General features: G+C 62.4%; 57 protein-coding genes and 1 pseudogene (1 of these 58 only partly in view). 30 read left to right on the top strand and 28 right to left on the bottom strand.

The annotated features are described in order from the left end of the window. The first annotated feature begins 141 nt into the window (after positions 1–141). Positions 142–435 (top strand): hypothetical protein, encoded by a 294-nt coding sequence (locus BUE39_RS18185; RefSeq protein ID WP_143031948.1) that lies wholly within the window; start codon positions 142–144, stop codon positions 433–435. Between the two features lie 107 nt (positions 436–542). Here the strand turns inward: BUE39_RS18185 and BUE39_RS34260 are convergent, their stop codons facing one another. Continuing rightward, the gene (locus tag BUE39_RS34260; RefSeq protein ID WP_143031947.1) at positions 543–740 is read right to left on the bottom strand and encodes a hypothetical protein; all 198 of its coding nucleotides are present in this window, start codon (positions 738–740) and stop codon (positions 543–545) included. A 73-nt stretch (positions 741–813) separates the two neighbouring features. Between BUE39_RS34260 and BUE39_RS18190 the strand changes: the two genes are divergently transcribed. The 15 genes from BUE39_RS18190 to BUE39_RS18255 all read left to right on the top strand — a co-directional run bounded on the left by BUE39_RS18190 (position 814) and on the right by BUE39_RS18255 (position 8,922). Then, the gene (locus BUE39_RS18190; RefSeq protein ID WP_073430122.1) at positions 814–1,482 is read left to right on the top strand and encodes a LexA family transcriptional regulator; all 669 of its coding nucleotides are present in this window, start codon (positions 814–816) and stop codon (positions 1,480–1,482) included. Between the two features lie 130 nt (positions 1,483–1,612). Further along, positions 1,613–1,774: a hypothetical protein gene (locus tag BUE39_RS34890; RefSeq protein ID WP_159442576.1), complete on the top strand. Its 162-nt coding sequence runs from the start codon at positions 1,613–1,615 to the stop codon at positions 1,772–1,774. A gap of 164 nt (positions 1,775–1,938) precedes the next feature. Beyond that, a complete protein-coding gene (locus tag BUE39_RS18195) occupies positions 1,939–2,145 on the top strand; it encodes a hypothetical protein (protein WP_073430123.1) in 207 nt (68 codons plus the stop codon). Positions 2,146–2,147: 2 nt separating this feature from the next. Beyond that, positions 2,148–2,438, top strand: a complete 291-nt coding sequence (locus BUE39_RS18200) for a hypothetical protein (RefSeq protein WP_073430124.1) — start codon at positions 2,148–2,150, stop codon at positions 2,436–2,438. Positions 2,439–2,474: 36 nt separating this feature from the next. Continuing rightward, positions 2,475–2,681: a hypothetical protein gene (locus BUE39_RS18205; protein ID WP_235004895.1), complete on the top strand. Its 207-nt coding sequence runs from the start codon at positions 2,475–2,477 to the stop codon at positions 2,679–2,681. Beyond that, on the top strand, positions 2,660–3,259 hold the full coding sequence (locus BUE39_RS18210) for a PRTRC system protein E (protein WP_084561433.1): 600 nt from the start codon (positions 2,660–2,662) through the stop codon (positions 3,257–3,259). The genes BUE39_RS18205 and BUE39_RS18210 overlap by 22 nt, the downstream gene beginning before the upstream one ends. Before the next feature lie 11 nt (positions 3,260–3,270). Then, the gene (locus BUE39_RS18215) at positions 3,271–3,657 is read left to right on the top strand and encodes a PRTRC system protein C (RefSeq protein ID WP_073430127.1); all 387 of its coding nucleotides are present in this window, start codon (positions 3,271–3,273) and stop codon (positions 3,655–3,657) included. A 5-nt stretch (positions 3,658–3,662) separates the two neighbouring features. Continuing rightward, positions 3,663–3,845, top strand: coding sequence for a hypothetical protein (locus BUE39_RS18220; RefSeq protein ID WP_073430128.1), 183 nt, complete (start codon positions 3,663–3,665; stop codon positions 3,843–3,845). A gap of 17 nt (positions 3,846–3,862) precedes the next feature. Beyond that, positions 3,863–4,909, top strand: coding sequence for a PRTRC system protein F (locus BUE39_RS18225; protein ID WP_159442577.1), 1,047 nt, complete (start codon positions 3,863–3,865; stop codon positions 4,907–4,909). Continuing rightward, positions 4,906–5,616, top strand: coding sequence for a PRTRC system protein B (locus BUE39_RS18230; protein ID WP_073430130.1), 711 nt, complete (start codon positions 4,906–4,908; stop codon positions 5,614–5,616). Before BUE39_RS18225 ends, BUE39_RS18230 begins: the two co-directional genes overlap by 4 nt. A gap of 3 nt (positions 5,617–5,619) precedes the next feature. Continuing rightward, positions 5,620–6,411 carry a PRTRC system protein A gene (locus tag BUE39_RS18235; RefSeq protein ID WP_073430131.1) on the top strand — a complete coding sequence of 264 codons (792 nt, stop codon included), beginning with the start codon at positions 5,620–5,622 and terminating at the stop codon, positions 6,409–6,411. Then, positions 6,408–6,794, top strand: coding sequence for a hypothetical protein (locus BUE39_RS18240; protein ID WP_073430132.1), 387 nt, complete (start codon positions 6,408–6,410; stop codon positions 6,792–6,794). Before BUE39_RS18235 ends, BUE39_RS18240 begins: the two co-directional genes overlap by 4 nt. After that, positions 6,779–7,552 (top strand): PRTRC system ThiF family protein, encoded by a 774-nt coding sequence (locus BUE39_RS18245; RefSeq protein WP_084561437.1) that lies wholly within the window; start codon positions 6,779–6,781, stop codon positions 7,550–7,552. Before BUE39_RS18240 ends, BUE39_RS18245 begins: the two co-directional genes overlap by 16 nt. An 84-nt stretch (positions 7,553–7,636) precedes the next feature. Continuing rightward, entirely contained in the window at positions 7,637–7,834 is a 198-nt protein-coding gene (locus BUE39_RS18250; RefSeq protein WP_073430134.1) for an excisionase, read from the top strand. A gap of 50 nt (positions 7,835–7,884) precedes the next feature. After that, positions 7,885–8,922 (top strand): phage integrase central domain-containing protein, encoded by a 1,038-nt coding sequence (locus BUE39_RS18255; protein ID WP_235004896.1) that lies wholly within the window; start codon positions 7,885–7,887, stop codon positions 8,920–8,922. Positions 8,923–9,110: 188 nt separating this feature from the next. Here BUE39_RS18255 and BUE39_RS18260 read toward each other — a convergent pair whose 3' ends face one another. The 5 genes and pseudogenes from BUE39_RS18260 to BUE39_RS18280 form a co-directional block, all read right to left on the bottom strand. Next, positions 9,111–10,181 carry a hypothetical protein gene (locus BUE39_RS18260; RefSeq protein ID WP_073430136.1) on the bottom strand — a complete coding sequence of 357 codons (1,071 nt, stop codon included), beginning with the start codon at positions 10,179–10,181 and terminating at the stop codon, positions 9,111–9,113. Between the two features lie 288 nt (positions 10,182–10,469). Next, positions 10,470–12,440: a hypothetical protein gene (locus BUE39_RS34265; RefSeq protein WP_143031946.1), complete on the bottom strand. Its 1,971-nt coding sequence runs from the start codon at positions 12,438–12,440 to the stop codon at positions 10,470–10,472. Between the two features lie 535 nt (positions 12,441–12,975). After that, entirely contained in the window at positions 12,976–13,548 is a 573-nt protein-coding gene (locus BUE39_RS18270; protein ID WP_073430138.1) for a hypothetical protein, read from the bottom strand. Between the two features lie 6 nt (positions 13,549–13,554). Then, on the bottom strand, positions 13,555–14,043 hold the full coding sequence (locus BUE39_RS18275; protein ID WP_073430139.1) for a hypothetical protein: 489 nt from the start codon (positions 14,041–14,043) through the stop codon (positions 13,555–13,557). Between the two features lie 320 nt (positions 14,044–14,363). After that, a pseudogene (locus BUE39_RS18280) lies at positions 14,364–14,789 on the bottom strand (response regulator transcription factor); the annotation flags it as partial. Positions 14,790–15,190: 401 nt separating this feature from the next. Between BUE39_RS18280 and BUE39_RS18285 the strand changes: the two are divergent. Continuing rightward, positions 15,191–16,495 carry an MFS transporter gene (locus tag BUE39_RS18285; protein ID WP_073430140.1) on the top strand — a complete coding sequence of 435 codons (1,305 nt, stop codon included), beginning with the start codon at positions 15,191–15,193 and terminating at the stop codon, positions 16,493–16,495. 139 nt (positions 16,496–16,634) lie between these two features. On the opposite strand, the gene BUE39_RS18290 is transcribed toward BUE39_RS18285, so the two are convergent. From BUE39_RS18290 to BUE39_RS18310, 5 genes are all read right to left on the bottom strand, one after another. Next, the gene (locus tag BUE39_RS18290; RefSeq protein ID WP_073430141.1) at positions 16,635–16,907 is read right to left on the bottom strand and encodes a hypothetical protein; all 273 of its coding nucleotides are present in this window, start codon (positions 16,905–16,907) and stop codon (positions 16,635–16,637) included. A 64-nt stretch (positions 16,908–16,971) separates the two neighbouring features. Next, positions 16,972–17,403, bottom strand: coding sequence for a DoxX family protein (locus BUE39_RS18295; RefSeq protein WP_073430142.1), 432 nt, complete (start codon positions 17,401–17,403; stop codon positions 16,972–16,974). A gap of 143 nt (positions 17,404–17,546) precedes the next feature. Beyond that, the gene (locus BUE39_RS18300) at positions 17,547–18,008 is read right to left on the bottom strand and encodes an RbsD/FucU family protein (RefSeq protein WP_073430143.1); all 462 of its coding nucleotides are present in this window, start codon (positions 18,006–18,008) and stop codon (positions 17,547–17,549) included. A 76-nt stretch (positions 18,009–18,084) separates the two neighbouring features. Then, complete coding sequence (locus BUE39_RS18305; RefSeq protein WP_235004897.1) at positions 18,085–18,435, bottom strand: hypothetical protein; 351 nt, start codon at positions 18,433–18,435, stop codon at positions 18,085–18,087. A gap of 28 nt (positions 18,436–18,463) precedes the next feature. Continuing rightward, positions 18,464–18,832: a nuclear transport factor 2 family protein gene (locus BUE39_RS18310; protein WP_073430144.1), complete on the bottom strand. Its 369-nt coding sequence runs from the start codon at positions 18,830–18,832 to the stop codon at positions 18,464–18,466. A gap of 152 nt (positions 18,833–18,984) precedes the next feature. On the opposite strand from BUE39_RS18310, the gene BUE39_RS18315 reads away from it, so the two are divergent. The 4 genes from BUE39_RS18315 (at position 18,985) to flhC (ending at position 22,058) form a co-directional block, all read left to right on the top strand. Beyond that, a complete protein-coding gene (locus BUE39_RS18315; protein WP_244143178.1) occupies positions 18,985–19,842 on the top strand; it encodes a helix-turn-helix domain-containing protein in 858 nt (285 codons plus the stop codon). An 83-nt stretch (positions 19,843–19,925) separates the two neighbouring features. Next, positions 19,926–20,462, top strand: a complete 537-nt coding sequence (locus tag BUE39_RS18320) for a GNAT family N-acetyltransferase (RefSeq protein WP_073430146.1) — start codon at positions 19,926–19,928, stop codon at positions 20,460–20,462. A gap of 691 nt (positions 20,463–21,153) precedes the next feature. Beyond that, entirely contained in the window at positions 21,154–21,474 is a 321-nt protein-coding gene (flhD, locus tag BUE39_RS18325; protein ID WP_073430147.1) for a flagellar transcriptional regulator FlhD, read from the top strand. A gap of 14 nt (positions 21,475–21,488) precedes the next feature. Then, the gene (flhC, locus tag BUE39_RS18330) at positions 21,489–22,058 is read left to right on the top strand and encodes a flagellar transcriptional regulator FlhC (protein WP_073430148.1); all 570 of its coding nucleotides are present in this window, start codon (positions 21,489–21,491) and stop codon (positions 22,056–22,058) included. A 145-nt stretch (positions 22,059–22,203) separates the two neighbouring features. On the opposite strand, the gene BUE39_RS18335 is transcribed toward flhC, so the two are convergent. The 10 genes from BUE39_RS18335 to BUE39_RS18380 all read right to left on the bottom strand — a co-directional run bounded on the left by BUE39_RS18335 (position 22,204) and on the right by BUE39_RS18380 (position 36,313). Then, entirely contained in the window at positions 22,204–23,532 is a 1,329-nt protein-coding gene (locus BUE39_RS18335) for an Nramp family divalent metal transporter (RefSeq protein WP_073430149.1), read from the bottom strand. Between the two features lie 67 nt (positions 23,533–23,599). After that, the gene (locus BUE39_RS18340) at positions 23,600–24,802 is read right to left on the bottom strand and encodes an acyl-CoA dehydrogenase family protein (protein WP_073430150.1); all 1,203 of its coding nucleotides are present in this window, start codon (positions 24,800–24,802) and stop codon (positions 23,600–23,602) included. Positions 24,803–24,862: 60 nt separating this feature from the next. Beyond that, complete coding sequence (locus tag BUE39_RS18345; RefSeq protein WP_073430151.1) at positions 24,863–25,519, bottom strand: methionine ABC transporter permease; 657 nt, start codon at positions 25,517–25,519, stop codon at positions 24,863–24,865. Further along, positions 25,512–26,669, bottom strand: a complete 1,158-nt coding sequence (locus BUE39_RS18350) for a methionine ABC transporter ATP-binding protein (RefSeq protein WP_073430152.1) — start codon at positions 26,667–26,669, stop codon at positions 25,512–25,514. The genes BUE39_RS18345 and BUE39_RS18350 overlap by 8 nt, the downstream gene beginning before the upstream one ends. Positions 26,670–26,682: 13 nt before the next feature. Further along, positions 26,683–28,089: an LLM class flavin-dependent oxidoreductase gene (locus BUE39_RS18355; RefSeq protein ID WP_073430153.1), complete on the bottom strand. Its 1,407-nt coding sequence runs from the start codon at positions 28,087–28,089 to the stop codon at positions 26,683–26,685. A gap of 42 nt (positions 28,090–28,131) precedes the next feature. Next, on the bottom strand, positions 28,132–28,971 hold the full coding sequence (locus BUE39_RS18360) for a MetQ/NlpA family ABC transporter substrate-binding protein (protein ID WP_073430154.1): 840 nt from the start codon (positions 28,969–28,971) through the stop codon (positions 28,132–28,134). Between the two features lie 395 nt (positions 28,972–29,366). Further along, positions 29,367–30,947 carry an efflux transporter outer membrane subunit gene (locus BUE39_RS18365; RefSeq protein ID WP_073430155.1) on the bottom strand — a complete coding sequence of 527 codons (1,581 nt, stop codon included), beginning with the start codon at positions 30,945–30,947 and terminating at the stop codon, positions 29,367–29,369. A gap of 13 nt (positions 30,948–30,960) precedes the next feature. Beyond that, the gene (locus BUE39_RS18370) at positions 30,961–34,146 is read right to left on the bottom strand and encodes an efflux RND transporter permease subunit (protein ID WP_073430156.1); all 3,186 of its coding nucleotides are present in this window, start codon (positions 34,144–34,146) and stop codon (positions 30,961–30,963) included. Positions 34,147–34,203: 57 nt separating this feature from the next. Next, on the bottom strand, positions 34,204–35,412 hold the full coding sequence (locus BUE39_RS18375; RefSeq protein WP_073430157.1) for an efflux RND transporter periplasmic adaptor subunit: 1,209 nt from the start codon (positions 35,410–35,412) through the stop codon (positions 34,204–34,206). A gap of 46 nt (positions 35,413–35,458) precedes the next feature. Beyond that, the gene (locus tag BUE39_RS18380; protein ID WP_073430220.1) at positions 35,459–36,313 is read right to left on the bottom strand and encodes an alpha/beta hydrolase; all 855 of its coding nucleotides are present in this window, start codon (positions 36,311–36,313) and stop codon (positions 35,459–35,461) included. Between the two features lie 173 nt (positions 36,314–36,486). Between BUE39_RS18380 and BUE39_RS18385 the strand changes: the two genes are divergently transcribed. Further along, the gene (locus BUE39_RS18385) at positions 36,487–37,491 is read left to right on the top strand and encodes a LysR family transcriptional regulator (protein WP_073430158.1); all 1,005 of its coding nucleotides are present in this window, start codon (positions 36,487–36,489) and stop codon (positions 37,489–37,491) included. Positions 37,492–37,750: 259 nt separating this feature from the next. Continuing rightward, the gene (locus tag BUE39_RS18390) at positions 37,751–38,059 is read left to right on the top strand and encodes a DUF4148 domain-containing protein (protein ID WP_073430159.1); all 309 of its coding nucleotides are present in this window, start codon (positions 37,751–37,753) and stop codon (positions 38,057–38,059) included. A gap of 273 nt (positions 38,060–38,332) precedes the next feature. Here BUE39_RS18390 and BUE39_RS18395 read toward each other — a convergent pair whose 3' ends face one another. Continuing rightward, positions 38,333–39,403, bottom strand: coding sequence for a purine-nucleoside phosphorylase (locus tag BUE39_RS18395; RefSeq protein ID WP_073430160.1), 1,071 nt, complete (start codon positions 39,401–39,403; stop codon positions 38,333–38,335). Positions 39,404–39,674: 271 nt separating this feature from the next. Here BUE39_RS18395 and BUE39_RS18400 point away from each other — a divergent pair, with 271 nt between their 5' ends. Beyond that, positions 39,675–40,655 (top strand): aldo/keto reductase, encoded by a 981-nt coding sequence (locus BUE39_RS18400; RefSeq protein ID WP_073430161.1) that lies wholly within the window; start codon positions 39,675–39,677, stop codon positions 40,653–40,655. A gap of 43 nt (positions 40,656–40,698) precedes the next feature. Here the strand turns inward: BUE39_RS18400 and BUE39_RS18405 are convergent, their stop codons facing one another. The 4 genes from BUE39_RS18405 to BUE39_RS18420 all read right to left on the bottom strand — a co-directional run bounded on the left by BUE39_RS18405 (position 40,699) and on the right by BUE39_RS18420 (position 48,548). Continuing rightward, the gene (locus BUE39_RS18405) at positions 40,699–41,604 is read right to left on the bottom strand and encodes a cation diffusion facilitator family transporter (RefSeq protein ID WP_073430162.1); all 906 of its coding nucleotides are present in this window, start codon (positions 41,602–41,604) and stop codon (positions 40,699–40,701) included. A 155-nt stretch (positions 41,605–41,759) separates the two neighbouring features. Next, positions 41,760–46,601, bottom strand: coding sequence for an NAD-glutamate dehydrogenase (locus BUE39_RS18410; RefSeq protein WP_073430163.1), 4,842 nt, complete (start codon positions 46,599–46,601; stop codon positions 41,760–41,762). 139 nt (positions 46,602–46,740) lie between these two features. Then, positions 46,741–47,517, bottom strand: coding sequence for an alpha/beta fold hydrolase (locus BUE39_RS18415; RefSeq protein ID WP_073430164.1), 777 nt, complete (start codon positions 47,515–47,517; stop codon positions 46,741–46,743). Beyond that, positions 47,514–48,548, bottom strand: a complete 1,035-nt coding sequence (locus tag BUE39_RS18420; protein WP_073430221.1) for a M14 family zinc carboxypeptidase — start codon at positions 48,546–48,548, stop codon at positions 47,514–47,516. The genes BUE39_RS18415 and BUE39_RS18420 overlap by 4 nt, the downstream gene beginning before the upstream one ends. Before the next feature lie 296 nt (positions 48,549–48,844). On the opposite strand from BUE39_RS18420, the gene phnC reads away from it, so the two are divergent. The 3 genes from phnC to phnE are packed head-to-tail and all read left to right on the top strand — an operon-like array spanning position 48,845 to position 51,614. Beyond that, positions 48,845–49,756, top strand: a complete 912-nt coding sequence (gene phnC / locus BUE39_RS18425; protein ID WP_073430165.1) for a phosphonate ABC transporter ATP-binding protein — start codon at positions 48,845–48,847, stop codon at positions 49,754–49,756. Between the two features lie 41 nt (positions 49,757–49,797). Continuing rightward, positions 49,798–50,775, top strand: a complete 978-nt coding sequence (phnD, locus tag BUE39_RS18430; protein ID WP_073430166.1) for a phosphonate ABC transporter substrate-binding protein — start codon at positions 49,798–49,800, stop codon at positions 50,773–50,775. After that, a complete protein-coding gene (phnE, locus tag BUE39_RS18435) occupies positions 50,772–51,614 on the top strand; it encodes a phosphonate ABC transporter, permease protein PhnE (protein WP_073430167.1) in 843 nt (280 codons plus the stop codon). Before phnD ends, phnE begins: the two co-directional genes overlap by 4 nt. A 52-nt stretch (positions 51,615–51,666) precedes the next feature. Here phnE and pdxR read toward each other — a convergent pair whose 3' ends face one another. Continuing rightward, positions 51,667–53,190, bottom strand: coding sequence for a MocR-like pyridoxine biosynthesis transcription factor PdxR (gene pdxR, locus BUE39_RS18440; protein ID WP_073430168.1), 1,524 nt, complete (start codon positions 53,188–53,190; stop codon positions 51,667–51,669). Positions 53,191–53,311: 121 nt separating this feature from the next. Here pdxR and BUE39_RS18445 point away from each other — a divergent pair, with 121 nt between their 5' ends. Then, entirely contained in the window at positions 53,312–54,595 is a 1,284-nt protein-coding gene (locus BUE39_RS18445; protein ID WP_073430169.1) for a 4-aminobutyrate--2-oxoglutarate transaminase, read from the top strand. Positions 54,596–54,805: 210 nt separating this feature from the next. On the opposite strand, the gene BUE39_RS18450 is transcribed toward BUE39_RS18445, so the two are convergent. Then, positions 54,806–55,099, bottom strand: a complete 294-nt coding sequence (locus BUE39_RS18450) for an antibiotic biosynthesis monooxygenase family protein (protein ID WP_073430170.1) — start codon at positions 55,097–55,099, stop codon at positions 54,806–54,808. 194 nt (positions 55,100–55,293) lie between these two features. Here BUE39_RS18450 and BUE39_RS18455 point away from each other — a divergent pair, with 194 nt between their 5' ends. Then, positions 55,294–55,872, top strand: a complete 579-nt coding sequence (locus BUE39_RS18455; protein ID WP_073430171.1) for a chromate transporter — start codon at positions 55,294–55,296, stop codon at positions 55,870–55,872. A 2-nt stretch (positions 55,873–55,874) separates the two neighbouring features. Next, positions 55,875–55,932: the beginning of a chromate transporter gene (locus BUE39_RS18460; protein ID WP_073430172.1), read on the top strand. The gene runs 515 nt beyond the window's last position; only the first 58 of its 573 coding nucleotides appear in the window; its start codon is at positions 55,875–55,877; the stop codon falls past the right edge of the window.

Below are 55,932 nucleotides of genomic sequence, written 5' to 3' on the forward strand. Positions count from 1 at the left end.
GAGGTGTAGAGCACATCGGTCCATGTTGTATCGCTGTATCGGCAGGTCACGCTAACCCCTTGTGGATAACTGTTTTTCATGCTGTTTACGCACGCCTCGTTTTCATACGATTCATCCGTCAACAACGAGACGAGAAACAAAATGAGCAAAAAAACGAGCGCCCGCGATCATGCGAAAATGGCAAGCTTCCACACCGACCAACCACGCAATCGTGGCACTCGTGAACGAACAGATGCCGGAATGATTCACCCGATTGCCGCCTGTAGGGCGGCGATTGACGCGACCTTGCAAGAGGTAATCGCGCTGCCGCCTTGCTCGGCACATGCACAAGAGACCATCTCGAACGAGCCGCCCATCTTCACGACCCAATCGCGGAGGACCGCTGCCGGTTTTTTCATTGTTCGTTCCTTCGACGTCGAGGCGCGCAATGCGTAGAACTGTCGTCAATCGCGGAGCGAGCAGCCACTCTTTCCGGTGCAGAACGAAACGGGCGATTAGCCAAGGCTTGCGGCAGCGTCGTGCTGAATGCGCTTTTCGAAAGTTCATGGCAGCGGTGTTGGATCCGCGTCGCCCTCGGCCTTGCGAACTTCCGCCGGATTGAGCGCACGAAACGCGACCATCCAGGATTCAGGGATGTGATTGCTGCTTGCCCATTGCGAGATGCGGCCTTTACTTAGCCCAGTTATGTCCATCACCCGGCGTCGGCCGCCCATTGCCTCAATCACTTTGGTCGCGTTCATGGGCAACAGTATAGAACGCTAAACTAAACCGTGACAAGCTTTCTAAACCGAATATGGTTTAGATTCTTAAACTATGACGCTCAGTGAACGTATCCAAACTATCCTTGACGAAACCGGCGTAGACAGCGTCACGCTCGGCCATCATGCTGGTGTCTCAAAGGGCACCGTAAGCCAGTGGCTATCCGGTCAAATCAAGTCCATTAAGCTCGAGTACGCGGTCGGCATCCAAAACGCGCTCGGCTATAACCCGGTATGGATCGTCATGGGCAAAGGAAACAAGAAAACTCCGGGGATTGAGCACAATGAGATTGAATGGAACCCGTTACCAGTTGCCCCTAGTCGTTCCATCCCGGTACTAGGCATGGCGCAGCTCGGAGATAACGGATACTGGGCCGATATCGAATATCCCGTCGGACAAGGCGACGGTTTTGTTGACTTCCCGTCGTCGGATCCAGATGCATACGCGCTGAAGTGCACCGGAGACTCGATGCGGCCGCGCATTAAAGACGGCGAATACGTGATCATCGAGCCGAACAGGGTTGTCGAACCTGGCGATGAGGTTCTTGTGAAAGCAACCGATGGTCGGGTGATGATCAAGGAATTGGCCTACTCGCGGGCAGGTCGCGTACACCTGCTCTCGACAAACGAAGCACATGCCACGATCGCCATTCCGAAAGAGAACATTAGCAAGATGCATTATGTCGGGGCGATTGTGAAAAAATCGTCGTGGAGACCTGGATAAGGCTCCCCGCGTACCCGAAGCCCGCGCTAAGCGGGTTTTTTTTCGTGCAGCGTACTGAACAGTTTAGATTACTTGACTGACTGAAGTTTAGCGTTCTATACTTCATCACGTTTTCCATCGGAGGAACGTGATGAACAGCTACCGCTGCTACTACCTGATGAAAGGCGAAGAGCCGAGCCCGCTCTCTTCCTTTATCCAGATCCAGGCCCCTGACGCCGTCAGCGCGGCTCAACAGGCAATGCACGTCACTGGCTGCGTCGCCGTGACTGACGTCGTTCGTGTGCCAGGCTGAGCTATGACGCGCGCACGCTCGAACAATCAGCAGAAGACCTTGCCGATTTGGGCGATTTGGATCATCGCTGCGCTCGCCAGTTTCGCTCTGGCCGCCGTCAATTCGGAAGGTGACGTCGCCTCGACGGCGCGTTTCGTATCGGCGCACCGGACCTGAGGCGAGCGATGGATAAGAGTTCGCTGCCCCGTCACTTGCTGCGCGTCGAATGGCAACTGCTGCATATGGTCGGCAGCTTCGACTCCGCCATCCAGAAGCCCGAGGTACGCCGCACGCTCGAGTCCTCTGCGCGCGCCCGCGAACTGCGGGAGGAAAAACGCGCACGTGAACGCGGTGACGTGAAGCGTCGCGCAAGTGGCGACTACGACGACTGACCATGACTCGATATCACGTCCGTTGTCGCCACTGCGCGACTCGCCGCTGTCTGCGCAAACACCCCGACCAGTTCGCCCGTTTGCCGCGCTGCTCCGTTTGTGGCCGGCGCACCTACCGGCTCGACCGCTGGATGAACCGGCGCGATACGACGAAGACGCGGTGCGATTGCGAGGGTTACTGGTTTCCGCATCGCCAGAGCTCTCTTTTCTGCTGGTATCGCAGCGACGGCACCGGCCGCTTCCCCGGCGACACAGACTTCGCCGACCGCAACTACGACGGCCTCGCGGCCTGATGACCAACCATGGCAAACATATCGCAACTCGCCGGCATGCTGCCGCGCGACCCCAGGTTTCGCGAGTGGCTGTCGGCGGCATCACAGGTCGAACAGCTAACGGCCGAAGAAGCGGCGGAAATCATCCGCGCCGTTTGCAGGATCGACAGTCGCCGGGCGCTAGCGACCGACAAGGCTGCGGCGGAACGCTTCCATAACCTTCTGCGCCGCCCGTTCGTCGAATGGCGCTTAAAGCAGCACTGACTCTCAACCTTTCCGGAGATAGGCAAATGTCCCTTTTTGCATCGCTGTATCCGCTTGCCCAGAAAACGACGCTCACGCTGCTGATTACAGCCGAAGGCGACCAGTTGCGTGTGAACGTCACGCCACGCGCTAAGGATGACGCCAAAGGCGAAAAGACACTCTATCCGCTGTCGATCCTCGCAACTCCTGATGAGCTCGATCGCGATTTCGCCGAGGCTGTCGCGATCTACGAGCCGAGTACGCAATCGGTACTCGATCAGGCACGCGCAGCGAGCGCGGCCAACGGCGCCACGAAATCGACGCCCGCACTGCCGGCACCTACTGCGACCAGGGGCAAGCCGGGTCGCAAGGCGCGCAGCGAGTCGAACGGGAACGCCGACGTCAGGCAACCGCCTGCAACAAATGGCGCTAACGCCGAGGAGTTGCCACCGGTCGATCCGCGCCAGACCTCCATTCCCGGCATCGACAGTGACGCGGGCAGTGCAACGCCGCACCAGCCCGCAACCGGCGGCGCGGCCACGGCTGCGGCCGAACCCACAAGCGCCGCGGCCGGCGCTGACGCAGTCGACCTTTTCTGAGGAGCGGGCAGATGCAAACCGAAGCACTCGCACGGGAATTTCGCTACAACGGCGCCAAGTTGACCGACCCCTCACCCGCGTTCACGCTCGCGCAGGTTCGCGACTTCTACGCGAACACCTATCCGGAAATCGTCAATGCCGAGATCGAAGGCCCCGACGTCATCGGCAACAGGAACGTGTTCACGTTCCGCCGCGCTGTCGGCACGAAAGGCGCGCCGGACGAGCAGCTGGACGTGCGCTCGAAAATCGGCATCCTCCTGGATTCGAGCAGGAATATGCCGCCGCCGATCCGCACATACGTGCAGGAACTCGACCGCTTTGCGAGCGCGCACGTATGTCCGCTTCTCGACGAAGAAATCGTATTCGTCGGCGCACTGTTCGCCCGGTACGCAGGGTAACAGCCATGACGCTTGAACAGTTGCGCCTCGAATTGCAGCGCGGCACGCTCGGCGGACCGGATATTCCGGCCATTACGAGCGATGCGCTCGGCGGCCAACTTGTCCGGAACCTGCGCGAGATCGTGACCGGCCGCAGCGCCGGCCCGCGACTCCAGGTGCCGCACGAACAGATGCCGGTGCTGCCATGAGTTTCTCGGCTCTCGCCTTGCCGTCGCTCGACGGCATCCCGTCCCGGTACACGGTGCAGAGCGGTGACGCGTTCATACGCCCCTTCGCGCTCGCGCTGCTCGACAACGGCGTCATCACCGAAGCGGACCTCGCGCGCCGACCATCGTCGGAAATCGTGCTTTGCTCGAAAGCATTGACACGGAACTGGGGCGAAATCACTGGGCAACTGACCCGCTTCGACTGGAATCTTCGCATCGAACAGGACCAGCACCGCGCCCTCGACGGGTTTTATTGGCAAAGCTCGCGCGAGACCGATCCGGATGCCGTTTGGGCACTGATCGGCACGCAGCAAGGTCCGTTCAGTTGCGCGCAGGTATGTGTGGGCCCCGCGATCGAATATCTCGAAAGTCTGCGCCGGGGACTTGGTCAAACCGTGCTAGCTGCGCTGTACGACGTGCTCGATCTGCTCCCGCTCGTGTGCACAACGCGTGTGGCCATCGGCATCGCCGAGTACACCTACTGGCAGGGCTACGACAACGAAGAAGATGCGATCGACGAAGCGATGGCGGTATATGGCGCCAGCTCGAAAGACGAGCTTCTCGCAAACAACGAGTTCGTCACGGCCAGGCAGATCTATGGCCGGATGCCGCGATGGGTTCGCCAGCCCAAACGCGCGCTTTCTCGCGCGCGGGTCGAGCGGGCCGCAAAGCCCGACGCATTTGCGCAGGCCGTCGTTAAGGCACTCGACGAATTGTGGCAGGTGCTGCAGTGGTGCGGCCCGTTTGCCGATCTTTCCTCGCCCGACGCTGGTGCCGAGCTTGTCGATTTCTCGTTGATAGTCCGCTGGTCGGAAGACGATTCGGTCGGCCGGATCATCGGCGACTACGGTCACTACGCCGCCGAAGGCGACCACATCCCGGCGGCGTCCGTTACCGGCTTGCGCCTTTCTGACCGTTCGATTTCCACGTGGCTGCAGCAGATGCGGGCGACCGCGATGCTGGCGCGCGCCGCGGAACGCGTGCTCGATCTGCTCGGCTCAATGGAATTCGAACAGCAACAAACTCTTGTGCGGGTGTTCGCATGAACGATGTCGCTATTCATCATCGCGGAAACGTTGACCTCGAGCTCGACGCCGCGCTGCTCTTTTACCGCTCAGCCAGCGGAGAGGTCTATGCGACCCAGCATGCAGCACGCGTCGTGAACGATCGACCTGTGCTGCTGCCGGGCGTGCCGATGACGCTCGAAAGTCTTGCGGATTTTGCGGAACTGGCGGCCAGGCGCACCACGTACCGCGGTTTCGTTCACGAGCGCGTTGTCTATTTCGCGCCGAATCTGCTCGCGTGGTGGGTGCCCGCCGGCAAACGTCGCGTCTGGTTTGAAGCTGATGGCAAGCTCGGCAACCGGTCCGGCGAATGCAACCACCCGCCACTGCTGTTCATCGTGAACAAGCGCAGCTGGTCTGTATTCGCACTGCGCAACGACGAGCGACCCGGGGCAGCTACGAAGCTGTATCGGGCGCCCTATTTCAACGTGTGGGAAACCGGACAGATCTGCACTGGCAATGTCGACACGCCCGATGCAATCAACAGCGACAGCATCAAGCCTTACGAAGATGCGTTCTTTCGCAGCCGGTTCACCCATGCGAACACCGACAGGCTGATTCGCAGACGCGGCGGTGCCGTGCGCCTGTGGCTGGACCTCCTCGACGGCGCCGAATTTCCCCTCCACCAGCTGGTTGACACGACACGCACGCTCGCGGATGTCGTCAGCACCCTTACCGAAAAGGATTGAACCATGGAAAAGTTGCTCACCGCGTTCCAGAGCGCAACGCAGGAAGGACTGAAAAACATCGCCGGCGCCCTCGAGAAATTCTCGCAAGGCGTTGCAGAAGAACTGGCCCGCGCGCGGCCGCGCGCGATCGCCGCGGACGGGAACGATGAAAACCTGCCGCTCGACGCCGCACTGTTCGACAGTGCGCCGACTGTCGCCGTGCCAAAGCATGCGAAGTTTGCTCCGCTGACGGATGTCGGTCACCGCTTTCTCATGACCGCGCAGGGCGTATTCATTGAAGTGCGCCGCCCCTGGCTGCATGTCATACAGCAACTTGCGAAACACAACGATGCGGGCCCGCGACCGCCCTACGGCGACGTTGAACCGACGATCGAACTCGCGTTCGGCCGTCTCGGCGCCGCGTTGCCATTCCTGCAGGCGTTCGCCGAGGAGGCGCGCGCGTCCCTGCCGAATGAACATGCCGCCTGGATTGTGTGGGACCAGCAAAAGCAGCAACTCGCATACAAGGCGCTGCACGTCTCGAACGCGACGCCCGGGTCGATCACCTTCGACCGGCCGCTGCTCGCGGCGCACGAGAGCCTTGCGATCGATATCCACAGTCACGGCGACGGTGCGGCGTACTTTAGCGCACAGGATGACGCCGACGATGCCGGCGAAGTGAAGATTTCGGGCGTACTCGGCGGCCTCGGCGAAGGCGGGGTTCCAAGCGTTGCATTCCGTCTGTGCGTGCTCGGCATGTTCGTGCCGCTGAAGGTTCCGTCCGACGCCATTTTCAAGGTCCCGGAGCCGGTGTGAACGAACTGGACATCGCTCAATACGCGGCACGCGCCGCGAACTGGGAATCACGCCGCTACTTCGTGCGCGAGCTCGAGGTCGTGCATGTGCGCCCGCGCCACGTCGCCGACGCACCGTGGAGACTGTTCGCTCCGCTGCAGAGCGACTCGGACGCGGCAGAACTGGCAGCCGCGGCACGCATCGACGTCAGCCATCACGATGAGTATGTCGCCGCGATAGCGGGCGTTGGCTCGATGCGGATCTTCACGCATGACGACATCGACGTCGACAGGCTGTCCGACTGGGACTGCGCTGAGCGATGCCGCGCGATGCGCCGCGCGATTTCCGAATGCGCCGCGTTCATCGGGCGCGATCTCGGTCCCCTGTGGTGGAGAAAAGCATGACACACATTACCCCCGCCCACGTTCTTGATCGCCGCGTGAATATCGCGCTGATCGGCTGCGGCGGCAACGGTTCCCAGATGCTGACTGGCCTCGCGAGATTGAATCACGCGCTAACCGCACTCGGACATCCCGGCTTGCACGTGACCGCGTTCGACGGCGATACGGTTAGCGAGGCAAACATCGGCCGACAGATGTTCAGCCCGGCCGATGTCGGGCAGTACAAGAGCGCGGTCCTGGTTCATCGACTGAATGCGTTCTTTGGCCTCGACTGGCACGCGCGACCGAAACATGCCGGCGCCGACGAACTGGTTCATGTCGGGCCCGGCATCGCGATCGTGTGCGTCGACAGCGCAGCTTCGCGCGCCAAGCTGGCAAAGACGTTGAAGAGCACTGCGACATACGTGATGGATCTCGGCAATCGCGCGAGCGACGGTCAGGTGATCTTTGGTTCGAGCCGATCGGCCCAATGCGAAGGCAGTGCATCGCTGCGCTGGCCGTACGACGTGCTGCCGGAATTGATCGATACGACGGTACCGGAAGATGATGCGCCGAGTTGCGGACTCGCCGAAGCGCTCGAGCGGCAGGAGCTTTTCATAAATCAGGCGATCGTCACGCCGGCGCTTGGGATCCTGTGGGAGTTTTTCCGCCATGGGAGGCTCAGCTGGTGCGGCGCATTCGTCAACCTGAAAACCGGGCACGTTAGACCGCTGCCTGTTGATAACTTGCCGGGGCACGCCGAGGCGACAAATGCCGCCTGATCTAATCAGGCGGCGATTATACCGGCCGTTGACCGCAGCAGCACAACAAATTCTTGAAACCATACACAAACCCTGGGAGGTCAAATGAAAGTAAGGTTGGATGAATGGCTAAAACGCGAGTTCGATCCTCCGCCGGCGATCCGTACAGCGCGCCTTTGGATCAACGCAGGAAAAATCTTTCCCACGCCGGTGAAAGTCGGCCGCTCCTACTACGTCGAACAGAACGCGGTCTTTCAGGACGGCACAGTTCGCCCACGCCTTGCACAACGAATTCCACAATAACTATGGCAGCACGACCACGCATTCGGCGCCGCGCCAACTGGCCGGCCAACATGCACGAACCACGCCCCGGCTATTACACCTGGCGCGACCCGCGTGACGGCAAGACGTATGTCCTCGGGCGCATCGACCTCGCACTCGCGATCTTTGAAGCGCAGGAGGCGAACGCCAAGGCCATAGGTGGCAAAGTAACAAAGAGCCTTGCTGATCGGCTGGACACGCCGCGCGAGACTATCGGCGATCTATTGGACAAGATGCCCATTGGCAAGGCAAAGCCCGAGACGGTGCGCCACAGGAAGTACGTGGATTCCGCGATTCGCGACGAGATCGGGAAAGTCCCGTGCGCGGCTCTGACGACGAAACACGTCGCCGACATGCTGGAGAAGGTTGAAGCGCGCGGCAAAATGCAATGGGCTGTTCACATCCGCAGTCGCATGCGCGCCGTGTGTCGCCGGGGGATGGCGCTTGGCTGGATGGACAAGAACCCTGCCGACGCGACCGACAAGGCAAAGGTTACGGTGAAGCGCCGACGACTGACGTTCGAGGAGTTCCAGGCGATCTACGAGAAGGCGCCGCAGGTTGCGCTATGGCTGCAAAATGCGATGCTGCTGGCGCTCGTTTCCGGACAGGACCGTTCCACGATAGCTCGCTGGGAGCGCAGCTTCCAACAGGACGGCCATGCTGTGCTGACGCGCGGCAAGACAGGCGTGCGCATCGCGATCCCGCTTGAATTGCGCATGGACGTGCTCGGGATGTCGCTCGCCGACGTAATTGCGCGCTGCAGGTCCACGGGGATCGTCAGCAAATACCTGGTTCACCACATCAGGCCAAACGTGAACGCGCCCAAAGGCGCGGCGATCAAGATCAAGACCTTCACATCGAAGTTCAAGGAAGCACGCGACCTCGCCGGCATCACGGGCGACGACGCGCCGACCTTCCACGAAATGCGTAGTCTCACGAAACGACTTTACATGGAACAGGGCGGTGTCGACACCAAAGCGCTACTTGGGCATATGACAGACGCGATTGCTGACCTGTATGCAAATTCGCGTGGCCTTGAACCTCTGAAGGTTAAGATCAGCACAAGGTGACTAGGGTGGGGGGCGCTGGTATCAGGCGCATATGGATGCGTCACGTAGTGAGCCATAGTCGTGCCGCAATTAAGGTCCCAATTGACCCCCACTACAGCCCTTCGGCGTTCTTCTTAGAAGGAGACATTCGGTTGGAGCTGCCATATTTCAAGTTTCGTAATCTTGTGCACCAAAGCAAGCTTGTAGCATCATTTCGCGGTCGCTTGGGTCTTCAAGTCTCGCGCGATCAGCTGAACTTGGCTTCCTACGCACATCGCAACATCCAGCGCGAACTGAACGCTCTCCTTGATATCCTTTTTGGCGCCCGTACCGTCAAGAAAGTCAAGGGCAAATCTGAACCTCTCCTCATGCGAAGGGTGCGATTCACTTTGTGCACGAACTTCATCGAAGAGGATTGATTTGACCTGTTCGCAAGTCCGAAGCGCATAGAACAGCAAGAGAGGGCCAATCAGCTGAAATGCAAATGCATTGCCCTCGCGCACACCATACGCCGTCGAGATGGCTAGACCAACTGCGTCGCAATCAAGCTCGTGGCTCTTGGAATCTTGTCCCGGACGCATGCCGGAGGTTTCAGGATAGGCCTCGTGCCCCAGAAAGTGGCCGACCTCATGTCCAACGATGAAAATTTCCATAGCCTCGACAAGCATCACGCGAACGCCCAGCAGTTCCTGAGGCTGCTTCAACGGGCCAAAGCCCAGTAGTGAATCGAAGAAGGCATAGCGCAACGCAAGTCGGGCAGCATCGACGAGCACCCGGCCCTGCCGCAGTTTCGCAATGGCAACATCTGGCGACGCTCGTTTTTCAGCGGGTAACTCACCTACCTCGGCGATTGCGGAGGAGAATATCTTTGACCAATAATTACAGAAGACAAATGTTCCTTGTCCTGCGAAGAGAAGGTGTTCACCAGAGGACGGCATGGCTGCAGCAGACGGTTCGAACCCGGGTGAGTTGACAAACTTGACTGGGTTGCGGAGCGCAAATCCATCGTCTTCGCAGATATCGAGTGCCTTTCTAACAAGCGGCTCAAAAATTTGCTTGGCGAAGAAGTTGTCATACTCGCCTTGATCTTGGTGTGTAAGGACGGCCGTCGCAAGCGCTTCTCCGTCCGCCTTTCTGCTGACCGACAGGTATTGCTCGGCGAGCGCCGATCGATTCGCATCAAACCAAGCTTTATGTCCCTGCCAGAAGCCATCCCCACCATCAGGCAATAACTGGCGTTGAAAATACTCTATGTAGCGTTGACGCTCTAGATCGTCCATGCGGGGTATTCGAATTCAGGGGTTAGAATGACAGGCGCAACCAAGCGATACCATTCCGTAATACGCTTTCGGTTACCTCCCCGTCTTGGCACCGGGGTCGCTAACGGGTGCCGACGATTTAACTGACGAAGTCGAACGTCTCAAGTTGGCCGAACTCGGAATCTGCTCCGATCGACGCACGGCATGCCCGCCGCGAACTGCGAACTTCGGTTGCCGACCCTTTCGGCCGATCGCGAGTTCGGCCCCCTGCAGCAGCTTCCAACCGCTTACCGGACATGCGCCTTGAGGCTAATTGCGACCAGACTGAAACCAGGCGTGTTCGAAGAACGGATCGCGCGATCCCGTCATCAGCCGATGTCCCGTAAGTAGGGCCTTCAATAACGACTCTGCTGTCCGTGCGGCAAGCAACACGTGCTCAACGAAGAAAACGTTATGGAAAAGAAAATTGTCAAACAAATTGATCTTTGAGTCGCTCGGTTGGAGCGCCGAAAACTCGGTATAGCGTAATTGTAAGATCTTCATTTGCTCGTTAGCCTCTTCGAGGCCGGCCTGTTGTTCACGGGTCAGCGATTGGCTTGGACTCAATGAAATCTGGCGAAACGACTCCAGCATGTTTCGAACGATTGCCCCATCGTGTAGCCCCCCGTAGTCAGCGAGCGAGATGACGCATTTGATGATCCGCCGGCCGTTGAGACTCAGCTTGGTTCCATCGGCAAATCGCAACTCCCCGCTTCGAAGCAAGGTAAGTTCGTGTCTTGCCAACTGATTGACGCCGCGCACCACTCCACGGGCCAGATCAATGGCCAGTTGCAGATCATTCCCGGCGTTTGTCTTGCGCGTCAACCCTTTCTTTTTCAGTTCAAATAGCGCAACGATTTCAGGAGTCTCGAGGATTAGGTCGATATCACCACCTTTCGTCCCTTTTGGGCCAGCGACCTCGGCACGGCGGCATTGAATAGCAAACTGCGTCATGCGATTCAGCATCTGCGCTTCAAACGCCACTCCAATTTTGCTACTTATACCTTTGTCCACCTTTGCATAGACGCTGACCAATCGTGCGAAGAACGCAGGCCCAAGAAACGGTCGCGGCGCAATCCAATACCGATCATCCGACGCTTCGGCAAGGGCGCACTCACGTGTATCAGCAAGGATGGCATCGGACGGCACGCGATAGCTGCGATTTGGAGCGAAGAGAACGAAAGCGTCGAGAAGTGCATCACTCGCGGAGCGGCCGACGCCCTGCGTCAGAAGTCGTCGCAACTGAGAACGTTCAATGAAGTTGGAAGCGACGTTCGAGGAAGAAAGGGATAACAATGTCCGCCAAAGCACGATTGCGTCATTGAGCACCCATCCACCAACTGGGATAGTTCTGCCCTTCGAGACCTCCTCAAACAAATCGCCCATGAGGCGCTCCATCTGCGCAGGATCGCATTGCGGAATGGTAAACAGTTCGTCGTATAGAACGACCCGCAGAAGCATCTCCAAAACGCGGCTTGGATACGGCGGAAACATCGTTTCGTAAGTCGAGAAGGGCTCAACCTCGTAAAGCGCTGCGAGATGAGTTGCTGCCTCGCCTATCGAAGCTGGTGTCGCTAAAGCTCGGCCGCGAATGCGGCGACGACCCAGCGCCTTGATAGCTGTCCGGTATAAATGCCCATAGGGCAAGGATCGATCCAACTTTCGCCCCATCATATCCGGCGTCGGATGAAGATGGACGCGGCGGATAACTGGATCGAATCGTGAAGACAGCCATTCATCCATATACTTCATTGCGACAGTGTCCCCGAGGGCCATCAGTGGACCTGCCACCGTGGCCGCAAGCGCGGACCAGACACCGCTCGATTGGACGAAAATCTGATCGCCGTACAGATCTACGTTGATATTTCTAGCATTGAAAAAACCAACTGCGTGAGCGAATGTTACATCTGCCGCTTGGGGCCGAAATGTTGCGCTCGATTGCGGGTCTTTACGTTCGTTGTAACTCAGTGCAATCCAAATAGCATCGACCCACCTTTCATCAGTCGCAGAAACAGTGGGGATTAACAGCTTCTGCCGCAGCGCGTCCCTGAGGATATGTGCAACAGAAAAGTATGGTTCTTGAGGCGTGTGGGCAAGCAGGCTGGACAAAATAATTTCTTTCGCCAATGCACCTAGTTCGCTGTCTATCGCTCCGTTTATTGGGCGGCGAGCCTCCGGCACGTCCGACGGCGAATCCGCGAGCTTTGACACAATTCCGTCGAATGCATCGGAATGGAACATGTAACGCCCTGCAGGCGGAGGGGGCCGGACCGACGCTGCATCTACTGCATCTCGAAACTCTAGCCACTTCGGAAACCGGTGAGTTCTTGTCGTTTTCATTAAGCGAAGTCTGCGCGGTAAATTTCCTCCGCGTATGATGCCGCAAAACAGCCGTCCTGTTTCGTAAGGCCGATTAATCGGCTTCCACGCGTGCATGCGAGAGTCGGCAGAACGCACTTCTTGAATCAACTTCTCCCCGCTGTTGGACACGCTCACCGTTAGAGATTGAGTTTTCAGTTGCGGACGTGACGCGCGTGATATTTGGCGACGGTCCACTATTAAGTGCGCCTCCGCCATTGAATTGTTCAAACCAACTAGCCCATCAACGGCTGGAAATGAGACCGCACCCGGTCCCATGCCGAACTTCCGTAGACGACCGTTTGAGTCACTCAGTCAGCACGGGCGGCGGTCCGCTGTCTCGCCGATATGAGACATTCACACGCAGCGCTGCAGTCACTAGCATCAGTACGCCCCATTCAGCGGGATAGCGCGCGAATCAGAGGCTCGGCTCGGTTTGCGGGTCAGCCGCGAGTTCCGGATCTCGGAGAGCAGCTTCCAGTACACGCCTGCCCATTTCGATCTGGTCGGGGGCGGCGAACGTGGCGATGCCGGGAAATGCGAGGTTGACGTTTTCGAGAATCGATTGCGCGGCAGAGTCATCCGCAACCTTTTCCGGGAAGACAGCGATAAACCATGCCTGAAAGGCTTGCACCTCTACAGGACCACCCTGCCGAAGCCGTATGTAATCTTCCACCGCCAGGAACAGGATGGCGGCAGCGTCAGACTCACGCAATTCGACCGAACTATTAGGGTTCGGGTCTTGTTTGGCGTGCTTGAAGAAGTTTCGACACGGCTCGTTGATGTAGTAACTGAGCGTGTGTCCGGCTGGCAAATTTTCGCGCGCCTGCTTCGAGAAGCTCTGCACGCCCGCGCTCGTGCAGAGCACGTCGATGACCTCCCATGCATTCGATGCCAGCGAGTAAACGGATACGCGGTCGCCGCCGTCGAAGAAAAGGCGAATGGCAGTAATGAGTTGCCTTCGGGCGGCGTCAATCTTTGTCACACGCATGTTCGTCTACTCCTGCACGTGTAGCTTGTGGAAAAGTTCGACCATCGCTTGGCGGTACGCATCAGAGTCTTCCTCGTGCACCTGGGGATGCGCGTGCTGCACCATGTAACCGGCCATCATATGAGTAATCGCATTTGCCTCGGTCCTGACCCACTCTGCGAGTTCGATGACGGGTGCATAGTCGGCGGCGTTGCTAGTCTCGGGCCACGGCCAGCCGTGATGCATGAACCATCGGTGCATCAACTCGTTCCGACGCTCTATCAGGGTGTTTAGCCGGTCCTCCAGATCCGTCGCAATCTGCCCTCTATCGGAGAGCGCCTTGACCACGTTCGCAGATGCCGTTTTATATTTTTTCTCGTCGATCATGCCGCCCGACGCCTCGCGATAAACCTCGTCCGTGATCATCTTGAAGCCTTCGTGGACCGACACGAAAGTCACCTCGAACATCTGCATCGCGATTACCGCGCGCCCGATCGCCGCGTAAGCCTGCTCCATTTCACGCTCTCCCGGTGGTGAACCAGCGCGGGAATTGTACAGGCGAGCCGAGCAGCCGCGTCAGGCAGGCCCTTCTCTGGCACGCATGGGAAGAAAGGCTTGCCAATGTGTTCGGCGTCCACCGGCAGACTGTCGCCGAACACGCCGATCAAGATCGACACGGCGCTACTTTAGCCGGACGGCGACGCAGACCAACCAGATTCGCAGATCAGGCCTTGGCAACGCCTCAGACCACCTCCGAGCGCAGCGAATCGTCACTGGGAGTTTTGAACGAATTTTGAACAAATATTAAACAGCCCTTGCTGGATAAGGCTTTGCGGGCGACGGGAAATGTCGAAATGGTACGGCCCCACGTCGAAACTCGCCACGCTGGAGCGATCGGGATACGCGCGCCGCAGCAGCGCTCCGACGCGCTCCCGGAACTCGGCTGGGCGCAGCGGCAACGCGACGTAATCGTCCGCGCCGCCGGAGAGGGCTCGCACCATGCTTTCCTCCGACGTCTCCCGCGAGGCGAAGATGACCGGCAACCGGTCGCCGCCGACCGCCCGCACCGACCTCAGCACCTCCGCACCGGACAGGCGCGTGCCGTGCCAGTCCAGCACCAGCAGATCCACGGTGGAACGGGCGAGCGCTTTCGACATGGCAAGGCCGTCATCGTAGGCCATGCACGTATGGCCCGCGCTGAGAAGAACTGTTTCGATGGACTGACGCATGACCGGGTCACGCTGAAGAATGGCAATGCGCATGGGGGATGACTCTTAACTGATAGCTCGGACGCGATTCTCAGAGGCAGGCCCGTTCCATCCCATAGGAACAATCCTAATTTACATATCTATCGACGCCGCCCGACAACTCCATCCCGCAACTCCTACAAGCTGCCGCAACGTTTCCCAGTGCGCAGAGCCGGAACTCCGTGGCGAAAACGCCCGTCCCCGCGGAACTTTCTCAATCGAATTAAGCACTTCCCGAGGCGAGCGACTTTCATCCTGTAAAATCCCCGCCTGGCCAAAGTCGTCATCGCGCCCCCTATCCGGGCCGGCGCGCCGGTGTCCCGTGCTCTACCCAGCGCCTACCACACTTCTCGCCCGACGACCGCCGTATTTCCACGCGCCACGTGTGGCTCACCATTCAAGACAACGACATAGCAATGCAAGCGACAAATCTGGGTGGAGCGCAGGCTGCCACCCCACGCCCTCTTGGGCGCAGCGATTACAAGACGCTCGGCCTCGCCGCCCTCGGCGGAGCGCTCGAGTTCTACGACTTCATCATCTTCGTGTTTTTCGCGCCGGCGATCGGTCAGCTATTCTTCCCGGCCGCGATGCCGGAGTGGCTGCGCCAGGTGCAAACCTTCGGGATCTTCGCGGCGGGCTATCTGGCGCGGCCGCTCGGCGGCATCATCATGGCGCACTTCGGCGACCTGTTCGGCCGCAAGCGCATGTTCACGCTGAGCGTGCTGCTGATGTCGGTGCCCACACTGATGATGGGCCTCCTGCCCACCTACGCGAGCATCGGCGTGCTGGCGCCGGTGCTGCTGCTGTTGTTCCGCGTGATGCAAGGCGCGGCGGTAGGCGGCGAAGTGCCGGGCGCCTGGGTGTTCGTCTCCGAGCACGTGCCGCAGCGGCATATCGGCTATGCATGCGGCACGCTGACGGCCGGTCTCACGGCCGGCATCCTGCTGGGCTCCTTGATCGCCTCGGCGGTCAACCGCAACTTCGCGCCGGCGGAGATCTCCGCGTATGCGTGGCGCCTGCCGTTCCTCGTGGGCGGCGTGTTCGGCATGTTCTCCGTCTACCTGCGCCGCTGGCTGCATGAAACGCCGGTCTTCGCCGAACTCAAGCAGCGCAAGGCGATCGCCGCCGAAGTGCCGCTCAAGGCCGTGCTGCGCGACCACGGCCGCGCCGTGATCGTCTCGATGCTGCTCACGTGGATGCTGTCGGCCGCGATCGTCGTGGTGATTCTGATGACGCCGACGCTGCTGCAAAAGCAGTTTCATGTCGCGCCGGCCACCGCGCTGCTGGCGAATTGCGTGGCGACGCTGTGCCTGACGATCGGCTGCGTGATGGCGGGCTCGATCGCCGGCCGCATCGGCGCCGGTCGCACGATCTTCATCGGCGGACTCGCGCTGGCGGTCACGTACTACGTGATGTTCCAGCAACTCGCCGTCGATACGTCTGCACTGGTGCCGCTCTACGCCGCGGCCGGCCTGTTTGTCGGCGTGATCGGCGCGATTCCGTTCGTGATGGTCAAGGCGTTCCCGCCTGTCGTGCGGTTTTCGGGCATTTCGTTCTCGTATAACGTCGCCTATGCGGTGTTCGGCGGCCTCACGCCGATCGCCGTCTCGCTGATGATGAAGTCCAATCCGATGGCCGCGCCGCTGTATGTGGGAGCGATCTGCATTCTCGGCGCACTGACCACGCTGTTTATCAAGGACGCAGCGCCGCAAGCTCGCTGAGCGGGCTGGCGGTCGACGCGACTTGACCCGTGAAAAAAACGACCCCCGCGATGCGCGCGCATTGCGGGGGTCGTTTTTCAATGGCAAGGCTGCGGCAACACGACGGAGCGGCCAAAGAACCGCTGCGCCGCGCCGCGGCTTACAGCGACGCTTCCTGAATCGTGCCGGTATCGATCGCGCGTTCGATCAGCCCTTCGCTTTGCGCCTTCGTGATCGCATCGGCGATCAGCTTGTCGGGCTCCTCGATCTCCGCCTTGAGCGTGCCGATGAGGCCGGACGCATCCAGCACGACGAGTGTTTTCGCCGAATCAGCCAGGCTGATGATGACCCGATGAGGCGTGGGCCCTTCGCCGAGGCTCGCGCACAACTGCATCACCTTGCCGCCAATGGTTTGCTCGAAACTCTGAATCATTGTTTGCTCCCTTGGTTGCAGCCAGAATCGATGGCGTCGGGCGCCCGCCGCCCGGGCTCCCGTATCAGAGCCCCAGCCCGCCGCGCGGCGCACGTGCGCCGTCGATGCTGATACGGCCCGCGCCGGTCACGAACAGCAGCAGGAAGCCGCCGGCGATTCCGATGTTCTTCCAGAAATGGATCACCATGTCGCGCTGCAAGGCCGGATCGGTGACGTTCCAGAAATCGTGGCCCAACACCGCCGTCGCCACGGTATAGACGGCCATGATCACGGCAAGCGGACGCACCTTGAAGCCGACGATCAGCAAGAGGCCGCCGAGCGCCTCGACCACGGTCGCGATCGGCGCGGCGATCTGCACGAACGGCACGCCCTTCGAATGCAGGTAGCCGACGAAGCCCGCATAGCCCAGCAGTTTCATCACACCGCCCCACAGAAACAGCACGGCAAGGGCGATACGTGCGATGAGGATAACGCCGGAATCGACGGGACGCGCCATGAGAAGCTCCTATAAATGAATAAGCAGCAGACCCGGTCAGGTTGCCGCAGTTCCCCGCCTTGCACCTGAGGATATGTGCATTACCCGCCTTTTCCAAGCTCGGGCGGGGCCGAGCGGCGCCCGCTGTATTGGAGCGCAGGCGATTACCGAGGCGCATCCGGCGCAAGCAGCACGCCCTTGGTGAACACGAAGCAACCATAACCGCGCTCCTCGCCCGTGGCGATCACGCAATAGGCTTTGCGCGCCCGCTCGTAAAAAGCGAACCGTTCAATCGACGCAAACGGCACCTCCCGCCCTTCCGCGGCATTGACCTCGGTCTGCGCCTCGCGCTGCACCGCCGGAATCGTCTGCGGCTCGCCGACCACTTCCATCCGCGAGGCGGGATGTTCGATGAACGTATCCAGCGGCATCACCGACAGCACCGCGCGAATCGCGCGCGGCGCGCTCACGCCGTCGAGGCGAAGCAGGTTGCCGAGCACACTCTCGCGGGCGACCGAATCGCCCGGAAAGTTCGCGTCGCAAATCACCAGTTCGTCGCCATGGCCCATCGAGCGCAACGCATGCAGCACATCGGCATTCAGCAGCGGGTCGAGATTCTTCAGCACGGTGTCTCCTTGTAGTTCGATTGGCGGCTGGCCGCCCGGTTTTAAACAACAGTCGATTCTTTATGCAGCGACCGCTTCACGCCCGCGTTCGGGTCTCGCCGATACGACCGGCGCTCGACGAGAACGGAACAGCGCCGCGGATTGCATTCGGGCGATCGATTGTAGCAAGCAACTTTGCGTCCATCCGCGCAAAGCCGCGCGAGACGCCGCACCGCCACCGCAGCCAGCCGACCAGCGCCAGCAGCACGAGGCCCGCGCCGCCCAGCACCGGCTCGCGCCACGCGAGCAAGGCGGTGAACGTGAACGCGCGCGCGCCGGCGAGCAAGGCGAAACCGGCGATGGCGCTGCACAACGCGTCGACGGCGCACGACAGGCGCGCGAACGCGACGACGGTTCGGACGGCCGTGGCGGCAGCGGGCTCAAGCATGATCGTCTCCGTGAAAAGATGACGCCGGTCAGGCCGCGGCCGGCACCTGGTCGAGGAAACCGGTGACCGCCTGCAGGCGGCCATGCGCATCGACCACGCCGAAATCGGAACCCTTGACGATCGCCTCGCCCGCGGGCGTGGTCAGTTCCCAGGAAAAACGCAGCCGGTTCGCGAAGCCGTCGACCTCGGTCGTGCGGCGAAACGTGTGATGCGGGAAGCGTTCATGCACCGCGCGGATCATCGCGTCGATGCCGTCGTGGCCCGCGCCCGCCAGCAGCGGATCACGATAGTCGGCATCCGCGGCCCACGTCGCGGCGATCAACTCGCGACGGCGCGCGCCATCGGTTTCATTCCATGCGTCGAAATAACGGTCGATCGGATCGGTATGCGCATTCATCTCAGACTCCTTCATGGGTAGCGACTGAGCACTACGCTCGGCAAACACGTTGTATGCGGCGGGCTCGGAGTGAAGATTGGCGGCTCGCGCGCGGCGCGTCGATTACGTGCGAGGTAATGGATTGCCAGCGCGGTTTGGCTATCATCGTTGGCATGAATACGCTCTCTCTTGCGCAAACCGCCCCGTCGACTCCGCCGACGGCCAGCCGCACGGTCGGCGATCTGCTGCGCGAATGGCGGCAGCGGCGAAGAATGAGCCAGTTGCTGCTCGCGGCCGAGGCCGATATTTCGACGCGGCATCTGAGCTTCGTCGAATCAGGCCGCGCGGTGCCGAGCCGGGAGATGGTCATGCATCTGGCGGAACGGCTCGACGTGCCGCTGCGTGCACGCAATGCGCTGCTGATCGCGGCGGGTTATGCGCCGTTGTTCCGTGAGCGTCCGCTCACCGATCCCCAGTTGGCCGCCGCGCGCGAGGCCGTCGAACTGGTGCTCAAGGGGCACGAGCCGTATCCGGCGCTCGCCATCGACCGTCACTGGACCATCCTTGCCGCCAACAGCGCGCTCGCGCCTCTGGTGGCGGGCGCAAGCGCGGAGCTGCTGAAGCCGCCGGTCAATGCGCTGCGCCTGAGCTTGCATCCGGAGGGGATCGCGGCTTCCATCGTCAACTGGCATGCCTGGCTGGAACACGTGCTGGCCCGGCTGCAACGTCAGATCGACGTAAGCGGCGACGACACGCTGAGCGCGTTGCGCGACGAGTTGGCGGGCTATCCCGCGCCGCCTGGCGCGCAGGCGATCGACCCCGACCCGGCCATCAATCAGATTGCCGTGCCGCTGCGGCTACGCACGCCGCTCGGGCTGCTGTCGTTTTTCAGCACCACCACCGTATTCGGTACGCCGGTGGACGTGACGCTATCGGAGCTGGCGATCGAAGCGTTTTTTCCAGCCGACCAGCAAACCGCGGCGGCGTTGCGCGAGTTTGCCGAAAGCCAGCGCGCCCAGGCGGCGCCTTAGTCGTGGTTTGATCCCGCAACACCGCCGAAACCGGGCAATGCGCGCCGGTCACGACCACCCGATTCGAACAACCGTTCACGGAGATGCACTTGAACAATCACGCCGTGCTGATACGCCAACTCGCACTGGCCGACCGCGACGCCTACTTCGAACTTCGCCTGCGCGGACTGAAGGCGCATCCGGAATCATTCGGCCAAAGCTACGCGGACGCGCTGGCAAGAGGCGCGGCGCAACACGACGCCATGTTGGAAGGTTCGCGCGCGGCCGACGGTGATTTTCTGCTGGGCGCTTACGCATCGGCCGGCGCACCGCTCGTCGGCGTGGTCGGAATGCGGCGCAACCCGCGCGACAAGGAGCGGCACAAAGCCGCCGTGGTCGGCATGTACGTCGCGCCGGAAGCCGCTGGGCGTGGCGTTGGGCGCGCGTTGCTCGACGAGTTGCTGGCGCGTGCGGCGCGAATAGAAGCTTTGCGGCAAGTCCAACTCATGGTCGGCAGCCGCAACGAGACGGCGCGCAAGCTCTATGAGTCGCTCGGCTTTCGGAAATACGGATGCGAAGTCGCCGCGCTGAATGTCGACGGCGTATTTCACGACGCCGATTTGATGGCGCGGTTCATGTGAGCCGTCGCTGTCTCGAACCGGCGGCGCGTGATCTGACCTCCTCTTGCCCTAACAGACCGGCTACGGCTGACATCCAGGCCAGGGCGAACGGCCCGTCATGGACGGCCGACGCGGCCGCTGTTCCCGGCCCCGCAGTCGAGCAGGTTCGACCGGCCGGCCCCAGGATGTTACGAAAAAAGTTACAAACTCGGCCTGGTTTGTAACCAGGGCCGCGACGATCTGTTACATCTGTGATTGGTCCCCCACCTCCGAAAACGTGCGGTATTTATTACATCTCAGCAGCTCGCCCTTCTGCTTTTTCTTTTCCAGGCGCGCTTAAATCGGCGAGATCGCCCCACACTTATCGTGTGCTCAGACGAAAGCTTACAAGTCCTGTTCTATAAGGGTTTTCAGGGACCAGACGAAGGTCGCCCCAGCCCAAAAATGTGCATAACGGCTTCTATTACGAGCCCGTGAAAAAATTACCTGAAATTGAAGTATCTTTTTAGCGATATTTTTTCGAGAAGGGATTGATTTCTTGTTTTGCCCTTCATACAATTCGTCCCAAGCTGTTACGAAATGTAACGCGATGTATCAAAAAGTCGCCATCTGTATCAAGACATGTAGCCGGAGGTCATCGTTTCCGGCGAGGCATAAAAGAGAAAACGGCAAAAAGCCGGCATGGTAATTCGGGGCTTCGGAAACAGAGAAAATGGACCGTAGCAGCGAGACGCTGGATTCAATCCGCGAGATCAACTTGTCGTACATCATGCTTGCGCAGCGCATGTTGCGCGAGGACAAAGCAGTCGGGATGTTCCGGCTGGGACTGTCATCGGAACTGGCCGATCTGCTTGGCGGGCTGTCGCTCGCGCAGGTCGTCAAGCTGGCCGCTTCCGATCAGCTTTTGTGCTTCTTCCGCTTCAACGACCACGCCATGTTGTCGGCGTTGACGCAAACCACGAAGCACGCAGCAGTTGCTCCGACTCACGCGGCAATCCTGCTTGCGGGCCAGCCCGCCGAGCAGTTCGCTTAATCGAGGTGACTGCGATGCTCAAGCGTAGCCTAACGGAAGACGCACAAGAAGTATTCCGCGCCATCGCGCTGATCGAACTCGGCGCCCGCATGCAGGTGCTGGAGAGCGAACTGACGCTCTCGCGCGACCGCATGATTCGCCTGTACCGCGAGGTCAAGGGCGTATCGCCGCCCAAGGGCATGCTGCCGTTCTCGGCGGACTGGTATATGACGTGGCTGGCGAACATCCACGCATCGTTGTTCTACAACACGTACCTGTTCCTGAAGAACGAAGCGCGTTGCTCGCATCTGGATGCGCTGACCAAGGGCTACCGGCTGTATCTCGAACACTGCAAGCACAGCGAAACCGAACCGGTGCTGGATTTGACGCGCGCCTGGACGCTGGTGCGTTTCTTCGACGCCGACATTCTGCAGTTGACCAAATGCTGCCGTTGCACCGGCAAGTTCGTCGCGCACAAGCACGACCTGCAACACAACGTGGTGTGCGGCGCGTGCCAGCCGCCGTCGCGCGCCGGGAAGACGAAGAAAGCCGCAGCGGCCCGCCAGGAAGCGCTCGACGCAGCGCAGATCGCGCAAGCCGCCTGAGCCGAACTGAATCGAGAAGGGCTGGTCCGCCCGACTCGAAGCGAAGCCTGAGAAAAAAGTCCGCCGTTACGAGCGGACTTTTTTTGTCACAGCCACCGCCACCGGCACCACCACGGCTACCACCTCAAGCCGCCCCGGCACCGCCTCAATCCACCAGCCCAACCGTCTGCACCACCAGCCACAAGTTCGCCGCGCTGATCGCCACGAACAGCATCCACGCCAGTAGCCGCGTCGGCAGCTTGTTGGCGAATTCGCCCATCAGCGAACGGTCGCTGGTCATGCGGATCAGCGGATAAAGCGCGAACGGCAATTGCAGGCTCAACACCACCTGGCTTGCGACCAGCAGTTTGCCGACCGCGCCGTTGCCCATCATCTGCACGCCGATCAGCGCGGGGATCAAGGCGAGCGCCCGCGTAATGAAGCGCCGTTGCCAGCACGGAATTTTCAGGTTCAGAAAGCCTTCCATGATGACCTGCCCGGCCACCGTGCCCGTAAAGGTCGAGCTTTGTCCCGAGGCGAGCAAGGTGACGGCGAACAACACCGCCGCCAAACCGGTGCCGACGATCGGCGCGAGCAGTGTGTAAGCGTCTTCGATCTCGGTGACCTGATCGTGGCCGGTCGCATGAAACGCCGCCCCGGCGAGAATCAGGATCGCCATGTTGATCAGCAGCGCGAGCACCAGCGACACGATCGTATCGATGCGCGACATGCCGATCGCCGATCCGATGCTCGCGGCGTCGCGCTTCACCGCGCGCGTCTGCACGATCGACGAATGCAGGTAGAGGTTATGCGGCATCACGGTCGCGCCGAGAATGCCGATCGCGAGATACATCGGCTCGCGGCTGCTGAGCGCCTCCCACGACGGAATCAACCCTTGCGCGACCGACGGCCAGTGCGGCTGCACCAGCGCCAATTCGATGACGTACCCCACGCCGATGGTCGCGATCAGGCCGAGCATGATCGCTTCGAGGTCGCGGAAGTTCTTGCCCTTCAGGCCGAGCACGATCAGCGTATCGAACGCGGTCAGCAAGACGCCGGTGGTCAGCGAGCATTTGAACAGCAGATGGAAGGCGAGCGCGCCGCCGAGCACTTCGGCCAGATCGCAGGCCACGATCGACACCTCGGCGAGCAGCCATTGAACGCGCGCCACGGCCGGCGAATAACGCTCTCGCGACAACTGCGCAAGATCGCGCCCGGTGACGATGCCGAGTCGCATGCTCAGGCATTGCAGCACCATCGCCGCGAGGCTCGACAACATGACGACGAACAGCAGACTGTAGCCGTAGCGCGATCCGGCTTCGATATCGGTGGCCCAATTGCCCGGGTCCATGTAGCCGATCGAGATGAGCAGGCCGGGGCCGGCGAATTGCAGGATTTTTTTCCAGAAAGGCGCGCCTTGCGAGACGGCGACCGAGCCTTGCACCTCGGATGGGCAAAACGGCGCCGTTGCGGTAGTCGGGAGTTTGAACTGCAAGTCGGCAATCTCTTGAAGGGGGATAAACCGCGGCGCGTCATAACGGGGACGGCCGCCGCGAACCGCCTCAAGTGTACAAAGAAACCTCCGGCAATGTCCCGCTCAGTGCATAACGGCCGACGTCACGCACACGATAGTCGAGCGGATCGTGCAGCGTATGCACGCGAGCGTTGCGCCAGAACCGGTCGAGCGCGAGCGGAGCATGCGTGGCGCGAGCGCCGCAGGCGTCGAACAGTTTTTCGCTGACGTCGAGCGCGGCGCGATGCGCCAGGATTTTCGCCTCCGACGTGGCGAGCGCGACGTGCGCGCGGGCTTCCGCGGAAAGCGCCGGACCTTGTTGCCACGCGTCCTCGAGTGCATAAGCGGCGCGGGTCGCCAGCGCTTCCGCGCTCACCGCTTGCAGGCGCATCTCGCCGAAACGCTGGATCAGGTAAGGATCGTCGGTGGCCTTGTCGACGCCGGAGCTGATCCACGGCTTGCCATGCTGATTGACGTAGCCGCGCGCTTCCTCGAGCGCACCTTGCGCGATGCCCACGAACAGATTGATCAACACCTGCTGCGAAACCAGCGTGCGCAAACTCGCATACGGCGTATCGGCGCGCACGAGCACCTCATGCGGCTCGACCCTGACCTGCGCGAAGGACACGCTGCCGCTGTCGGTCTGCCGCTGACCGATCGGATTCCAGTCTTCGTGGACGGCGATGCCCTCGCGCGTGGTCGGCACCACGGCGAACACCGGTTTGCCGCTGGCCGGATCGTGCGCGGAGACGGTCATCATCCGCGAGCCGCGCGTGCCCGAGCAAAAGCCCTTCTGGCCGTCGAGAAGAAAGCCGCCGTCGCCGCTCGCGCTCGCGACGAGCCGCGTGTCGAGCGGATTGACCGCATTGCCCCACCACCAGCGCCCTTCCACGGTGCCGCCCAGATAGCGTGCGCGTTGTTCGGGGTTGCCCCATACATTGACGCTGACCACCTGCAAGCAGGTAAAGCCCAACAGATGCGCCAGCGCACTATCGACCGCCGCGATCTTGCGAATCGTCTCGTAGATGTCGGGCCAGCGCGCGCCGAGCCCGCCGAATTCGCGCGGCACGGCAAGCGTGAGCAGTCCCGCGTCCGCGATCCATTGTTTTTCCTGGGCTGCGTGGCCGCCGTCGCGATCGCGCTGCGCGGCGCTGGCGCGCAATGCGTCGAGCAAGCCGGCGAGATCGCGCACCACGGGCGCGGCGCACGCCTGCTGCGTTTGCAGCGCCTCGGGATGACGGGGTTCGTTCATGCAATGTCCACGTGAAAAGGTTTGACGAGCGACGCAAGCATCATAAGCGCGGTCCGGCCGTCACGCGCGCTGCGCCAACCGTCGCACGAAGCGGTCGCCGACGAACTGCACGGCCGTCACGATGACGATCAGCAATACGATCACCGTCACCATCACCGTGGTATCGAAACGCTGATAGCCGTAACGGATCGCCAGATCGCCGAGGCCGCCCGCGCCGACCGCGCCCGCCATTGCGGACGAGCCGATCATCGCCACCACCGTGATCGTGAAGCCGCCGAGAATGCCGGGAAGCGCTTCAGGCAGCAGCACGTGCCAGATGATGTGACGCCGTTGCGCGCCCATCGCCTGCGCGGCTTCAATCAAACCGCGGTCCACTTCGCGCAGGCTCACTTCGGCCACGCGCGCAAAAAACGGAATCGCCGCGATGCTGAGCGGCACGATCGCGGCCCATACGCCGATCGTCGTGCCGATCAGCAAGCGCGTCAACGGCAGCAGCGCGACCAGCAGAATGATGAACGGCGTGGAGCGGAACACGTTGACGAGCGCGCCGAGCGTGCTGTTCACCGCGCGCTTTTCGAAGATGCCGCCGCGTGTCGTGGTCACCAGCACCAGCGCCAGCGGAATGCCGGCCAACGCCGCGACGAACGCGGAGACGCCGACCATCACGACGGTGTCGCGAATCGCGTCCGCGAGTTCCGAGAGCCAGAGATCAGACATAGCCAAGCACCTCGACGTGATTGGCGTAGCCGCGCGCGCGCTCGACGAGCGTCGCGATCTGCTTTTGAATCGTGCCGTGCGCATTCGCGCGCACTTGCGCGGACACGACCAGACGCCCTTGCGCATGCCCCTGAATCCTGTCGATGCCGCCATGCACGAAGCTCACGCGCCCGCCTTCGACGCTCAGCGCCGAAGTCAGCCCGCCGAGATCCGGCTCGCGCGCATCGGCTCCGGTGAAACGCACGTCGAGCAGAATCCGCGCATCGGCGTGCGCGATGTCGTGCAAAGGCTTGATGCGTTCAGCGAGATCCGCGGGCAAGTCGTGCACCAGCGTGCGCAGCAAGGCGCGCGTCGCATCGTGCCGGGGATCGCCGAACACGCGCCACACCGGTCCGCTTTCCACCACTTCCCCGCGCTCGATCACGGCAACCGTATCGCAGACTTCGCGAATCACCTGCATTTCGTGCGTGATCAAAACGATGGTGAGGTCGAGCCGCCGATTGATATCGCGCAGCAACGCGAGAATCGCCTGCGTCGTTTCGGGATCGAGTGCGGACGTGGCTTCGTCGCAAAGCAGAATCTCAGGATCGGTGACGAGAGCCCGCGCGATGCCGACGCGCTGTTTCTGACCACCGGAGAGGCTCGCCGGATAAGCGTCGCGTTTGGCGGACAGGCCGACCAGTTCGAGCAGCGCGTCGACCTTGGTGTCGATCACCGCTTTCGGCGTGCCGGCGATTTTCAGCGGCAACGCAATGTTCTCGCGCACGGTTTTCGCGGAAAGCAGATTGAAGTGCTGAAACACCATGCCGATGCGCCGCCGCAATGTAACAAGGCCGCGTTCGTCGAGTTCGCCGACGCTCACGCCGTTCACGCGCACGCTGCCTGAACTCGGCTTCTCCAACCCGTTCACGAGCCGCAGCAGCGTCGACTTGCCCGCGCCGCTGCGGCCGATAATGCCGAACACTTCGCCGTGCGCCACGTTCAGCGTAACGTTCGACAGCGCCGCAGTCGGCACGCCGCGTGCATGAGTGAAGGTCTTGCCTACGTCGTCGAATACGACGGCGGCTCGCGTCGCCTGATGCGAACCAGGATTCGATGCGAGGGACGGCGCGTCTTCAATGAACTGCGGCACGTCGAATAGATTAGCCATTGCTTCGCTCCTCTCAGGCATTCACTGCGCTCGGCAGGTGGTGTCGCGCATGACGCCGATGCCTGGCGCCGGCATGCACGTCGGGCAGCCGCGCTCGGCCGGCGCCGAACAGCTTTTCGCGCAGCGTCGGCGCGGCATCGTAATCTTCCTTATAGACGCCGCGGTTCTGCAACTCCGGCACGACCAGATTCACGAAGTCCTCGAACGATTCCGGCATCACCGTGCGTGTCAGATTGAAACCGTCGACACCCGCTTCCTCGATCCACGACACCAGTTCGTCCGCGATCTGCTGCGGCGAGCCGACCACCGGTTTCGCGCGGCCGCCGAGCGTCATCTGTTCGAGTACCTTGCGCTTGGTCCACACGCCGCTCACGCTCTTTTTCGAAATAGCTTCGACGGCGGATTGCATCGACTCGGTCTTCACATACGAGATCGGCTCGTCCAGCTCGTATTGCGAGAAGTCGATGCCGGTCGAACTGGAGAAATGCGCGAGGCCGCCTTCGGCACTCGCATAACGCCGGTACTCGTCGAACTTCTCCCGCGCCGCGCGTTCCGTTTCGCCGACGACAACCGTGATGCCCGCGAAGATTTTTATATCGTCCGCGGCACGCCCGTAGCTCACCGCGCGCGCGCGGATGTCGTCGACAATGGAGCGCGTGAGCGGCTTGTTCTGCCCGCCGACGAACACGCATTCCGCGTGACGTGCCGCGAAATCGACACCCCGGCTCGACGAACCCGCCTGGTAAAGCACCGGCGTGCGTTGCGGCGACGGCTCGCTCAAATGAATGGCGTCGATCGAATAATACGGACCGTCGTGCTTCACGCGATGCACCTTGTCGGGATGCGAGAAGATGCGCGCCGCGCGGTCGCGCACCACCGCATCGTCTTCCCAGCTTTGCTCCCACAGCTTGTAGACCACGTCCATGTAATCGTCGGCGCGATCGTAGCGGTCGTCGTGGCTGATCTGCTGCGCGAGCCCCATGCCGCGCGCCGCGCTGTCCAGATAGCCGGTGACGATGTTCCAGCCCACCCGGCCCCTGGTCAGATGATCGAGCGTCGACATGCGGCGTGCGAACAGATACGGCGGCTCGTAGGTCAGATTCGACGTGACGCCGAAACCGATATGCTGCGTCACGTGCGCCATCGCGGGGACGATCAGGGACGGATCGTTGATCGGAATCTGCACCGATTCGCGCAACGGCGTGTCCGGGCCGCCTTGATAAACGTCGTAGACGCCGACGATATCCGCGAGAAAGATGCCGTCGAATTTGCCGCGCTCCAGTGTTTGCGCAAGACTCGTCCAATAGTCGAGATCCGTGTAATGCGCGGAGCGGTCGCGCGGATGCGTCCACAAGCCATGATTGATATGACCGACGGCGTTCATGTTGAACGCGTTCAGCAGAATCTTTTTCTTCGCCATCGTGCGGCTCCTTTCTGTTCCGGCCACGCCTAACCGCTTTCGTTACCAGGCGACGGCGTAAAGCGTGCCGAAGGCTTTGTCGAGCGCGGCGCGCACGGCCGGCGAATGCTGATAGATCGCGATGAACTTGCGGATACGCGGATCGTTCGCGCTTTCCGGACGCACGACCCACTGGATCGCGTAGTTCTTGTTCTCCAGCCCGTCGAACAGCAGCGCGCTATTCGGATCGGTGGTGCCCGCGAGCTTGATGAAGCTCGGGTAGCCTTGCGCGAGGTCGACGTCGTCGAGCGAACGGGCCAGTTGCGACGCTTCGAGCTGCACGATCTTCAGATGCTTCGGGTTGTCGATGATGTCGAGCGTCGTGGCGCGATAGTCGATACCCGGCGTCAGCTTGATGAGGCCGGCGCGTTGCAGCAACAACAGACCGCGGCCGCCATTGACCGGATCGTTGGCGATCGCGACCGTGGCGCCGTTCTTCAATTCGTCGAAGCGCTTGATCTTCTTCGAGTACAGGCCGATCTTCATGATCGTGCCCGGCGCGATCGCGACGAAGTTATAGCCGCCCTGCTTCTTCGCGTTCTCCAGAAACGGAATGTGCTGGAAGTAGTTGACGTCGATATCCTTGTTGGCGAGCGCCGCGTTCGGCGTATTCCAGTCGGTGAACTCGATGATCTTGACGTCGAGTCCCTGCTCCCTGGCTTCGCGCGCGGCAACTTTGAGCGCCTCGATTTGCGGGCTGGTGGCGGTGCCGATCTTCAGCGTGGGCACATCCGCCGCGAATGCCGACGTGGCGGACAACGCCAGCGCGAGACCGAATGCGCCGAAAAGCGTGCGAGCCGGCGCATTGAAAGAGCGCAGCAATGTGGATAGAGAAATGCGCATGGTGAACTCGTAAAGTCGTGACGTATCGGTTTTGAGGCGAGCCGGTCCAACGGCACGCGGCGACGCATGCCGGAGAACATCGGGCAACGGAAATCCGCGACGCGCGGCTTAGCCCGCGCGTGGCAGTGACAGGAAGCGCCAGTCGGTCAGCGCGAACAGCGGAAAGTCGGACAGGTCATCGCCTCTCTCCAGATGAGGTGCGGCCCATGATAGAGGCGGCGAAACCAGTGGTCTACGAAGGGATTTTCGGAAGGAAAGCGGGAAAAATGATTTGGCGGGACGTTGTGGGGAATAGAACCGCTGAAAACCGCGCCGTCGCGCTGCTGCCCAAATAAAAACGCCGGGCCGCGCAACCGCGCGCCCCGGCGTTCACCACTAACAACTGATCTAAACACCTACCGCTTCGCTACCTGTTCCGTCACCGCCGGAGCAGAAGCAGAAGCAGCAGCAGAAGCAGCAACCGCACCCGAAGCCGGCGCAACCGACCCCACCGCGGCATCCGGCGCCTTCACGTCGCTCCATCCACCACCCAACGCGCGAATCAGATTAACCGTCGCCACCGCCTGCGTGCCCGACAAATGACTCGCCTGTAGTTGCGTTTGGAGCACCTGCCGCTCGCCGTCGATCACGTCCAGATAGCTGACCGCGCCCTCGGTGTACTGCGTGCGCGACAGATGCGCCGCGCGCTGCGATGCCTGCACCGCATTGTTCTGCTCGCGCATCTGATCGTCGAGCAAACGCAGATCGGCCAGGTTGTCCTCCACCTCGCGGAACGCCACCAGCACCTGTTGACGATATTGCGCGACGTCCTCGTCGTACTTCGAGCGAGCTTGCGCGAGGTTCGCCTTGCGGCGGCCGCCGTCGAACAGAGGCAAGGTCAGCGCCGTGCCGGCGAACGGCCCGAGAATGAACGCACGGCTCGACCACATGAACAGATCGCCCAAGGTCGCCGACTCATAACCGAATGCGCCCGTGATATCGAGCTTCGGGAAGAACGCCGACTTCGCGAGACCCACCCGCGCGTTCGCCGCCGCCATTGCCCGCTCCGCCGCCGAAATATCCGGCCGGCGTTCGAGCAGGGCCGAAGGCAAACCAGGCGGCACGCGCACCGTGACCGGCGCAAGCGGCGCTTCCGCGAACGAGAAATCCGCCGGCGGCTTGCCGAGCAGAATCGCGAGGCTATGCTCGGACGCCGCCCGCTGACGCGCCACGCCCACCGCATCGGCGCGCGCGCTGGCCAGTTCATTGCGGGCGCGCGACACGTCCAGTTCGCTGATATCGCCTTCCTTGAAACGCCGTTCGACCAGCTTCAGCGTGTCCTCGCGCAGCGCCACGGTGCGGCGGTACAGATCCTGATCCGTGTCGAGTTCACGCAGTTGAAAATAGTTCTGCGCGACGTCGGCCTGCAACGACAACTGCACTGAACGGAACAGCGCTTCGCTTTGCTGCTCGTCCGCTTGCGACGCGTTCACGTTGGAACCGACGCGCCCGAACAGATCGGCTTCGTACGACGCGCCCACCTGCGCGCGCCAGATCGTGCCCGTCGTACCGCCCGCGCTGGCCGGCTGGAATTGCGAGGCCGCCGAAACGCGCTCACGCGTCGGGCCGAAGCCCGCGTCGAGCTTCGGGAACCAGTCCGAGCGCGCCGCCCGCGTCACCGCGCGCGCCTGTTGCACGCGCGCCGCCGCCGCCTTCAGATCCTGATTCGCGGCGGCCGCCTGCTCTTCCAGCGCGTTCAACTGCGGGTCGCCGAAAATCGTCCACCATTGGCCGCGATGCGCGTCGTCAGCGGGCTGGGCCTGCTTCCACGTGCCCGTGTCCTGTGCGGAAGCGGCAGGCGTTTCCTTGAACGCGGCCGGCGTATCCACCTCCGCCCGCTTATACGTGGGCTCCACCGAGCAGGCGGCGAGCAGCGCGACCAGCAAACCGCTGGTAGCCGCCCGCCCCCACCCGCCCAAAGATTCAAAACGTTTCATTATTGTTTTCTCCTCAAGCGTCCGTCACCGGCGCGCCATAGTGCGGCGCATCCTTCTGCGCGACGTGAATCGTTCCGCCGGCCAGCGTGCGCAGCACCACATAGAACACAGGGGTCAGCATCAAGCCGAACAGCGTCACGCCGAGCATGCCGAAGAACACCGCGATACCCATCGCGTGACGCATTTCCGAACCGGCTCCGCTCGACAGCACCAGCGGCACCACACCCATGATGAACGCGATCGACGTCATCAGAATCGGGCGCAGACGCAAGCGGCTCGCCTCGATCGCCGCAGAGAGCGGCGTATGTCCGTCATGCTCCAGTTCGCGTGCGAACTCGACGATCAGAATCGCGTTCTTCGCGGACAAGCCCACCAGCACCATCAAACCGATCTGCGTGAAGATGTTGTTGTCGCCCTGCGTGAGCCACACGCCGGTCAGCGCGGACAGCACGCTCATCGGCACGATCAGGATCACCGCGAGCGGCAGCGTCAGGCTTTCATACAGCGCGGCGAGCACGAGGAACACGAGCAGCACGCTGATCGGGAACACCCACAGGCCCGCATTGCCGGCGAGAATCTGCTGATACGTCAGGTCGGTCCATTCGAGCTTCACGCCATGCGGCAGGACTTGCGCCGCGACGCGTTCGGCCGCCGCTTGCGCCTGGCCCGACGAGAAGCCCGGCGCGGGTCCGCCGTTGATGTCGGCCGCCGTATAGCCGTTGTAACGCACCACCATTTCCGGACCATACGTCGGCGTCACCGCCACCAGCGACGACAACGGCACCATGTCGCCCGCCGTGTTACGCGTCTTCAGTTGCAGGATGTCGTCGGCGCGTTGACGGAACGGCGCGTCCGCCTGCACCCGCACCTGATACACGCGGCCAAAGCGGTTGAAGTCGTTCACATACAGCGAGCCCAGATAGATCTGCATCGTGTTGAACACGTCCGTGACCGGCACGCCGAGTTGCTTGGCCTTCACGCGATCCAGGTCGACGTTCAATTGCGGCACGTTGATCTGATAGCTGGAGAAGGTCGGGCCGAGCTCAGGCGTTTGCGCCGCCTTCTTCACGAAGGCCTCCGCGGCCTTGTTCAACTCCGCGTAACCGAGCGCGCCGTGGTCCTCCAACTGCATCTTGAAGCCGCCGAGCGTACCGAGACCGAGCACCGGCGGCGGCGGGAACACCGCCACGAACGAGTCCTTGATCGCGCCATATTGCTGGTTCAACGCGCCGGCAATCGCACCGGCCGAGAGCTTCTTGTCGCCACGCTCCTTGAAGGGCTTGAGCGTCACGAACACGATGCCCGCGCTCGAACTGTTGGTAAAGCCGTTCACCGACAAACCAGGGAACGCCACCGCGCTTTCCACGCCGGGTTGCTTCAGCGCGATAGCACTCATGTCGCGGATCACTTTTTCCGTGCGATCCAGCGATGCGCCGTTCGGCAATTGCGCAAAGGCGATCAGGTACTCCTTGTCCTGCGCCGGCACGAAACCGCCCGGCACGACGCGCGAGACCAGCACCGTCAGGCCCACCAGGACCGCGTAGACCGCGAGCATGGCGCCCTTGCGGCGCAGCACGCCAGTCACGCCGCGGCCATAGGCCGTCGAGCCGCGATGAAAGACCTTGTTGAAGCGCTTGAAGAAGCCGCCCAGCAAGCGATTCATCACACGCGTGAGGACATCTTCCTTCGCGCCGTGGCTACGCAGCAGCATCGCGGAGAGCGCCGGCGACAACGTGAGCGAATTGAATGCCGAGATCACCGTCGAGATCGCAATGGTCATCGCGAACTGCTTGTAGAACTGGCCCGTCAAGCCGGTCATGAAGGCGAGCGGCACGAACACGGCGACCAGCGTCAGCGCAATGGCGATAATCGGCCCGCTCACTTCCTGCATCGCCTTGTATGTCGCGTCGCGCGCACTCAGCCCGTTTTCGATGTTCCGCTCGACGTTCTCCACCACCACGATCGCGTCGTCCACCACGATCCCGATGGCGAGCACCATGCCGAACAACGACAACGCGTTGATCGAGAAGCCGAATGCGAGCAGCAGGGAAAACGTGCCCACGATCGAGACCGGCACCGCGATCAACGGAATGATCGACGCACGCCACGTTTGCAGGAACACGATCACGACGATCACCACGAGCGCGATGGCTTCGAGCAGCGTATGCACGACCGCCTCGATGCTCGAACGCACGAACTGCGTCGGGTCGTAGACGATCTTGTATTCGACGCCCGCCGGCATGTCTTCCGCGAGTTCCTTCATCGCGGAGCGCACTTCATCGGAAATCGCGAGCGAGTTCGCGCCCGGCGCCTGGTTGATGGCGAGCGCCACCGCCGGCTTGTTGTCGAGCAGCGAACGCAGACCGTATTCGGAAGCCGCAAGCTCGACGCGCGCGATGTCGCGCAGGTACGTCACGCCGCCATCCGGCGCGGTCTTGACGATGATGTCGCCGAATTCGCCCTCGGTCTTCAGGCGGCCGCGCGCATTCACCGACAACTGCAACTGCGTGCCCGGCACCGAAGGCGATGCGCCGATCACACCGGCCGCCACCTGAACGTTCTGCTCACGGATCGCATTGACCACTTCGGTCGCCGTCAAACCACGCTGCGCGACTTTCTGCGGATCGAGCCACACGCGCATCGCGTAGTCGCCCGAACCCCACAACTGCACCTGGCCCACGCCCTGAATCCGCGCCAACCGATCCTTGACGTTGAGCAGCGCGTAGTTGCGCAGATACGTCATGTCGTAGCGATTGTTCGGCGAGATCAGGTGGACCACCATCGTCAGCGTCGGCGAACTCTTGATGGTCGTGATGCCGAGGCGTTGCACGTCTTCCGGCAGACGCGGCAGCGCCTGATTGACGCGGTTCTGCACCAGTTGCGTCGCGAGGTCGGGATTCGTGCCGAGCTTGAAGGTGACCGTGAGCGTGAGATTGCCGTCGCTATTCGCTTGCGACTGCATGTACAGCATGTTCTCGACACCGTTGATCTGCTCTTCGAGCGGCGCGGCGACGGCCTCCGCGATCACTTTCGGATTCGCACCCGGATACTGCGCGTGCACCACCACCGACGGCGGCACCACTTCCGGGTACTCCGAGATCGGCAGCTTGAAGAGCGCGATGATGCCGCCCAGCAGAATCAATACCGACAGCACGCCGGCAAAGATCGGCCGATCGATGAAGAATTTGGATATGTTCATGGGAAGCTCTTAACGTTGGAGCACGCGCCGCGCGTGTCTAGCCGCGGCGCGCGAGGCTCACGAATTCTTGTCCGCCTTGGCGCGCGCCTGCGCGAGCGGCGCGCTGTTCGGGTCCTGATCGGTCGTCATCGGCACCATGTGCGCGCGCACCGAATCGCCCGGACGCACCCGCTGAACGCCGTTCACCACGATGCGATCGCCGGCCTTCAGGCCGCCCTTGACGACGCGCAGGTTGCCCTGCATGCCGCCCACCGCGATCTCGCGATACACGACGTGATTGCCCTGGTCGACCACCAGCACGAACTTCTTGTCCTGATCGGTGCCCACCGCGGCATCGTCGATCAGCAGGGCCGGATGCGGCTCGCTGCCGCCGACCTTCACGCGTGCATAGAGACCCGGAATCAACGCACCGTCCTGGTTGTCGAAACGCGCGCGCACCCGGATCGTGCCCGACGACGTGTCGAGCCGGTTGTCCACCGACTCGATCGTGCCGCTGCGCGAATAGCCGCTTTCGTCCGCGAGCCCGAGTTCCACCGGCACTTTGCCGCCGTCTTTCGCGCGGCTCAGGTATTGCAGGTAGGTTTGTTCGTCCGCGTCGAACGATGCGTAGATCGGCGACACCGACACGAGCGTGGTGAGCGGCGTGGAGCTCGCGCCCGCCGACACCACGTTGCCCACCGTGATTTCCGCACGCGACACGCGGCCCGACACGGGCGCCACGATCTTCGTGTAGCCGAGATTGATGCGGGCGGTTTCGAGCGCGGCTTGCGCGGCCTTCAGGTTGGCGCTCGCCTCGCGTGCGGCGTTCTGCTTCTCGTCGTAATCACGCTTGGCGATCGCGTTGTCGGCGATCAGGCGCTGCGCGCGCTCCCAGTCGCTTTGCGTGTAACCGGTGCGCGCCTGCGCGGCCGCAAGCTGCGCGGCCGCGCGATCGACTTCCGCCGCGTAGGGGCGCGGGTCGATCACGAACAGCGTGTCGCCTTTCTTCACGAGCGCGCCGTCCTTGAAGTTGACGGACACGATCGTGCCCGGCACCTGCGAACGCACGTCCACCTTTTCGACGGCTTCGAGGCGGCCCGAATAGGTCTGCCAGTCGGTAATCGTCTTTTGCACCACGGTGGCGACATCGACTTCCGGCACGATCGTCGGCGCGGCCGGCGAACTGGCGTCGACACGAATCGCGCCGAACGTGCCCAGCCCGGCCAGCACGACCACGACAAGCGCGGCAACCGCCACGCGGCGGCGGGAAAGAGGAAGGATAGTCATGAAAAGCTCCCGGTATCGTTGATTAAAGTTTTTGCTTGTTTCTGTTTCAGCGATGGGCGCGCGCATCGAAGCGCCACTGAAAAAATCGCACCGCTTCCTGCAAGGCGGGCGGATGATCGGCCAACGCGGCATGCGAGACGCTCGGATAACGGACCACCTGAGTCAGCACACCCGCGTCGATCAGACTGCTCGCGTATTTCTCCGCCTCCACATGCAGCACGTCGTTTTGCGCCGTCGCGATCAGCGTGGCCGGCAGGCCCGCGAGCCGCGACGACTCCAGCGGCGCCGCATACGGATGCATGCGCTGCGACGCTTGCGGCAAGTACGCGCGATAACAGGCGGCGCACTCTTTCGCGGTGATGTCCGAGCCGAGGCGCTTTTCGTCGCCGAGGCGCGTGAGGCTCGGGTCGAGCATCGGCCCGAACAACGCCTGAGCGGCAATCTGCACATCCCCGCGATCGCGCGCGATGAACGCGAGGCAATTGGCCAACTGCCCGCCCGCGTCATGCCCGGCCACGCCGACCTTCTTGCTGTTGCCGCCGAACGCGCGCGCCCGGGTCTGCACCCACAGCGCCGCGCGGTGCGCGTCTTCAGGCGCCGCCGGAAACGGAAACCGCGGCGCGAGCGAATAACCCACCGACACGACCAATGCCGGTAAGTGTTCCGCGAAATAACGCGCGGCGAAATCGGCCTGATCGATCGAGCCCTTGGTAAAGCCGCCGCCGTGAAAATAAAGCAATACCGGCAGTGCGGTCTTCTGGCCTTGCCGGTACAAACGCAGGGTAATGTCCTGCGCGTGCCCTTCTATCTGCACGTCGGTCACGCCGAGTGCCGTGCTGCTGGCCTCTGCCGGGCCGTTGCCGGCGGGCGCGAGGGAGTACGGCGGTTTCAATAAATCCATGTCGAGCCGCGCAATGCGCACAAAACTGCAATGGTGCGAATTGTGGGTTCGGCAGACTCGTAAATAAATGCCTATAATCCGGCAACACAATTCGGCGACTCTGAACAATCGAATGCGATTGCTCCGCGGATTCGATTTCCGCTCAGTGCGCCCGCCCTTTCCGGAGGTTTGCAATGGACCGGCTTCAGGCCATGCAAGTGTTCACGCGCGTCGTCGACACCAACAGCTTTACCCGTGCAGCGGAAACGCTCGACCTGCCGCGTGCATCGGTTACCACCATCATTCAGAATCTCGAAGCGTTCCTCGGCACGCGGCTCATGCACCGAACCACGCGGCGTTTGTCGCTCACGCCGGACGGCGCGGCGTACTACGAGCGCTGCGTGCGCATTCTCGCGGACGTCGAGGAAACCGAGGCCAGTTTTCAAAGCGGCAATAAGAAGCCGCACGGCAAGCTGCGCATCGACATGCCGGGATCGATCGGCCGCTTGCTGGTGATTCCTTCACTATGTGAGTTCCACACGCGCTACCCGGACATCGACCTGCAACTCGGATTGACGGATCGCCCCGTCGATCTGTTGCAGGAAGGCGTGGATTGCGTGGTGCGGGTGGGCGCGCTCCAGGATTCCTCGCTGGTGGCGCGCCGTATCGGTTTGTTCGAGGGCGTGAGTTGCGCGTCCCCCGACTATATCGAGCGCGCGGGCATGCCGACCTCGCTCGACGACTTGCAAAATCACAAAGCAGTGAACTACTTTTCGAGCCGCACGGGACGCACGCTCGATTGGGCTTTCATGGTGGACGGCAAGGAAATCGAAGTGAAGATGAAGAGCATCGTCTCGGTGAACGACGCCGATGCCTACGTGACCTGCGGGCTTGAAGGCTTCGGCCTGATTCAGCCGGCGCTCTTCATGGTGCTGCCGCATCTGCGTTCGGGCCAACTGGTGGAAGTACTGCCAGAGTTGAAGCCCTTGCCGATGCCGATTTCCGCAGTCTATCCGCACAGTCGGCATCTGTCGCCTAAAGTCCGTGTTTTCGTAGACTGGATTGCCGAACTGTTCGACCGTTGCCCATTGCTGAGCGGACGCGGCAGTCTCGACGCCACCTGCACGAAGCGTACTCTGGAGGAACGTGAATCCGCCCCGACACTCGACACGCCCGTGATATCCGAGTGGGTCGCCTGATTCGTTTGATCTGAAGTACGGATTCTGGAATAGTGAATTTCAACCGCGGCTCCAATGCCGCGGTTTTCTTTTTGTACTCACGGCGAGCCCAATGCCAGGGCGCTCGCGCCGCCTTTGCGGACTGATCCTCGCGGCGATTGTTCTTGAATCGCGACAATTCATTTCGTGAAAGTGCGATTTATCCGCACTCCGCCGAAGCCTACATTTCACCCTGTCGCAGCACACCGCGTTGCTGCAAATGAATCGACAGGAGTGAATCATGAAACGCAATCTCTTCGCAGGTCTGGCTCTTTCGCTGCTCGCAAGCGCACCGGTGTTTGCACAAAGCAGCAGTGGCGGTATTGGTCATGCCGGCAGCTATCAAACACAACCGGCCCCGAGCACGAGCACTAAAACACGCGCCGAGGTGAAGGCCGAACTGGTCGCCGCTTATCGCGACGGTTCACTGCCGGCACTGAATCGCACCACGTATCCGAACAAAGGCTTGATCGGTCAAACGCAGGCCGCGCGCATTGCATTGCAGGAAGGCACGAATGGCGAGGTCACGCGCGTTGCTAACGGGCAGTGAAGCGGGCAGTGAAGCACGCAGTAAAAATGAAAACGCCGCGATGATTCAGTTCGAACAAATAGTCATTGCGGCGCCATTCATGCAGTCTTCAAAAAGGAGAACATCATGGCACCATCCGAACTCGATCATTGGAATACCGACGCTCCGGTCTGGACGCCGTTTCGCGCACCGCAACGTTAAGTACGGTTGGCAATTCCGCGTTACGCCGCGTTAGCAATGAGTGATGGGCGTGCCCGCGGCTTCGTTCCGCGGGCACGCCACGTAGAGAGAGAGTTAGCGTTTCGGCACGCCGTCGCGCCACTCGCCCCAGTGAGTAGCAATATCCTGCACGAGCGGATTCCCCGAGCGGTACAGGTTTTCGAGGGCGATCGTAAAGCCGCCTTGCGCGGCGTAGTTGATCAGATTGTCCGCGCTGGTTTGTCCATCGTAGGGCCGGTCGAAATCGGAACCCGAGCGCACCACGGCAACGCGATTCAAGTCGACCTTATGCACCGCGGCCGCGCGCTTGAGCGCCTCGTAGGTCGCGTTATCTTCCTGCTGCGTGGTGCAATAGACGCCTTTGCCATCCGTCAAGGTCTTGGTCCAGTCGCGGGCCCGCTGACCAAGCAGCGTACCCGACCACCACGTATCGCCCGCCAGCGTGTCGCATTGAATGACGGTAGGCGGACGGTTAGCCGGCGCATACGAGTACTTCGCGCGCGCCGCCTGAGCCTGCGCGTTATCGGCGAGCGCAACGTTACGCGACAAGGCAAACGCCGTATCGGCGAGTTGCGTGTTCAACTGGAATACTTCCGTCCGATAGTCGAGCGGCGGCTTTTCCGATGGGCTCTTCGTATTGATGCCGAGGTAGCCCGTATTCCAGCCCGACGGAATTTCACGCCCGTCGATCTCCCATTGAATGCCGAAGTCGACCAGGTACTTCGCCCAGGCGGCGGACCCGACCGTGCCCTGTTGCGGGTCGATACCGGCGATGCCGGCCACCATGAAATACGTGCGCCGCAAATCGAAGCGCGGCGAGAACGTCAACGCCATGATCGACGCTGCGGCATTGGTATGTCCCATGCCGGTGGTCATCACGCACACGTCCTGCCGGTTGCAATGAACCGCCGGGTAATCGGGCGACAATCCGTCCACCGGAATATCACGCCACGGTCCGAGCCGGTCGAGCCACACCTGACCCTCGGGACCGAACATCGAAATGATCATCACCTTGACGGGCCGCCCATGCGAGCCGCCCTCGCCTTGCGAGAAACCGTCCTCGTCGGCGCTGGCGGGGCCCGACGAAAACGCGGCGCACGCCGCGAGCGTAATGGCGCAGACAGCGCCGAATGTGCGAGTCAGCATCGTGATTCTTCCTTTTGCTTGTGATGCAGTTTGGGAGAGTGCTGCTTTCAAGCCGAAAGAAGTATAAGTGCGAAGAAATTATTTTCCTTACTTTCCATTATGCAAAGCACCATTTCCCGCCCGGCGGCTGAACCTTACTGCTGAAAGCCGGCGCGGCGGCTCTGCACGCGCTTCTCCCGGCTTCCCTATAATCGACGATCCGCGGCAAGTCCGAAGGAAAGTCCCTTGGGGCACGCACCGCCTTTGTGCAGTTCTCAACAGGAGCACCACGATGGAGTATGTGAAACTCGGCCGCACCGGCCTCGATGTATCGCGTCTTTGCCTCGGTTGCATGAGCTACGGCGTGCCCTCGCGCGGCACTCATCCCTGGTCGCTCGACGAACAGGCGTCCCGTCCATTCATCAAGCAGGCGCTCGATAAAGGCATCAACTTCTTCGATACCGCGAACGTCTATTCGGACGGCACGAGCGAGGAAATCGTCGGCCGCGCGCTGAAGGACTTTGCCAAGCGCGACGAGATCGTGCTGGCCACCAAGGTCAATAGCCGCATGCATGCGGGCCCGAACGGCGCCGGTCTGTCGCGCAAGGCCATCATGGCGGAGATCGACAACAGCCTGCGGCGTCTCGGCACCGATTACGTCGATCTCTATCAGATCCACCGCTGGGACTACGACACGCCGATAGAAGAAACGATGGAAGCGCTGCACGATGTCGTGAAGGCGGGCAAGGCGCGCTATATCGGCGCATCGTCGATGTATGCGTGGCAGTTCGCCAAGGCGCTGCACGTGGCGGAACGCAACGGCTGGACGCGCTTCGTAACGATGCAGAACTACGTGAACCTGCTGTACCGCGAGGAAGAACGCGAGATGCTGCCGCTGTGCGAAAGCGAGGGCATCGGCGTGATTCCGTGGAGCCCGCTCGCGCGCGGACGTTTGACGCGCGACTGGAACACCGAAAGCGCGCGCTCCGAGACCGACGAATTCGGCCGCACGCTGTACGCGCAAACCGAGGACGCGGATCGCCAGATCGTCGAGCGGGTGAGCCGGATCGCCGCCGAGCGGGGCGTGCCGCGGGCGCAAGTCGCGCTAGCGTGGGTCTTGCAGAAGAAGCCGATTACCGCGCCGATCGTGGGTGCGACGAAGCTGCATCATCTGGACGACGCGGTGGCCGCTCTCTCGCTGAATCTGAGCGACGATGAAATTCGCCTGCTCGAAGAACTGTATGTGCCGCACGCGGTGACGGGCTTCAAATAAGCGGTATGTTGGAAAGCGCCGCCCCGGCGGCGCAAACCCTGTCTCAACCGCGCGGCACGTCTGGTTCGAAAAACACCCAGCGCACTTGCGGAAACGCGGCCTGCAAGTCCGCTTCGATCACGTTGATCGCATCCACCATCGCGCGGCCGCTCGGGTAGTCGATCATTTCCGCCTGCACCGCCACCACCACCTGACGGCCCCATTGCATCGTAATGATGTTGATGATGCTGCGAATCTCGCGGCGCGCGCGCAGATGCGCCTCGATCGCGCGGCGCACTTCGGGGCTCGCCGATTCGCCGACGATCATCGACTTCACTTCGCGCGCGACCGCCCACGCGATCACCATCAGCAGCAAGCCGACGGCGACCGAGCCCAACGCGTCGTAGACGGCGTTGCCCGTTATCATCGTCAGCAGCACGGCGACGAAGGCTATCGCGAGACCCGCCAGGGCGGCGATGTCCTCGCCCGCCACCACCAGCAGTTCGGATTCGCGCGTCTCCCGAAACCAGCGCCACAGGCTTTTGTCGGGATTGGTCTTGCGGATTTCCTTGATCGCCCCCCACAGCGACAGCGCTTCGAGCACCACCGAAATGCCGAGCACCACGAGCGCCACATACGCATACTGCAAGGGCTCGTGCACGATCAGACGGTGTACGCCCTCATACACCGAAAACGCGCCGCCCACGAAGAACAGCAGCAGCGCGACGAGCAGCGAATAGAAATAGATTGCGCGGCCGCCGCCCATCGGATGCAACAGGCTCGCCGGCTTGCGCGCCTGACGCAGACCGAATAGCAGCAGCAGTTGGTTTCCGCAGTCGGCGCTCGAGTGAATGGCTTCCGCGAACATCGAGCCTGAGCCGGTGAAGGCGGCCGCGGCGAACTTGCAAATGGCGATGCCAAAGTTGGCGGCGAGCGCGTAGATAATGGCTTTCGGCGATTCTTCTTTCATCGTCGGTGAGAGGATCCCGTGGGTTTGCAGAGCGCTTTCAGTTGGCAACAGCCCGTATTATGGACATGCCGGGCGGCATGCGTCCAACCCCGGTGTTGCCTTGCATCTTCGTGTACCCTGCCCACCGCCTGCGCGCTCGCGCACCTTCCGCCGTCCTAGGCCCGCTCCAACGCCGCCATCTCACGCACGATCACCAGCAGCATCGACAGGCTCGCGCCGCCCGTGGCCCGCAGATCGGCAAGCAGCCGCGCATAGCGCTCCAGTTGCGCGGCGCGCTTCTCACGCCATGCCTGAACCAACGTATCGGGCGTCGACGCTTCGTCGGCATGGGCCAATGCGCTCGTGGTCAGCGCGCGTTTGAGGCGCCCCAGTTCGGCCAGCGCCGTGGCGCGCGCCAGCATGTCCCAGTGCGACGGCGCCGGCAGTGAAGCCGCGCGCTCGCTGATCCAGCCGTAGTTGAGCAGCGTGCCGAGCGCGAAGTAGACGCCCGCCACCAGTTCGAGGCTGCGCGCGCAGGTCGACGCCACTTCGGCGATGTCGAGCAGAGCCGCCGAAATCTCGCCGCTTGCGATCCGCACCGCCAACTCGCTATCGACGCCCGCATCCACCAGCACGCGCTGGCGCTCGGACAGCGCTTCGAGATCGGCGCCCGGCAACAGCGCGGGCCATTGCGGCGCGAGGCGTTGCGCGGCGTCGCGGCAGCGCGCGAGCAAATCGGCCACATCGCCCTCGCTGATCGCGCCCGCTTGCAAATGCCGCAGGAACCACAACGCCGAATGCTCCACGAGCCGCGCGACCTCGACGAACATGCGCGCCTGCACGTCGTCGGCGACGCGGTTATCGAGCGCGTCGATGCTGCGCCATACGTCGTCGAGATCGAACACGTCGCGCGCCATGATGCAGGCGCGCACGATGGCGCCCGGCTGCGCATCGGTTTCTTCCATCAGGCGATGCACGAACTCGCAACCCACACGGTTCACCAGCGCGTTGGTCAGATGCGTCGCGAGAATTTCGCGGCGCAACGGGTGGCGCTGCATCGGCTCGCTGAAGCGTTGCCGCAACGGTTTCGGAAAATAGTCGACCAGCATGTCGGCGACGAGCGGGTCTTCCGGCATCGACGATTCGAGCAGCGCGTCGTACAGCCACATCTTGCTATAGGCGAGCAGCACCGCGCGTTCGGGCGTGGTGAGACCTTGTCTCGCGGTGAGCCGTTCGACGACTTCCTCATCGGAGGGCAGAAACTCGATCGCGCGATTCAGCCGGCCCGCGCGTTCGAGGTAGCGCATCAGGCGCGCCTCGGCATCGAACAGTTCGACGCTGTAGCGGCCCGCGATCGACAGCGCCTGCGTCTGGTAATAGTTGTCCTGCAACACGAGCAGGCCCACTTCGTCGGTCATTTCCGCGAGCAGCGCATTGCGCTGCTTCTCGGTCATTTCCCCATCCGCGACGACGAGGCCCAGCAGAATCTTGATGTTGACCTCGTGGTCCGAGCAGTCGACGCCCGCGGAATTGTCGATCGCATCGGTATTGATGCGGCCGCCGCGCTGCGCGAATTCGATGCGCCCGAGTTGCGTGAGACCGAGATTGCCGCCCTCGGCCACCACCTTGCAGCGCAGATCCGCGCCGTTCACGCGGATCGCGTCGTTGGCGCGGTCGCCGACTTGCAGATGCGTCTCGCGGCTCGCCTTCACATAGGTGCCGATGCCGCCGTTATAGAGCAGATCGACCGGCGCCTGCAGAATCGCGCGCATCAGTTCAGCGGGCGCGAGCGCCGCCGCGCTGATGCCGAGCGCCGCCTGCACCGCCGGCGAGAGCGGAATCGTCTTGGCCGTGCGCGGAAACACGCCGCCGCCCGCAGAGATCAGCGAGGGATCGTAATCGGCCCAGCTCGACCGGTCGAGAACGAAGAGCCGCCCGCGCTCGGCAAGACTGACCGCCGGATCGGGATTCGGGTCGAGAAAGATATGCCGGTGATCGAACGCGGCGACGAGCTTGATATGCGGCGACAGCAGCATGCCGTTGCCGAACACGTCGCCCGACATGTCGCCGACGCCGACCACGGTGAAATCCGTTGTCTGCGTATCGACGCCCATTTCGCGGAAGTGCCGCTTGACCGACTCCCACGCGCCGCGCGCGGTGATCGCCATTTTCTTGTGGTCGTAGCCGACCGAGCCGCCCGACGCGAACGCGTCGTCGAGCCAGAAACCGTATTCCTGTGAGATCGCGTTGGCGTAGTCGGAGAAGGTGGCGGTGCCTTTGTCGGCGGCCACCACCAGATACGGGTCGTCGGGATCGTGCCGCACCACCTCGGGCGGCGGCGCCAGCGCCGTGCCCGAGAGGTTGTCCGTCAGATCGAGCAGGCCGCGCAAAAAGGTCTGATAGCACGCCACGCCTTCACGCATCCACGCGTCGCGCTCGCTTTGCGGCGGCGGATTCTTCACGACGAAGCCGCCCTTGGAGCCGACCGGCACGATCACCACGTTCTTCACCATCTGCGCCTTCATCAGCCCGAGCACTTCCGTGCGGAAGTCCTCGCGCCGGTCCGACCAGCGCAAGCCGCCGCGCGCCACACGCCCGCCGCGCAAATGCACGCCTTCCACGCGCGGTGAATAAACCCAGATCTCGAACATCGGTTTCGGCTCGGGCAAGCCGGGCACTTGCGCCGGATCGAACTTGAACGAGAGGTACGGTTTCGGATGTCCGTCGGCGTCGAAACGATAGTAGTTCGTGCGCTGCGTGGCCTTGATGACGCCGAGGAATTGCCGGAGTATCCGGTCCTCGTCGAGATTCGGCACCTGGTCGAGCGCGCTATCTATCTTCTTCAGCCAGCCGTCGATGCGCGCCTCGCGCGTATCGCCCAATACCGGATCGAAGCGCGCGACGAACAGTTCCACCAGCATGCGCGCGATCGCCGGGTTGCCGGTCACCGCGCGTTCGATATAAGCGTCGCTGAATGTGGAACCTACTTGGCGCAAGTACTTGGCGTAAGCGCGCAGTATCGTCACCTCGCGCGCATTCAGTTGCGCGCGCAAGACGAGGCGGTTGAAATCGTCGCTTTCTATCGCGCCGGTCCACACCTGTTCGAACGCTTCCTCGAAGAGATCCTTCACGCGCTCGATGTCGAATTCCGCGTCGTCCGCGAGTTCGAGGCCGAAGTCGTGAATCCACGCGGGCGTGGCGCCCAACGCCTCGATCAGATAAGGCCGTTCTTCATCGACACGCACGCCCAGATGTTCGAGCATCGGCAAGCTGCGCGACAACGCGATCGGCTGCCCCGCGCGATACACCTTGAAGCGGAACGCGCGCGGTCCCGCTTCGATCGGACGGTACAGGTTCATCGCGAGGCGCTCGCTGCCCTGCACGCGCTCGATCAACTCGATGTCGCGCACCGCGGTGCGGGCGGGGTAATCGTCGCGATAGCCGGGCGGAAACGAATCCGCGTAACGTTGCAGCAGACGGTTGCCCTGCTCTTCGCCGAACGCATCGAGCAACGCGTCGGCGAGATCGTCCTGCCAGCGGCGCGCGACCTGCACGAGCCGTGCTTCGAGTTCGCGCGTGTCCACATTGGGCATGCCGCCCGGCTTGGCATGCACCACAAAGTGAATGCGCGCGAGCGTCGACTCCGAAAGCAGCGGCGTGAATTCGACACTGGCGCCGTTGAAGGCGTCGGCCAGCAGATTCGCAATGCGCTGGCGCAGGTCGGTGTTGTACTTGTCACGCGGCACGAACACGAGGCACGACACGAAACGGTCGAAGCGGTCGCGCCGCACGAACAGGCGCGTGCGCTGATGTTCCTGCAAACGCAGCACGCCGAGCGCGGTGTCGTAGAGCTGATTCTCGTCGGCCTGAAAAAGCTCGTCACGCGGATAGGTTTCGAGCACCGTCACCAGCGATTTGGCGAGATGACCTTTCGGCAGGAATCCCGCCCTTCGCACGATATTCGCGCATTTGCGCCGCACGATCGGAATCTCCGAGGCCGACACGAAATACGCGGTGGACGTATAGAGGCCGATGAAACGCCGCTCGCCCGCCACCTTGCCGTCCGCGCCGGTCAGCTTGATGCCGACATAGTCGAGATAGCCGGGCCGGTGCACCGTCGCGCGCGAATTGGCCTTGGTCAGAAAGATCGGCGACGAACTGGAGATGATCTCGGCGGCGGCCGGCGGCAAGGACGTGACTTCGGCCGCGCCAGCAGTTCGCAGCGCATCGCGCAGGATGCCGAGGCCGGAGCCCGGCACCGCGCGCAAACCGTAGCCGAGGTCGTGCTGCACCAGTTCGTAGTCGCGCTGGCCGAGAAAGGTGAAGTGATCGGCCACCATCCATTCGAGGAACGCGCGCGCCTCCAGACCTTCCGGCCCGCCCTCGCCGGCCTTCATGCCCTTGATGGTGGCGCGCGCGAGTTCGACGATCTTCGGCCAGTCTTCAACCGCGGCGCGCACGTCGCGCAGCACGCCGGCGATTTCCTCGCGCAACGCGTCGAGCTTTGCCGCATCGCCGCAACGGTCCACTTCGAAGTGGATGAACGACGTGAGCTGCGAGCGCGTATCGGCGGCGTCCTCGGCGCCCTGGCTCACGCGTTCGATGCCGCCGTCGGGTCCACGCCAGATGCGAAACACCGGATGCACGACCGAGTGCAGCGCGAGCCCATGACGGTTCACCGACATCGATACCGAATCGACGAGAAACGGCATGTCGTCGTTGACGATCTCGATCACCGTGTGATCGGAGTGCCAGCCGTGCTGTTCGAGGATCGGGTTATAGACGCGCAGCCGTTCGCTGCCCGGCACGAAGCGCTGCGCGGTTTGCCAATGCGCGAGCGCCGCGCCGTACAGATCGGCAATCGAGCGGCTTTGCAGATCGTCGGCGTCGACGAAGTCGTAGTAGTGCCGCAGGAAAGGATCGACGACGTTGAAGGTCGGCTCGGGCAAGCGCCCCCTCGCAAACTCGACGACATCGTTCAGCAAATGCGTGACGGCTTCTTCGTTCTTTGCTTGCATGATGAACTCCCCCGGCTGGCGGCAATGGCGCGTATTCGCCCGATTCGCATGCAACGTCTCAACGTCTGAATGGGGATTATGCGCCTGCCGCCCCGCGATGCGATGCGCGACCCCACTTAGGTTATACCCGCTGCCCCGGTTAAAGCACAGCCTTCGAAACGGCGGGCTGTTGCGCGAGCCACGCATGGACCTGAGCGCCGATCCACGCGGGGTCGTCGTGCGGCAGATCGTGACCGGCCCACGGATGCTCGCGATGCGTCGCGCCCCACGCGGCCGCGAGCTTCGACGAACATGCCGGGTTCACGAGCTTGTCGCCACGCGATGATAGAACCAGCAGCGGGCAGTCCGGCCTGACGGCCGCCGCGCGAAAACGCGCGGCGGCCCAGAGTTGCCGCAACGCATTGCCGCGGCTCACCGGCGCGCTGCGGCGAATCTCGCTCCATGCGTCGAGATCGGCGTTCAGCGTGCCGACGTTATTGCACGTCAACCGATGAATGCCACGCTCCGCGCACGGCGCGTCGCGCCAATGCGCCGCAACGCCCGCGAGCCCCGGCCATGCCGAGGGACGCAGCCGCTCATGCATGCGGCTGAACGGCCGCATGCTGGTGTTGATCAGCACGAGCCGTTCGATCTCGGCGGGATGACGTTGCGCCCACTCCGTCGCCACCATGCCGCCGAGCGACATCGCCAGCACGCGGTATGGGACGCTCGCCCCGCTTTGCAAAGCGGCAATCCGCACGAAGCTGACCATCTCCGCGACCGTGGCCGGCGCGCGCGCCTGCGCGAACTCGCCGTTGCCCGGCAGATCGAGCAGCAACAGGCGCTCGCCGCCAATGGCTTCGCGCAGCGCGTCGGGCAGGCGGCCCCAGTGGCGCGTTTCGCGCGTGAGTCCGCGCAGCAGGATCCACGTGCTCATGGGGCGTCCGATTTGTACCAGTGGTCGATCGCGCTTTGCAGCAATGCCTCGCGACGGTTGCCCTGCGGCAGCCAGCGTTGCGACGAGAAAGCCGCGCGCGCGAGAAAGTCGAGCAGGTTCGCGTGACGCCGCAGCACGCGCGCGGTGCGATGCGCCTTCACCGGATTGAACATGCCCTGACGCGAAAAGAGCTGGCGCGGATTCTTCTTGATCCACAGCCACGAGCCGAGTTCGAGTGTCATCGGCAGGAATACGTTGGGGGCCGGCGTGCGGTCATACGCGAAGTCCCATAGATCGCCGTGCAGCAGATACTGATGGCTCTGCGGTTCGAACGTATAGCCATGATGCGGATGCGAGCGCTCGAACATCGTTTTCAGCACGTACATTTCCGGCAGATGCGGCATCAGTTTGCGAGTGCGCGCGTAGGGAAACCAGATGCTGTCGGTCCAGCCATAACCGGAGTGGCAATCGAGCGCGATACTCAAGGGCCGCGCCGCCAGTTCGCTTTCCACCACTTGCAGGAGCGCCGCGGCTTCCGGCTCCATCGGCTCGCCGTGGCGGCCGCGATACCACGGCAGCCACGCGCCCACGCGCTGACCGCCCGCGAGCAGCGGCACGCGTTCGTCGGCGTTCTGCGGCGCGTTGCGCATCAGGTCGACGCCGTTCGGATTGGCGCGCGTCGCCGCCCACATGCCGCCGGGATTGACGATCGGCATGAAGACCAGACGAATCGACTGCAATTGCCGCACCAGCAACTCATCCCATTCGAGGCGCGCGAGCAGCGCGCGCATGTAGTCGAGTACGAGTTGCGAGCCGATGCGTTCGAGTCCGTGGATGCCGCCGAAGAATCCGATCGCGGGCGCGAGCGGATCGGTCGAGCCGATACTCGCCGTGTGCACGGTGAATTGCCGGCCACGCACCGTCGTCTCGCAGACAGAACGGATCTCGAAGCTGGCGCTGCCCTGCTCGAGAATCGTCTTGAGATCTTCATACTCCGCGAAACTGTCGGGAAGAAAGCTCAAAGGCTGCATGACGACGTCGAATGGAACTGCGAGGTTATGGGGGGCGGCGAGCCGCAGACGCAATATAGCCTGGCGCCGCGCGATCATGCGGGTGGCGTGAGGCGTAGTTGCAAAGCGTGTCATCCGTATGTCATTTTCCGCTCGAAGGAATGCCTCGGGTGCGCCCTGGGTGCGGCCTTTTTCGACGGCGGAAAACATTCACGGAGATGTAGTCGTCTAGACGTTACGATGCCTTCACTCAACCGTCACAGACGCTTTCTAGAATGAGTCCACACAGGCCCGTAGCGGCCGGAAAAGAGGTACTCATGGCAGCGACGCCGGACGCAATCCGTATCGAACGGTTGAGCAAGACGTTCAGCAACGGCCGCAAGGCCCTGGACGAAATCGATCTGCGCGTCGAGCCCGGCGAGATGGTTGCGTTGATCGGCGCGTCGGGCTCGGGCAAGTCCACGCTGTTGCGGCATATCGCGGGCTTCACGGCCTCGGATGCGCAGCCCTCGCAGATCGCGATTCTCGGCCGGCCGATTCAGCAGAACGGCCGGATCGTGCGGGAAGTGCGCAGCATTCGCCGCGACATCGGCTTCGTGTTTCAGCAATTCAATCTGGTGAACCGGCTTTCCGTCGAGACCAACGTGCTGATCGGCGCGCTGTCGCGTCTGCCGTGGTGGCGCCGTCTCACCGGGCGTTTTCCGGGCCCGGAGCGGGCCCTGTCGATGGCCGCGCTCAACGAGGTCGGCATCGGCGAACACGCGCGCGAGCGCGCCGCGAACCTCTCCGGCGGACAGCAGCAACGCGCGGCCCTGGCGCGGGCGCTGGTGCAGCGCGCGCGCATCGTGCTCGCCGACGAACCGATCGCCTCGCTCGACCCCGAATCGTCGCGCCGCGTGATGGACATGCTGCGCACGCTGAACGCCGAACATCGGCTCACGGTGCTGGTGTCGCTGCATCAGGTCGACTTCGCCATGCAGTATTGCCCGCGCACCGTCGCGCTGCGGCGCGGCAAGGTGGTGTACGACGGCCCCTCCGCGGCGCTCAGCCCCGCGCTGCTCAAGCAGCTCTATGGCGACGACGTCCACGAACTGCTCGATGACGCGGACCCTGGCGCGACCGGCACCGCAAGCAACGCCGCCGGGATGGAAAGCAGCGCGCGGCTCCAGGCCCCCCCATCCACCGCGACGCGCTACGCGTTCGCCCTCGACCCGGCGCACTCGAACTGAGCGCGCCAATCCACTGTATTCATTCAACCGGACCTCAACCGATGAAACTCCTGCGTTCATTGATCACGCTGACGCTCGGCGCGGCGGCCCTTGCCTGCGTCGCTACCGCGCAAGCCGAGGACATCAACCTCGGCATCATCTCGACGGATTCGTCCTCGGTGCTCAAACAGCGCTGGGAACCGCTGATCGAGGACATGAACCGGCAAACCGGCCTGAACGTGAAGGCATTCTTCGCGACGGACTACGCCGGCATTATCGAAGGCATGCGCTTTAACAAGGTACAGGTCGGCTATTTCGGCAATGCGTCGGCGATCGAAGCGGTGGATCGCTCGCAAGGCGAAGTGTTCGCGAAGGTCCTGTATGCCAACGGCGACGCCGGTTACTACTCCGTGCTGGTCACCAACGTGAACAGCCGCTTCAAGACGCTCGACGACGTATTCAAAAACACCAGGGACGTCACGCTCGGTTTCGGCGACCCCAACTCCACATCGGGCACGCTGATTCCCGGCTATTACCTCTTCGCCCAACGCAATGTGCCGGTGAAGACGTCGTTCAAGACGGTGCTGCCGTCGAGCCACGAGGCGAATCTGCTCGCCGTGGTGAACAACAAGATCGACATCGCCACCAACAACACCGAGATGCTCGACACGCTGAAAAAGCAGCACCCGGACAAGTTCGCGCAAGTCCGCGTGCTGTGGACCTCGCCGCTGATTCCGTCCGATCCGCTCGTGTGGCGCAAGGATCTGCCGCAAGCGACCAAGGACAAGCTGCGCAACTTCTTCCTGAACTATGCGAAGACCGATCCGCGCGAAAAAGCGGTGATGGCCGCGATTACCGGCTATGGCGGCTTCGCGGCGTCGTCGGATGCGCAGTTGCTGCCGATCCGCCAGGTTGCGCTGTTCCAGCAGAAGCAGAAGATCGAGAGCGACACGCATCTCTCCGACGACGACCGCAAGACCCAGTTGGCCGCGCTCGACGCGAAGCTCGCCGCGCTCGGCAACGTGCAATCGAAGCAATGAACACGGCCGATCTGATCACGTCGCCGGCTCGCGCGAACGAAGCGCTCGCCGCGCGGGCGGCGCGTCATGGCCCGCCCGCCGCGGGCAAGCGCGGCTGGCTGTCGCTGGTCGGCTGGATCGCGGTGCTTGCGGTGCTGGGCGGCGCATGGCACGGCGCCGACATGCGTCCGCTGGATTTGCTGAGCGACTCCGGCAACATGGGCCAGTTCGCCAAGGACTTCTTCCCGCCGGATTTCAGCGAATGGCGCAACTATCTGCACGAGATGTACGTGACGCTTTCGGTGGCGGTGTGGGGCACCGCGCTCTCGCTCGTCTGCGCGGTGCCGTGCGGCTTGATGTCGGCGCACAACATCGCGCCGGCGTGGATCGTGCAGCCCATGCGCCGCGTGATGGACGCCTGCCGCGCGATCAATGAAATGGTGTTCGCGATGCTGTTCATCGTCGCGGTCGGCCTCGGTCCTTTCGCCGGCGTGCTGGCGCTGTGGGTGCATACCACGGGCGTGCTCGCCAAGCTCTTCGCGGAGGCGGTCGAGGCCATCGATCCGCGTCCGGCCGAAGGCGTGCGCGCAACCGGCGCGACCAGTGTCGACGAAATCGTTTATGCCGTGCTGCCGCAAGTGCTGCCGTTGTGGATCTCTTACGCGTTGTATCGCTTCGAATCGAACGTGCGCTCGGCGATGGTGGTCGGCATGGTCGGCGCGGGCGGAATCGGCGTGGTGCTGTACGAGGCTATCCGCTCGTTTAACTATGCGCAGACCGCTGCGGTGATGCTGATGGTGGTGGTGGTCGTGACGGTGATCGATCTGGCGTCGGCGTGGCTGCGTGAGCGGGTGACTTGAGGGTTTGGGGGGTGATTGCAGTGTGCAAGCCGAAGTGTCGTCCGCGAGCCCCTCACGCCAACTCCACCAACGTCGCATCAATCGCACCACCCAGCGTATTGAAAGCCGGCGCGATGTCCTCATCCGGCACGCACGCATAGCCGATCAGCAAACCCGACGGCGCCAGCGACGGTTGCGCGTAATACCCCGACAACGGCCGCACGACGATATTGCGCTCCAGCGCCGCGGCTGCCACCGCGCGGTCGTCGCTGCCTGGCGGCAGTTGCATCACCAGATGCAAGCCGGCATCGCCGCCCACCGCCGGCAACGCGTCGCCATAACGGCGCGCGGCGGCGTCGAGCAGACTCTGGCGACGCTGCCCGTAAAGCGTGCGCATCTTGCGGATATGCGAGGTGAAATGCCCTTCGTCGATGAACTCCGCGAGCATGGCCTGTTGCAGCAATTGTCCCTCGCGATACAGTTCGGCGCTCGCCGTGGCAAAGCTCTCCGCCAGCGCTTCCGGCGCGACCAGGTAGCCGATGCGCAAGCCGGGAAACAGCGTCTTGCCGAAGCTGCCCACGTAAATCACCTGCCCAGAGGTGTCCAGACCTTGCAGCGACGCCAGCGGCCGGCTGCCGTAACGGAATTCGCTGTCGTAGTCGTCCTCGATGATCCAGCCTTGGTTTTGCCGCGCGTATTCGAGCAGCATGCGGCGGCGCGCGAGGCTCATCACCATGCCGAGCGGATATTGATGCGACGGCGTGACGAGCATCAGCCTGGGCGGCTGCGCGAGGTCGTCGGCAGATGGATTGATGCCTTCCTCGTCGACGGCGATCGGCCGCGATTGCAGCCCGGAAACGTGCATCACGCTGCGCACGCCCCAATAGCACGGGTCCTCGGTCCAGATCACGTCGCCCGGATCGGACAGCAGACGCACGGCAAGATCGACCGACTGATGAATGCCCGTCGTGATGATGATCTGCTCGGGCGTGCAGCGCACCGAGCGCGAGGTGCGCAGATAGTCGGCCAGCGCGTGGCGCAGCGACGCCAGGCCGCCGCCCGGCGCGTAGGTCAACAGATCCGGGCGCAGCCGGCGCCAATACTTGTTGTGCAGGCGACTCCACACGCGCGCGGGAAACTTCGTGACGTCCGGCACGCCCGGCATGAACGCGCCCCATTGACGCTTCGACACGCCGGCGCCCGCGATCAGCCGCGCGCCGCGCGTGGACAGCGCGCGCTTTGCCGGCAACGGCGAGGACAGCGGTGAGTTCGACGGCGCGGGGCGCGCGATCGCCGCGTCGGCATCCGGCCCGCCGACGATCTCGTCCGGCGCGCTATCGGCAACGAAGGTGCCGCTGCCGGTCGCCGAATTCACATAGCCTTCGAGCGCCAACTGCTCGTACACCTGCGTGACGGTGTTACGCCCGATGCCCAACTCCTTGGCCAGCAAACGCGACGACGGCACCTTGGCGCCCGCCGGCAGTTCGCGCGACAGGATCGCCTGTTGCAGCAGCCGATGCAGTTGACGATAGATCGGCTGGCCGTTGCCGCGATCGAGGCGCTGCGCCAGCCAATCGGACAACACACTCGCGCGCATCAGTGGCTCCTACATTTTTATTGAAATGGCTCTGAAGTTGAGAGCCAAATCTCATTATAGTCGCTGCATGTGCCGCTTAAGCGCGGCGTCCGCAAAAAACCGAGGAGCGCCGGAGATCACGATGAAGAATGCAGAATTGAAGAGCCGCAAGGACGCCGCCACGCCGCGCGGTGTCGGCGTGATGTGCGATTTCTACGCCGAGCGCGCCGAGAACGCCGAACTGTGGGACGTCGAGGGCCGCCGTTTCATCGACTTCGCCGCGGGCATCGCCGTCTGCAATACGGGCCACCGTCACCCGAAAATTCTCGCCGCGATCCGCGATCAGCTCGATCACTTCACGCACACCGCGTATCAGATCGTGCCGTACGCGTCGTATGTCGAACTGGCGGAGAAGATCAACCAGCGCGCACCGGGCGACTATCCGAAGAAGACCGCATTCTTCACGACCGGCGCGGAAGCCGTCGAAAACGCGATCAAGATCGCGCGCGCCGCGACCGGCCGTCCGGGCGTGATCGCGTTCACCGGCGGCTTTCATGGCCGCACGTTGATGGGCATGGCGCTGACCGGCAAGGTCGCGCCGTACAAGATCGGCTTCGGTCCGTTCCCGTCCGATGTGTTCCATGCGCCGTTCCCGAATCCGCTGCACGGCGTGACTACCGCCGATTCGTTGAAGGCGATCGACGCTTTGTTCAAGGCCGACATCGACCCGAAGCGCGTGGCGGCGATCATTTTCGAACCGGTTCAGGGCGAAGGCGGTTTCTATTCGGCGCCGGCCGAGTTCGTGCGCGCATTGCGCAAGCTGTGCAACGAGCATGGCATTCTGCTGATCGCCGACGAAGTGCAAACGGGTTTTGCGCGCACCGGCAAGCTGTTTGCGATGCATCACCATGACGTGGTGCCCGATCTGATGACGATGGCGAAGAGCCTCGCGGGCGGCATGCCGTTGTCGGGCGTGGTCGGTCGCGCCGATGTGATGGACGCGGCGGCGCCGGGCGGCCTCGGCGGCACGTATGCCGGCAATCCTTTGGCGATTGCCGCCGCGCATGCCGTGCTCGATATCATCGACGAAGAAAAGCTTTGCGAGCGCGCCACGGTGTTGGGTGACCGCGTGAAGGCGAAGCTGATCGCGCTGCAAGGCGAAGTGCCGCAAATCGCCGATGTGCGCGGGCCGGGCGGCATGGTGGCGGTCGAGTTTTGCAAGGCGGGCAGCACCGAGCCCGACGCGGAATTTACCAGGCGCGTGCAAAGTCGCGCGCTCGAGCGTGGCTTGTTGCTGCTGGTGTGTGGTGTCTATTCGAACGTGGTTCGGTTTCTGTTCCCGCTCACCATTCAGGACTCGGTTTTTGATGAAGCCATGGTTATTCTTGAGGGCGTGATCAGGGATAGTGTTGCTGTGGGGGTTTGAGTTTTTCGGCCTGCGCGGACTCGCACTACAGCATCCATGGCCAGGCCGCGATCAAGTACATGCAGCTCGGCTAAATTCGAAAAGTGAAGCGGCCACGCCGGAATGTCCGACGTGGCCGTTTTCTTATCTGGTATGGGCGAAGACTCCCGGGCTGAACGGCCGTCATCGTCATATTTGTGTCAGTGCACAGGGTCTTGACGAAAAGCCCCCCTACTTCACCACAACTTCTGTATGCGTCACCACCGGCGGCTTGTCAAAAAACGGCCCGACAAGTCGACGCCATTCCTGAAAGTCATCGGACTCGCGGAAGTGCACCATGTGATCTTCCAGCGTATCCCACTGAACGAGCAGAACATAACGGTTCGGCTGTTCGACGGTTCGATGAAGCTCGACGCCCTTGCAGCCGCGCGCCCGATTGAACAGCGGTATTGCCTGTGCGACGCCGGCCTGGAACTCCGCATCTTTTCCCGGCGCGATTTCGATTACTGCCATTTCATTCACCATACAACTCTCCAATGGAATTGAGTCCCGGCGATTCTACGCCGTAACTGTTCATCGAGCAGTTTCATCGAACGACGAAGCACAGCCCTGCCACCAAACCACCGTTGCTATAATTTTCCAGCCGCACACACGCAGTCGGCCACGGCGATCGCCAAAATAATTTCATACGCCCTACGTCAATCTGACTGGAAGATTCGATGTCCAAGCAAACGGCTAACGCAAGCGGACCGCCCACGCTAACCGGGCTATTCCTCATCTTCAGCCGGATCGGACTCACGAGCTTCGGCGGTGGTTTGAGCGGCTGGCTTCTGCGGGAATTCGTGCAAGAGCGCCACTGGATCAGCGAGGAAGACTTCCTGAACGGCCTGGCAATTTCACAAGCGCTGCCGGGCATCAACGTGAAGAACATGGCGATCTGGATCGGACACCGGCTGCTCGGCTGGCGCGGCGCGCTGCTCGCGGTCACGGGAATCATCGTTCCGCCCGCCGTTTTCATCATCATTCTCGGCACGGCCTTCACCTATCTGCTTCATTTTCCGCCCGCTCATGTCCTGCTTGCGGGCGCGGCGGCAGCGGCCACGGGCCTGTCGCTGTCGATGGGCGTGACCACCGCGCGCCGCGTGCCGCGCACGCTGTTGCCCATGCTCTTTCTCGCCGGCACGTTTGTCGCGATCGGCGTTTTGCGCTTGCCGCTGGTATGGGTCGTGACAGGCGCGGGCGGCTTGAGCGTGCTGTCCGAGTACACCAAACTCCGCACCCAACTCCGCAAGGCATAGACATGTCGACACGCGTTCTCGTGCAGCTTGCGGCGGTCTTTGCGCCGCTGTCGCTGGTGA

The sequence above is a fragment of the Paraburkholderia terricola genome, from assembly GCF_900142195.1.
GTDB lineage: Bacteria > Pseudomonadota > Gammaproteobacteria > Burkholderiales > Burkholderiaceae > Paraburkholderia > Paraburkholderia terricola.

What these genes read in the sequence shown, in the direction of transcription:
- BUE39_RS18360 (WP_073430154.1), bottom strand. Translation starts at nt 28,971, where the DNA reads ATGCGCATTTCTCTATCCACATTGCTGCGCTCTTTCAATGCGCCGGCT.
- BUE39_RS18210 (WP_084561433.1), top strand. Translation starts at nt 2,660, where the DNA reads ATGGCGCTTAAAGCAGCACTGACTCTCAACCTTTCCGGAGATAGGCAA.
- BUE39_RS34890 (WP_159442576.1), top strand. Translation starts at nt 1,613, where the DNA reads ATGAACAGCTACCGCTGCTACTACCTGATGAAAGGCGAAGAGCCGAGC.
- flhC (WP_073430148.1), top strand. Translation starts at nt 21,489, where the DNA reads ATGCTCAAGCGTAGCCTAACGGAAGACGCACAAGAAGTATTCCGCGCC.
- BUE39_RS18185 (WP_143031948.1), top strand. Translation starts at nt 142, where the DNA reads ATGAGCAAAAAAACGAGCGCCCGCGATCATGCGAAAATGGCAAGCTTC.
- BUE39_RS18390 (WP_073430159.1), top strand. Translation starts at nt 37,751, where the DNA reads ATGAAACGCAATCTCTTCGCAGGTCTGGCTCTTTCGCTGCTCGCAAGC.
- BUE39_RS18375 (WP_073430157.1), bottom strand. Translation starts at nt 35,412, where the DNA reads ATGACTATCCTTCCTCTTTCCCGCCGCCGCGTGGCGGTTGCCGCGCTT.
- BUE39_RS18415 (WP_073430164.1), bottom strand. Translation starts at nt 47,517, where the DNA reads ATGAGCACGTGGATCCTGCTGCGCGGACTCACGCGCGAAACGCGCCAC.
- BUE39_RS18420 (WP_073430221.1), bottom strand. Translation starts at nt 48,548, where the DNA reads ATGCAGCCTTTGAGCTTTCTTCCCGACAGTTTCGCGGAGTATGAAGAT.
- BUE39_RS18410 (WP_073430163.1), bottom strand. Translation starts at nt 46,601, where the DNA reads ATGCAAGCAAAGAACGAAGAAGCCGTCACGCATTTGCTGAACGATGTC.
- BUE39_RS34265 (WP_143031946.1), bottom strand. Translation starts at nt 12,440, where the DNA reads ATGTTCCATTCCGATGCATTCGACGGAATTGTGTCAAAGCTCGCGGAT.
- BUE39_RS18455 (WP_073430171.1), top strand. Translation starts at nt 55,294, where the DNA reads ATGTCCAAGCAAACGGCTAACGCAAGCGGACCGCCCACGCTAACCGGG.
- BUE39_RS18345 (WP_073430151.1), bottom strand. Translation starts at nt 25,519, where the DNA reads ATGTCTGATCTCTGGCTCTCGGAACTCGCGGACGCGATTCGCGACACC.
- BUE39_RS18195 (WP_073430123.1), top strand. Translation starts at nt 1,939, where the DNA reads ATGGATAAGAGTTCGCTGCCCCGTCACTTGCTGCGCGTCGAATGGCAA.
- BUE39_RS18275 (WP_073430139.1), bottom strand. Translation starts at nt 14,043, where the DNA reads ATGGAGCAGGCTTACGCGGCGATCGGGCGCGCGGTAATCGCGATGCAG.
- BUE39_RS18295 (WP_073430142.1), bottom strand. Translation starts at nt 17,403, where the DNA reads ATGGCGCGTCCCGTCGATTCCGGCGTTATCCTCATCGCACGTATCGCC.
- BUE39_RS18220 (WP_073430128.1), top strand. Translation starts at nt 3,663, where the DNA reads ATGACGCTTGAACAGTTGCGCCTCGAATTGCAGCGCGGCACGCTCGGC.
- BUE39_RS18315 (WP_244143178.1), top strand. Translation starts at nt 18,985, where the DNA reads ATGAATACGCTCTCTCTTGCGCAAACCGCCCCGTCGACTCCGCCGACG.
- BUE39_RS18230 (WP_073430130.1), top strand. Translation starts at nt 4,906, where the DNA reads ATGAACGATGTCGCTATTCATCATCGCGGAAACGTTGACCTCGAGCTC.
- BUE39_RS18250 (WP_073430134.1), top strand. Translation starts at nt 7,637, where the DNA reads ATGAAAGTAAGGTTGGATGAATGGCTAAAACGCGAGTTCGATCCTCCG.
- BUE39_RS18285 (WP_073430140.1), top strand. Translation starts at nt 15,191, where the DNA reads ATGCAAGCGACAAATCTGGGTGGAGCGCAGGCTGCCACCCCACGCCCT.
- BUE39_RS18200 (WP_073430124.1), top strand. Translation starts at nt 2,148, where the DNA reads ATGACTCGATATCACGTCCGTTGTCGCCACTGCGCGACTCGCCGCTGT.
- BUE39_RS18215 (WP_073430127.1), top strand. Translation starts at nt 3,271, where the DNA reads ATGCAAACCGAAGCACTCGCACGGGAATTTCGCTACAACGGCGCCAAG.
- BUE39_RS18290 (WP_073430141.1), bottom strand. Translation starts at nt 16,907, where the DNA reads ATGATTCAGAGTTTCGAGCAAACCATTGGCGGCAAGGTGATGCAGTTG.
- BUE39_RS18320 (WP_073430146.1), top strand. Translation starts at nt 19,926, where the DNA reads ATGCACTTGAACAATCACGCCGTGCTGATACGCCAACTCGCACTGGCC.
- BUE39_RS18310 (WP_073430144.1), bottom strand. Translation starts at nt 18,832, where the DNA reads ATGAATGCGCATACCGATCCGATCGACCGTTATTTCGACGCATGGAAT.
- BUE39_RS18405 (WP_073430162.1), bottom strand. Translation starts at nt 41,604, where the DNA reads ATGAAAGAAGAATCGCCGAAAGCCATTATCTACGCGCTCGCCGCCAAC.
- BUE39_RS18340 (WP_073430150.1), bottom strand. Translation starts at nt 24,802, where the DNA reads ATGAACGAACCCCGTCATCCCGAGGCGCTGCAAACGCAGCAGGCGTGC.
- phnD (WP_073430166.1), top strand. Translation starts at nt 49,798, where the DNA reads ATGAAACTCCTGCGTTCATTGATCACGCTGACGCTCGGCGCGGCGGCC.
- flhD (WP_073430147.1), top strand. Translation starts at nt 21,154, where the DNA reads ATGGACCGTAGCAGCGAGACGCTGGATTCAATCCGCGAGATCAACTTG.
- BUE39_RS18445 (WP_073430169.1), top strand. Translation starts at nt 53,312, where the DNA reads ATGAAGAATGCAGAATTGAAGAGCCGCAAGGACGCCGCCACGCCGCGC.
- BUE39_RS34260 (WP_143031947.1), bottom strand. Translation starts at nt 740, where the DNA reads ATGAACGCGACCAAAGTGATTGAGGCAATGGGCGGCCGACGCCGGGTG.
- BUE39_RS18235 (WP_073430131.1), top strand. Translation starts at nt 5,620, where the DNA reads ATGGAAAAGTTGCTCACCGCGTTCCAGAGCGCAACGCAGGAAGGACTG.
- BUE39_RS18260 (WP_073430136.1), bottom strand. Translation starts at nt 10,181, where the DNA reads ATGGACGATCTAGAGCGTCAACGCTACATAGAGTATTTTCAACGCCAG.
- BUE39_RS18380 (WP_073430220.1), bottom strand. Translation starts at nt 36,313, where the DNA reads ATGGATTTATTGAAACCGCCGTACTCCCTCGCGCCCGCCGGCAACGGC.
- BUE39_RS18400 (WP_073430161.1), top strand. Translation starts at nt 39,675, where the DNA reads ATGGAGTATGTGAAACTCGGCCGCACCGGCCTCGATGTATCGCGTCTT.
- BUE39_RS18190 (WP_073430122.1), top strand. Translation starts at nt 814, where the DNA reads ATGACGCTCAGTGAACGTATCCAAACTATCCTTGACGAAACCGGCGTA.
- BUE39_RS18350 (WP_073430152.1), bottom strand. Translation starts at nt 26,669, where the DNA reads ATGGCTAATCTATTCGACGTGCCGCAGTTCATTGAAGACGCGCCGTCC.
- BUE39_RS18305 (WP_235004897.1), bottom strand. Translation starts at nt 18,435, where the DNA reads ATGCTTGAGCCCGCTGCCGCCACGGCCGTCCGAACCGTCGTCGCGTTC.
- BUE39_RS18395 (WP_073430160.1), bottom strand. Translation starts at nt 39,403, where the DNA reads ATGCTGACTCGCACATTCGGCGCTGTCTGCGCCATTACGCTCGCGGCG.
- BUE39_RS18370 (WP_073430156.1), bottom strand. Translation starts at nt 34,146, where the DNA reads ATGAACATATCCAAATTCTTCATCGATCGGCCGATCTTTGCCGGCGTG.
- BUE39_RS18255 (WP_235004896.1), top strand. Translation starts at nt 7,885, where the DNA reads ATGCACGAACCACGCCCCGGCTATTACACCTGGCGCGACCCGCGTGAC.
- phnE (WP_073430167.1), top strand. Translation starts at nt 50,772, where the DNA reads ATGAACACGGCCGATCTGATCACGTCGCCGGCTCGCGCGAACGAAGCG.
- BUE39_RS18205 (WP_235004895.1), top strand. Translation starts at nt 2,475, where the DNA reads ATGCTGCCGCGCGACCCCAGGTTTCGCGAGTGGCTGTCGGCGGCATCA.
- BUE39_RS18385 (WP_073430158.1), top strand. Translation starts at nt 36,487, where the DNA reads ATGGACCGGCTTCAGGCCATGCAAGTGTTCACGCGCGTCGTCGACACC.
- BUE39_RS18365 (WP_073430155.1), bottom strand. Translation starts at nt 30,947, where the DNA reads ATGAAACGTTTTGAATCTTTGGGCGGGTGGGGGCGGGCGGCTACCAGC.
- phnC (WP_073430165.1), top strand. Translation starts at nt 48,845, where the DNA reads ATGGCAGCGACGCCGGACGCAATCCGTATCGAACGGTTGAGCAAGACG.
- BUE39_RS18355 (WP_073430153.1), bottom strand. Translation starts at nt 28,089, where the DNA reads ATGGCGAAGAAAAAGATTCTGCTGAACGCGTTCAACATGAACGCCGTC.
- pdxR (WP_073430168.1), bottom strand. Translation starts at nt 53,190, where the DNA reads ATGCGCGCGAGTGTGTTGTCCGATTGGCTGGCGCAGCGCCTCGATCGC.
- BUE39_RS18450 (WP_073430170.1), bottom strand. Translation starts at nt 55,099, where the DNA reads ATGGTGAATGAAATGGCAGTAATCGAAATCGCGCCGGGAAAAGATGCG.
- BUE39_RS18270 (WP_073430138.1), bottom strand. Translation starts at nt 13,548, where the DNA reads ATGCGTGTGACAAAGATTGACGCCGCCCGAAGGCAACTCATTACTGCC.